Below are 55,598 nucleotides of genomic sequence, written 5' to 3' on the forward strand. Positions count from 1 at the left end.
CGACACCATTCTTGTGGAGCAGTGTCAGACCGCTGCCAATGGCGACATGGTGGTTGCGCTGATCAACGACTCCGCGACGGTCAAGACCTTCTATCGCGAGGCCGATCACATCCGTCTGCAGCCGGAAAATGATACCATGGATCCGATTATCGTGCCGGATTGTCAGGTCCTTGGTAAGGTGTTCGGTGTGTTCCGCTTCTTCCGGTAATTACTGAAAAGTGTAATAAAAAAAAGCTATCCTATAAAAGGCTCTGTATTACATATGATTTGTAATACAGAGCCTTTACAATGTTACATCTTTCTACATTATAATCCAAAATTCAATATAACACATAAGTTTTCAATGTGTTGCTCTCTATGACAGTCACCTTCCTGGCAGAGTCATATTCATCTGATGTCATGTATATTCCGCATGTAAAAATCCAAAAGGCTTCTCCGGATCCTCATACAGAAAATGCATCATCATGTAAGCGCACATCAGTGATACATTCTCTTCCTTCAGAATTCTTCGAATTTCCGTGCGATCTGCCAAAACGACTTCTATCTCTTCTCCGTCTTCCAGACCATTCCTGGAAATTACACCGTCTGCGGCACCGTATACAGCAGCGCAGGACTCATCGGTCATTCCAATGGTCGTAAAATAAGGGCGGCTGTACATCTCATCTACTTCAATAGGATGAAACGTAAGTCCGGTCTCTTCTTTCAGTTCCCGCACACCTGCCTGATGATAATTTTCCCCTTCATCCACCAGTCCCGCCGGAAATTCATAGATGTAACCGCCGATGCTGAACCGATACTGGCGAATCAGGACCACCTGCTCCCGCTTTTCGCCATAGAGGGCATAGATAATGACTCCATCCGGTTTGTTAACATGAGTATTCAACTTCAAATCAGACACGTCCTTTGCCCGGGATGCCACGTGGTAAAGTCCCTTATGACCGGTTTTTGTAACGACATCCAGATCGTACATATTCAGGAATCGGTTATCGGTGGTCTTGGTGACCTTTTCGATCTTACTCATGGTTTTTATGCCTCCAGATCCTCGGCAGCAATGACGGATCCGTCTCTCCAGATCCGCTCCAGATCGTAGAACAGACGATTTTCTTCATCAAATACATGGATGATGATATCGCCATAGTCCAGGAGAATCCAGTTGGCGCTGTTGTAGCCCTCTACCTGCTTCGGAACGAAGCCTGCCTTATGCAGCTCCTCCTGTACATTGTCCACCATGGCCTGTACCTGGTTCTTATTGGAACCGCTGGCAATCAGAAAATAATCGGCCAGAACGGAAATTTCAGAAATATCAATGATACGGATATCGCGCGCTTTCTTGTCTTCCATGGCCTGATAAGCCAGACGCGCCATTTCTTTAGACTGCTTCTGTGTCATGGTTTGCCTCCTCACGCTTTGCCTTATAATATTCATAAGCTTTGACTGTCATCTCGTCCACCTCGCCCGGGCCGTCGTCCAGATAAGCCAGTGTATCAGACAGAATCTTATACAGAGCCTCATCCAGATCCATAAACGCAAGCTTCCGTACCTCCGTCAGATTCGGTGCCTTGTTACGGCGGGGCTCGATATAGTCCGCCACGTAGACGATTTTGTCGAGCAATGACATATTCGGTTTACCGGTGGTATGGTTTAAAATGGCGCTGACAATCTCCTTGTCGTTGATGCCGTACTCATGCATGGCCAGAAAGGCCCCAAGCTTCGCATGCAGCAGAAAGGGATTGCGGCGCTCCACCTCTGTGATCTGAATGTTGTGTTTCTCACACAGCTTTAATTTCTTTCCATTGGGAATACATTTCGCACAGTCGTGCAGAAGTCCCGCCATCTGTGCCTTCTGGATATCATATTCGTAGCGCATGGCCAGGGCCGCGGAAGTATACATGACGCCCAGTGTATGCTGATATCTGCCCTCATCCATTTCCCGCTTCAGCTTTTTCTGATAGGATTTCATATCATAATTCTTCATCATAATCAGTAACTCCTTAAGCCGGACAGTATAATCCCTTTTTATAAATATATTCCTCCACTGCCTCAGGCACATAATACCGGATAGAACGACCGGTGCGGACACGCTCCCGAATCATATTGGAGGAAATGTCGATGTTGGGCGTCTCCATGGGATAAATATGAGCGCCGAACACCTGGGAAAGCTCCTGAATGCGGGCGGTCAACTCTTCGCTTTCCATATGATCCCGGGTAGCCGCCAAGATACTGCAGGCTTCGCAGATCCGTCTGGGTTCCATCCAGGTGTGGAAATGAACCAGGGAATCTGCTCCCAGAATAAAATAGTAATCGGTATCCGGGTGCTCTTTTTTCAGAAACTCCAGGGTTTCGTAGGTATAATGATAATCCTGCGGTGTTTTCTCGAAATCCGATACCTTAAGATGCGGATTATCCGCCACAGCAAGCTCCACCATCCGGGTGCGCTGTTCCATGGTAGCGTTCACCTGACCGGCCTTGTGGGGCGGGTTGCCATTTGGCATAATCAGCACATAATCCAGGGAAAAGGACTCATAGGCAGCTTCCGCCAGAATCAGATGTCCGGTATGAATCGGATCAAAGGTTCCGCCCAAGATGCCGACCTTTTTTCGTGTAAGCTCCATGAAAATAACCGCCTTTCCCTGAGAATCTGTGTTTTATAAAATCTTATAACGGAAGTACAATCTTCTTTTTCTTGTACTTTTCGTCTGTATTCTCACGATACAGCACGATCTTCTTGCCGATCACCTGCACGACCTGAGAGCGGGTGCGGTCGGCAATTACCTCTGCGATGGCGCGGGGATCATCCGCGCAGTTCTGCAGAACGCTGAGCTTAATCAGCTCTCTGGCAGTCAGCGCTTCGTCCACAGCCTTGGTAAATTCCGGTGTAACGGAAGATTTGCCCACCTGGAAAATCGGCTCCATGGTCATTGCGAGGCCTTTTAAATAAGCACGCTGTTTACTTGTCATGATTTCTCCTTTAAATTATATTTACTTCGCAGTGCAGCTCGATTTGCCCCAGGACACTCTCTCGCCCTCCGGGCTCACCTTGCCGCTACGCTCCATCTCGCTCGCGGGCTTCGCCCTATGAAAGAAAGCAAAAACAGCCCCTTATGTGCCCTTCGGGTACAACGTGTCTGTCTTTCCTTTCTTCCGCACTGCTCATTGCCTAACGGAAGTAGTCGAATGCAAGTCCGTACATCCGGACCGTATCGCCCTCCTGAATACCGGCTTCCTCAAGCTCCTTTAAGATACCCGTATTCTTCAGGAAGTTCTGGAAGAAGGCAAAGCCCTTCTCGGAATCCAGGTTGGTGTAGCCCAGCATTTTCTCGATACGCGGTCCTTCCACGATGAAGACGCCCTCTTCCTCCTCGGATTTGGTAACGGTGTATGGCAGGTTCTCGTATACCAGCTCCTCGCCCGGGAAGTACTCCTGCTCGAAGACAATGGCCTCCTGGGGCGCCTGATCAAGGAGCTCCCTTACATAGTAGAGGAGTTCCTTCAGTCCCTTTCCGGCCACAGCGGAAATCGGGAATACCTTGATGCCCTGTGGCTCAAACTCGTCCTTCAGACGTTGGATGGGCTCCTCATTGTCGCCCAGGACGTCTATCTTATTGGCTGCAATGACCTGCGGACGCGCCGCGATCTCTTCATTGTAAGCCTCAAGCTCCTTGTTGATGGCGTAGATATCCGCTACCGGATCACGGCCTTCCGTGGAAGCAGCGTCTACAATATGGATCAGTACGCGGGTACGCTCGATATGGCGCAGGAACTCATGTCCCAGACCCACGCCCTCGGAAGCACCCTCAATCAGTCCCGGAATATCCGCGATGACGAAGCCAGGAGCACCCTGCAAATCCACCACGCCCAGATTCGGGTTCAGAGTGGTGAAATGATAGTTGGCGATCTTCGGCTGTGCATTGGTCACACGGGATAAGAACGTGGATTTTCCCACATTCGGGAAACCGACCAGTCCCACGTCCGCGATGACCTTCAGCTCCAGAAGAACCTCCAGCTCCTGGGCCGGTACGCCCGGCTGGGCGTATTTCGGGACCTGCATGGTGGATGTGGCAAAATGCATATTTCCCGCGCCGCCACGGCCGCCCTGCAGGATTACCTGTCTGCGGTTCTCGCCGGACATGTCCGCGATCACCTTTCCGCTCTCCGCTTCTCTGATGATAGTTCCTTCCGGAACCTTTAATATAATATCGCTGCCGTCTTTACCGTGGCAGCGTCGTTTTCCGCCTTCTTCGCCGTCCTGAGCCTTGAACTTTCTCTTATGACGGTACTCATAGAGGGTATTCAGTCCCTCGTCTACTTCAAAAATCACATCGCCGCCGCGTCCGCCGTCTCCGCCGTCCGGACCGCCGTTGGGTACGTACAGCTCCCGGCGGAAGCTGACATGTCCGTCTCCGCCCTTACCGGAGCGGATTAAAATTTTTGCTCTGTCTGCAAACATATAATAATTCTCCGAAAATTAAAATGGTAAAAAAGGCTTCAAATCTTCCGACTTGAAGCCTTTTACAACCAACTTATTCTGCTGCTACCGGAACGATAGAAACCTGCTTCTTATCTCTGCCCTTTCTCTCGAATCTTACGACTCCGTCGGTCAGAGCAAACAGTGTATCATCGCCACCGCGTCCTACGTTCACACCCGGGTGAATCTTGGTTCCGCGCTGTCTGTAAAGAATGTTTCCGGCCTTTACGAACTGTCCGTCGGCTCTCTTAGCTCCCAGTCTCTTGGACTCGGAATCTCTGCCGTTCTTTGTAGAACCTACTCCCTTTTTATGAGCGAATAACTGAAGGTTCATCTGTAACATGGTATTACACCTCCTTGAATACAATCCTGATATATGGTTTCCCATAGCTTTTTTGAATGTCTGTCAGCCCAAGTACCATGGAATCCATCAACAATGCGGCTTTCTCTGACAAAGGCTCCGGGAAGGTGCAGGTCAGCGACCCATCACCCTGTTCACCGGAAAATTCATCTTCTGTAAAGGCCTCGATAGAATTCAGCGTATTCAGTGAAAGCACACTGACTGCTGCGCAGATAATATCGGAACCCTCCTCCGCGTATCCGGCATGTCCATTGATATCGAACCCCAGATACTGATTGGATTTCTTATATATGGTAACGGTTATCATGACAATTAGTTCGCGGAGATCTTCTCGATCTTCACTTCTGTGTACTGCTGTCTGTGACCATTCTTCTTGTGATATCCAGATTTTCTCTTGTACTTGTAAACGATGACTTTCTTGCCCTTACCATCACCGATTACAGATGCAGTTACAGTAGCTCCTGCTACAGTCGGTGTACCTACGGTCAGAGAATCTCCGCCAACTGCGAGAACCTGATCGAACTCATAAGTCTCACCAGCTGCAACGCCAAGCTTCTCAACCTTGATCACGTCGCCTTCAGATACTTTGTACTGTTTACCACCTGTTGCAATAATTGCGTACATTCTGTGGCACCTCCTAATATAATTACTCGCCAATTTCGGTGACGCGCCCTCCAGTCGGACTGAAAAAGCACATACTTATACCTCGTTGTGCGGCATCTTTTATATAATAGCAGGACAATTTCCTGCTGTCAAGTAATTTCTATTATATTTCAGCTAAATATTTTTCGTCTGTTTTTCATGCATTCAGTCCCCTTAAAACGTTCCTGAATGTGTTTTCCGGATGTCTGTGAAATCAGCTGTTTACCTGCTCTGCCAGTGTCTTCTGCACTTTTTTACGAGTAATTTCTACCAGGCCAAGAGGCGTCATATCTACGAGGGACGTCCGTACCGGATCCTTTTTTAATTCCGATGCCAGCACTGCCATCAGTGTCTGCTTATCTTCCTCTCGCTCCATATCAATGAAATCTGCCACAATGATACCGGACAGATTCCGGAGCCTGAGCTGTCTCGCCAACTCTCTGGCCGCCTCCAGATTGATTTTCAGGAAGGTGTCGTCCTTCTTCTTTTTGCCCGTATATTTACCCGTATTTATGTCCACAACGGTCAGGGCTTCCGTGGGTTGAATTACCAGATAGCCGCCGGATTTGAGCCATACACGCTCTTTTCCGGCTTCTTCAAAGGCCTTGGACAGGCCATAGACGCTGTCCAGGGACGGTGCTGTCTCTTCATAGAAATAAAGCTTTGGCAGATCTGCCGGCTGACGGTCTGTCAGATAGGCTTTTAGTTCCCTGTAAATGTCCGCACGATCCGTCATGATTTTATTAAAGCTGTCGGCACGTAGTCCCCGCAGTCTTGCCGCGTAAGCGGACGGCTCTTTGTATACAAGAGAAAAACAGGCGCGGTTTCGCCCGGTCTCCACGGTGTGACGATAGGCTTCTGTCAGTTCGCCAAGCTCCGCGCGCAGCTCATCCTCCGAGGCTTCCGCTGCGTTGGTACGGACGATGATGCCGAAATCTTTCCCAAGAAAAGGCTCTGCGATAGTGCGAAGCCGCTGTTTATCCTCAGGAGAAAGCTTGGAAGACAGACCCAGATGATGCTTGCCGCTGGTCAGAACCAGATATTTTCCGGCAAAATTCAGGTTCGCAGTGACTGTGGGGGCTTTGGTCTTGACGGCCTCCCGGCTCACCTGCACCAGAAGCTCATCTCCGGCCACCAGTGTGTTCATTTTCTTCGGTGTCGTGAAAATGGGCGCATCATTGTCATTTAAGGCGTAATAACAGAGCTGCCCGTTTGCAATCTCGATAAAGGCCGCGCTGATATTGGCAGCGATATTTTTCACCTTGCCCACATAGATATTTCCGAGGATGGATTCTCCGCCTGCGGGCAGACAGGACAGCTCGGCGGCATGGTCATTTTCATAAAAAGCGTAGACTGTGCGCTCCCGGTCCCTGATGGTCAGGGTAGTTACCAGAAAGGCGCCGCCTCCCTGCTGCCCGGCGTGCGAAGAAGAAGTATGCTCTGCCATGATTTCTGTCTGTTCCATCAGAATTCCTCTCCCAGATCTTCCAGGCTTATCAGCTTCCGTGGCTCGCCCTCACCGGCCAGGTTTGCGTACAGCTCCTTCCGGTGAATCAGCAGGGCAAATTCCGGAAGTTCAAAGCCTGCGTAAGTGGCAAAGGCTTCCAGTACCAGCTCCGGCTTCACATTCTCGGCACTTCCGGCGGAGAGCTGTAAGGAAATGGAATCATCCTGGCATTTTGTATCGTAAATCAATGGTTTTAAATCCAGCTCCCGCTCGCCTTTTTTCGTCTTTTTTGTCACCAGGATTTGTTTCTGTGCGCAGAACGCCGCCCATTTTTCATCCAGGCCATTTCCAAAGACGCAGTCCGCAGGCAGGCTGTTTTCCCGGAAACGGACCTCGTAATCGGCAGCCGCCACCAGAGACATTGCGTTGGCGGATTTTTCCTCGGGGATCCTCCGGAAGGAAAGAACCTCCACGCCCTCGGCCATAACTCTGTTCAGACGCTTTACTGCCGCTTCGGAGGACAGCTCATTTCCTATCTCAATGTCCAGGTACTCGCCGTCGCTGGTAAGCCCCACGCCCAGGGGAGACGCAAAGGACATGATCATATGGGGGCTGAAGCCTGCGGAATAGCAGATGTCGATGTCCGCCCGGCGCATGGCCTTCTGGAAATAGCGCATGATATCCAGATGGCCGATGAATTTCATAATACCATATTTGCGGAATTTGATACGGATTTTCATGCGTTTTCACCTCCTGTAAGCGCTGTGGGACAGCAGCCGGCACGGTAACTGCCCGCGCCGCAGCCCTGGCACTGCTGACGGCAGTTGGGGGTTACGGTCTCCTCGTGAGCCCGCTTCCACTCCCGCAGCAGGAATTTTTTCGTAACGCCGATGTCGATGAAGTCCCAGGGGAACAACTCATTTTCATCACGATGTCTGGTAGTATAGAACGGCACATCCAGTCCGGTCTCTTCAAAGGCCTGAAGCCACCTGTCATTATCGAAGCACTCGCTCCAGGAATCAAAGAGACAGCCGTTCCGGTAAGCAGCCAGAAGGGACGCGCCCACCCGGCGGTCGCCGCGGGCCAGAATGCCCTCCAGCACGGTCACGTCGGCCTCATGCCAGTTGTATTTGATGCTCTTTTTATTTAACTGGGCCTTGATCTCACTGTTGACGATATAGGCCTTGTCGAGAAATTCTTCCTTGGTACACATGCGCGCCCACTGGAACGGGGTGAAGGGCTTCGGCACGAAGAAGGAAGTGCTGACGGTAATCTGACATTTACCGTTGCGCTTGTCTTTGGGAATCTCGTAGTAACGCTTTGCGATCTTCTCCGCCAGCCAGGCGATGGCCTTCTCGTCCTCTATCGTTTCTGTGGGCTGTCCCAGCATGAAATACAGCTTCACCTTCTGCCAGCCGCCCTCAAAGGCCTGTCCGGCGCCTTCCAGAATGATTTCTTCAGTCAGTCCCTTGTTGATCACGTCCCGGAGACGCTGGGAACCGGCCTCCGGCGCAAAGGTCAGGCTGCTCTTGCGGATATCCTGGACCTTGCTCATGACGTCCAGGGAAAAGGCGTCGATACGCAGAGACGGCAGGGAAATATTGACGCCCTTATTACCAAAGGTATCGATGAGGAAATTCACCAGCTCCGGCAGGCGGCTGAAATCGCTGGAGCTTAAGGAACTTAGGGAAATCTCCTCATGTCCGGTGTTTTTAAGCATCTCTGTGGCGGCCTCTTCCAGCATTTCCAGGGAACGCTCCCGGATGGGGCGGTACAGCATACCGGCCTGGCAGAAACGGCAGCCGCGGATGCAGCCACGCTGAATCTCCAGAACTACACGATCCTGGGTCACCTTGATAAACGGAACCAACGGCTTTTTCGGATAGAAGCTGTGAGTCAGATCGGTGACCACCTGTTTCTGTACCCTTGCGGGCGCATGGGGATTGTTGGGCTCCATGGACGCAAGGGTTCCGTCCTCATGGTAAATGACATCATAAAAAGAAGGCACATAGATTCCCGGGATTTCCGCCGCACGCTCCAGGAACCGTACACGGCTCTCTCCTGTTGCCCTGGAAGCCTTATAAGCGTCCAACAGCGCAAAATAGGAGGTCTCGCCCTCTCCGATATAAAACAGATCAAAGAAATCCGCCAGCGGCTCCGGATTGGTAGCGCAGGGACCGCCGCCAATGACAATGGGGTCATCCCAGGTACGCTCTTTGGCATAGAGCGGGCTCTGGCTTAAATCCAGGATTTGAAGGACGTTGGTGTAGGCCATCTCGTACTGCAGCGTGATACCCAGAAAGTCAAACTCACGAATGGGGTCCTGCGACTCCAGGGCAAAGAGCGGAATGTGCTGCTCCCGCATGATTTTGTCCAGATCGGTCCAGGGAGAATAGACGCGTTCACACCAGACGTCCTCCCGCTGATTGAACATATCGTACAGGATCTGGATGCCCAGATGGGACATGCCTATTTCGTAGACGTCCGGGAAACACATGGCAAAACGGATATCTACCTTATTTTTATCTTTCATCACTGCATTGATCTCATTTCCGAGATATCGGGCCGGTTTATCTATCTTCAGCAAAATTTCATCGGACAAAGCTAATTTTTTCATACATACCTCGCTGTTCTTTGTGCTATATACACATAAAATAATTGCACAATAGCATAGATCAGGGAACTCATTAAATACAACATGATTTTCCGGTAATGATATCGGAGTGGTAACCTGTTCCGCTATTATGTGATTCCCCCTAATTTATTTAATAAATCGTTTGATTATTTCAAATATAAAAAATATAATACACACTGGTACAAAATAAATAATCAGAAACCACAGCAACGGCGCACTATAAGAAGCACTCCATGCCGGGTTGGTAACCAGCCTTACAAATTGGATTAAACTATCAATTGCACCCCATATTAATAGAACACAACATATGATATATTGAATTTTTTTTATTTTATTACGTTTCATGAAATACCTATATTCCTTTATTACATCGTAAGAACAAAATATGTCCAGTTAAATAATGCATAAAGCACTGGGAATTATTATACATTACTTTACGGTATGGCACAACACGATTTTTTAGCAGCTTTCCACGGCTCCATTTCCCGTACCGCCAGCATTCCCAGCAGAATAAATCCGAAATCCAGGAAAATACTGGTGCGCTCCGAGGAGGCCCAGACTGTAGGCGACAAGCCCATACTGATCTTGGAGGCGGAGGCAATGACGAGGAGTGCTAATGCGTCGATGGAGCGCTCTTTCTTATTCCAGATAAGGAACAGGGAAATCACCACGCAGGCGCAGCAGAACGTGTATACAAGCAGCAGGAGCCGGTTGGAATTCGGCAGACTGCCCTGATAGTATACTACGGGCTGGTCGAAATCAAACACATGGAGAATCAGGTGTACCCAGGGGTATTCCCGGTATTTTCCGAACAGCAGGACGCCCAGAAGTCCCAAATTTGAGAGCAGTGGAATGGCTGCGATAAGGCGTGCCGGAAGTCTCTTCTGCTTTTTTCGGACTGCCATAAACAGCACGGCGCTCATCAGAAAATAGGGCAGATTGACGTCCTGATACAGAGTCTTTAGTAGACTGTACCAACCAAGCAATACCTTCTGCACCAGATTGAATCCGGCGTAGGCCGGGAACCAGAAATCAATGTTGGAAGCCTTGCGAGCCGCATTGCCTGGGCAAATCGCGACGCAGATGGCGAAGCATACAGACAGGGCAAGGAGTACATACAGATAGGGATTCGTCTTTCTTCCCCGCAGATTATCTGTAATCAGCAGATACAGACAGGCCAGCAATGCCATGGCGCAGATCTGCTCCTGATTGATGGCGAAAATGGCCGCCAGCGTACCGAGGACATAGTAACTTTTCTTGCAGGTACCTTCCTGATACCAGAGATACAGAGGCAGCGCCGCTACCATTAACGCTGCCAGGGGCCACCAGTAGTTGATGGTCGTGGTCATATAGCCTGCCGAATCCATTTCCCGGAAATCATAGGAAAGAAGGAGGCAGAGGAACAGAATCAGGGATGTAAGCGGGACAACCGTCCGAGTCCCAGACAAAGTGTTTTTGTCGGTCTGGATACTGCTGCCACTTCCATGTTTCCCATAGCCGCTGCAGAAAAATCCGCACAACAGCCACGCAATTAGCACCGACACCAGAATATCCAGCACCTTCCATACCAGGATCGGCTGCTGCAATACCAGTACCAGCACGCCCTCGATTACCAGGCGGGAGGACCAGCCATACCAGCGCTTCACCATGAATGAGCCGAAGCTGGTATCATCAAGGCAGGTCATAAAGTAATAATCATCCCCGCCGCCAAGCTTCAGCCAGCACATATGAAAAAGAATCGCCAGGACTCCATAGAAGCCAAGCAAAATCCATATTCGTTTGTCTTTCAACCAGGTCATAACCTATATTTCTCCTTCGTCCGCCTGTTTAAAGGCATATCAGTAAGCGCATCGTTTTGCATTCCATTTCAAATCCGATTAAGCTTGTATTCCATGTACCGACACCAAATTCGGAATGCCAACGGTATAAAAGCTGTACAGAGACAAGAGGCAGGTCAGACACAGCAGAATTCGCAGCACCTTGCTCTGGCTCTCACTGTCCGCTCGATGAATCAGATAAGCCGTATAGAACAGAATCGGCAAAAGGTAGCGTCCCTGGGGCTGGAAGTCCACCACCCAGGCATTGTATACAATCAGCGCGTACTGAATGAACATAGCCAGAGCCGCTGCGCCAATCTCCCACCAGGTTTGGGAATCTCTCTTCCGGAAGGCCTGTACCAGCAGATAAGCAAGGATGGCCAGATACAGAACCGCTATGGCCATATAATACCAGTCCCGGGCGCCGAACGCGTAAGATCCAAAGAAGCCTGCGAAGGTGCGGAACAGGTTCTTATTGAAATCAAAGCCGGTCAGAAGCTCGCCCAGGGTAACGCCCTTCTCCATAAAGCTCATGGAATAAGCCCGTTCCAAAGCCGGCGTGGAAAGCTTGTATCCGGGCAGGGCCGTCTGCTCCATCATATCCATGTAGACCCGATATTTTCCGAAAAGGCCGTAATAGGGGAAATCGGTAATCATATATCGGATGGCGAAGATACCAAGGGTAAAGCCCAGGATACCGAGATATTTGTACAGCAGGACCTTTCGTTCCGTCTTCGGCGTATAGAACAGCCGAATCAGCAGTATCAGGAAAATGAAAATCAGCACTACATAGAATGTGGGTTTGCCCCACAAGGGTTGCACAAACAGCAGGCCCAGAAGCGCCATGCAAAGCAGCTGCTTTTTGCAAAACGGTTCGTCCAGCACCCGGTTCAGCATGCTGTCCTTTTTCATAACTTCATACATGCACAGAAAACTCATGAAAAAATCCAGGGAATCCGAAGTACAGTAGGAAAACAGATACCACACCTGGGGCGTCAGAAGCAGCATGGCAGAGAGCGCCCAGTTCTTCTTTACGTTCTTCAGCGCAATGCCAGCCATGATACAGAAGGTCACCGTCGTAAAGAAACGCACCCGGATAATGGGGTCTGAAAAAAACTGTCCGATTTTCGCAGTCAGAAAATAAAAGAGCGTCCATTCACTGTGCCTGGTGGTTCCGTAGATGGCATAGGAATCGATGATGGCCGGATCCCGCATATCCGGCGGCATAAAGTGCGAGAAATAATAATTGACTGCCGACAGGGTATGATATTCGTCCGGATTCAGATAGAACGGATTCCAGAAGCCGGTAAAAATGGTCATCAAGGTGGCCGCGAAAAGTCCGCCGAACAACACACAGAAAATCAATTTAGAAAAGAGACCTTGTCCCGCGATTGTCCGTGTGAACCAGCGTACCAAAAGAATAGCCAGTACCAGAAGAATGCCGCTGCCAAGCGCTCCCAGAAGCCGCACGGCAAAGGGTGTCTGCGCGTACAGTGTCTGAAAGGCTTCTGTCGGAAGCATCTGGGAATCCTCTCCGGTCACCAGAAAGGTGAAACTGTCCTCTCCCAAGAGCTCCAGATCTGAATTAACCGTAAAATAAGTCCCCAGCTTGTCACCGGTCAGATCCACCGTCTGAATACCGTTCTTCAACACAGTAAGTCTTGTGATGGTCAGCGGCTCGCCTGTGGAATAATGCTGGTCCAGCGGGTCGATACGTTTCAGGGAGCAGTGGCTGCCGTACTGGAGATCGCCAAAGAAGATCCGGGCAACCCCATTCACCACCACCCGATGGTGCTCATCCCGGCCGCTGACATTTTCACCCGGTCCGGAAAAAACGGTTGTTACCACCTCGCCATGAGGGTCATTTTCAAAGGTCAGTGTCACCGTCGTAAATACCGGCGTGACAAACATGCAAACAAGCAGCCACAAGACTGCCGCTGCTGCAAAAAGTTTCTTTTTGTTCTGTTTTAATTTGTTTAAATTCATGTCTTTCCTACTTCAAAAATATTATTTCAGAAAACTACCTGCACCAGAAGCATGTAGCAGAAGGTTCCCGCCGCGATGCTAAGGAGCACGTTCCGTTTCCAGGCATGTAAAAGCGCTGTCAGAATCGTGGCCGAAAGTTCCGGAATGCCATGGGTGGGGGAAAAGAGATCCGCGCCCTTCAGACAATAGACCACCAGAGTTGCCATAATCGCCGGGGGCAGAATCGCGCCAAGATAATTGACTGCTTTCGGCATCTCCTTTTTCCTGTCGAACAGCATAAAGGGAACGAGCCTGGTAATCAGCGTGCAGACAGCTGTCACCAGAATTATAACAAATGCGCGCGTCGCTGTCATGTATTTTCCACCCTTCCTTCCAGTCTTTTTTGCAATGCCATCAGAATTGTCACTGTAATGATGAGAGACGGCAGGATAAAATTACTGCCGCCGAAGATCTGAAGACAGATCACCGAGCTGATAAGACCGATGACTGCGGGCAGATGGCTCTTCGCTTCTCTCCACTGATCCACAAAGATGGTCACAAAGAGTGCCGTCATGGCAAAATCAATGCCTGTCATATCGAAGGGCAGCACCTGTCCCAGCGCCGCGCCTGCCACAGAGCCGACGATCCAGTAAAGCTGATCCAGCAGAGAAATCAGGAACATGACTTTCTTTTCATCTATTTCTTCCGACACCTTTAAGGAACATAAAAGGGAATAGGTTTCATCGGTCAGGGAGAAAATCATGTAAGACCGTGATTTCATGGCCTTGAATTTTTCGATGAAGGTCAGGCCGTAAAAGGCATGACGGCTGTTGATGAGTAATGTCATCACAGCCACCACCGGAAGGCTTGTCCCGGCGGTCAGGAAACCTACCAGTACGAACTGGATGGAACCGGCGTAGACGACAGTGCTGATCAGAAGAGCCCACCAGAAGCTGTAACCGGCTTCCTGCAGAAGCAGGCCGAAGGCCAGTCCCAGGAAAAGGTATCCCAGCATAACCGGGATGGTTTTCACGAATGCGAATTTAAAAGTCTTACTCATTAGTTAAAGATCCTGTATTCATTCTATGGCCGACGCAGCCTGGCTCAGAACCTGATTCAAATCAAAGCCAAGCTGTTCGGAGTAATCCCGCTCCACCTCCTGACAGATCCGTTCACTGTTCCAGGAAGCGATATTTGCATGGCTGTAATCCAGAAGCATATACGCCGCAAAAAGACAGAGACAGACATAAAAGCGAATCCTCATCCAGATTCGTCCGACCGGTTCCTCCTGAGCCGGGGCCTGCCCCCGCTGCGCCAAAAGAAGCTGCCGGTACTGTCCGCCCTGTCTTTCTGTTTTTTTCATAAAGATGCCGCCTTATATTTCGTGGGAATTACTATACATTATGAAATGCATTCTGAAATCAGAACTGCCATGGTTTTTATTTTACCGGTTGGCCAGCTCCGACGTAATATCTTCCCAGGTCACACCCCGCTCCACCATCAGAACCATAGCGTGATATAGCAGATCCGACATCTCATACTTGATCTCCTCCGGATCCGGATTCTTTGCCGCGATAACCAGTTCCGTAGCTTCCTCTCCCACCTTCTTCAGGATCTTGTCGATACCCTTGTCGAAGAGATAATTGGTATAAGAACCTTCCTTGGGGTGTATCCTGCGGTCTGCAATCACCTTGTATACATCCTCGAAAACCTTCAGCGGATTGGTATTCTTGTAATCGGTTTTAGCGATCTCGTGGAAGAAGCAGGACTTATTGCCCGTATGGCAGGCTGCTCCGGTCTGGGATACCTTTGCCAGAATGGTGTCGCAGTCGCAGTCTACTTTAAGCTCCTTTACATACTGGTAATGTCCGCTGGTCAGACCCTTGACCCAAAGCTCCTGGCGGCTTCTGCTCCAGTAGGTCATCTTGCCGGTCTCGATGGTTTTATGGAAGGCTTCTTCGTTCATATAGGCTACCATCAGTACCTCGTCGGTACGGTAATCCTGTACCACCACCGGAACCAGGCCGTCCGGGCCAAGCTTGAACTCGGACCATTCCATATTGCAGCTTAAGGGGCGGATTTTCTCCACGAAGGGTACGAGCTCATTCAGATAAATCAGCTCGCTCACATACTCCTCGATCAGAGCCGCAGGGGCGCTGACCACATCAGAGCTGTCCACGCAAGCTGCAATCTTTTCTTTGCCGAAGCGCTTGGATGCATCCTCAGTCAGGTCGATATTTTTCTGACGGCCATAGTTTAAAATGGCTTTCTCACAGCCCGCATAGAGAATCTTTTTCACATCCTCCAGCCGCTTGATTCTGCCGCCGGCCTTCACCGGAACCTCCACGGCGCGGCAGATTTCTTTCAACGCGCCGATGGACAGATCGTGATCCACATCCCCGTCGGACAGGTCAAAGACCAGAATTTCGTCGGCTCCATTGTCACTGTAATATCTTGCAAGGACAGCCGCTTCTTTGTCCGCGCCCTCTCCCTGCACCTTTCCGGCCAGAAGCCGGATCACTGCGATATTTTTTTCACTCATATCAAAGACTTCCTTTCGTAGATAACACGTCTGTAATTCTCGGATCGTGTGTGGTCGCCATGTCGAGGGCCTTGGCAAAGGCCTTGAACATGCCCTCGACCATATGGTGGCTGTTGCCGCCGGACAGCATCTTGAAATGCAGGTTCATACCGGCGCTATAGGAAATGGCGTAGAAAAACTCCTTCACCATTTGGGTATCCATTTCCCCTACTCTTTCCGTAGGGAATTCCACGTCGGAGACGTAATAGGGTCTGCCGGACAGATCCAGGGAACAGAGCACCAGGGACTCATCCATGGGCAGAATGCAGGTGCCGTAGCGGACGATGCCCTTTTTATCTCCCACGGCCTCACGAATCACCTGCCCCAGCACAATGCCGGTGTCCTCGATGGTATGGTGGCAGTCCACCTCCAGATCGCCCTTCACCTGGCAGGTCAGGTCAAAGAGTCCGTGTCTGGAAAAGCCGTTCAGCATATGGTCAAAGAAACCGATGCCTGTGGAGATATCCGCTTTTCCGCTGCCGTCCAGATTCAGGGTAATGGAAATATCCGTCTCTTTCGTGGTTCTGGAAAGACTTGCGATTCGTTCCATAGTCTAGTCCTCCTTTTTCTCAAAGCGTACCGCAATGGAGTTCGCGTGTGCCGTCAGCCGCTCCGCTTTCGCGAAGGTTTCAATATCCTCATGTACCGCCTCCAGCGCTTCTCTTGAATAGTATACGATACTGGATTTTTTCATAAAATCGTCCACGCTCAGCGGGGAGAAGAACTTCGCCGTACCGTTGGTCGGCAGGATGTGGTTCGGTCCCGCGAAATAGTCCCCCAGGGGCTCGCTGGAATTCTCGCCGATAAAAATCGCGCCTGCGTTTCGAATTTTAGTCATCACCTGGAAAGGATCCTTTGTGACGATCTCCAGATGCTCGCTGGCGATCTCATTGGCCGCCGCGATGGCCTCATCCAGATTCTCCGCAATCAGAATATATCCATAATTTTCCAGCGACTTTTCCAAAATCGCTTTCCTGGACAGCTTCTGCACAAACCCTTCGATCTCTACCTGAACCTTGTCCGCCAGCTCCTTGCTGGTGGTTACCAGGATTGCGGACGCCATCTCGTCATGCTCCGCCTGGGAAAGCAGATCGGCCGCCACATAGCGGGGATTGGCGGTCTCATCAGCCAGTACCAGAATCTCACTGGGGCCTGCGATGGAATCAATACTTACGTAGCCATATACGGCCTTCTTTGCCAGAGCCACATAGATATTGCCGGGCCCCACGATCTTGTCTACCTTCGGTACACTCTCCGTACCGAAAGCCAGCGCCGCGATGGCCTGGGCTCCACCCACCTTGTAGATCTCATCCACGCCCGCCTCACAGGCTGCCACCAGGGTATTCGGAGATACCTTGCCGTCCTTTCCGGGCGGTGTGGTCATGACAATACGCTCCACACCGGCCACCTTGGCCGGGGCCACGTTCATCAGAACGGAGGACGGATAGACTGCCTTGCCGCCGGGTACATAGACGCCACAGGAGGTGATGGGCCCGATTTTCTGGCCAAGCAAGGTGCCGTCCGGCTTGCTGTCGAACCAGCTGTAACGGCGCTGCTTCTCGTGGTAGCTGCGGATATTGACCAGGGCTTTTTTGATGACCTCCAGAAGCTTCGGATCTACCTCATGGTAAGCCTCCTCGATCTCCTCTTTGGTGACGCGGATGGTGGATGCGTCAAGCTTCGCCCCGTCGAATCGCTCCGTATAGGAAAACAGGGCCGCGTCTTTATTCTTTTTTACATCTTCGATGATGGCGTTGACCCGTTCGGAAAACTCCCCGTAATGATTGGGGCTTCTCTTCAACAATTCATCCAGCAGATTCTGTTTGCTGTTTTCATCCAATGTAACGACTTTCATTTTGATGACCTCCCAATAAGACGTCCGAACCAGCGGTTAAAAATCCAGGCAATGGGAACCTCCGCGGCACAGACCAATATGGCAACGCCCAGATTAAACGCAGGCTGGGACATTGGTATCCATTTTTTTACAAAAAACATTCCCAGTGACACATAGTATACCACCAAAAAGGTGGCGTGTGTACACATAATGACTAAAGAATTCCGGCCAAGCCAGGATAACACGCGGCTCACCGGCAGTGCCTTCACCAGGGCGATGAGCCCGGCGCAGCACAGAAACGCGTTCAGGTAATGCACCGGATGTACATACAGGTAATGCAGATCAAACACCGGAGCCCGCAGCGCCAGCAGACTTCCGGGAATCAGCAGCAACGCAGGCCAGCCCTTGGGAAGCCTCGTCATGTACCAGCCCATCACCAGAAACGGCATAGCCAGAACTCCACGCAACACCGTAATTAGGATATCATAACCCAGATATCCGCTTAAGGTACATTCCCAGGTTACATACCGATCAAGCCCAAGCCCGGCAGAAATGCCGTAAGCGCCGGCGGCCAACAGCACAATCAGAAAATTTCTCTGCCATTCCTTACAGGTTCCCGTCAGCACCGCGAACAGCGTGCCTGCGATAAAATAGGCCGGTAAAAACCATAAAATATGCACACCGTAACCTGTAAAGGTATCCACATACTGTCTCGCAAGCGCCGCTCCGGACAGGGCCTCGCTGTTCAGCAGATGCGTAATCGTATTCATGGTCAGCAGCATCAGAGAAAAGGACAGATACGGCGTCAGTACGCCCCGCACCCGGCTTTCAATGGACTGAAAGATCGAACGCTTTTCTCCCTGCTTCAGACGTGCCAGAATTCCTCCCACCACGAAAAACAGCGGCATATGAAAGGAAGAAATCCATTTCAGGGTATCCTCCTGTATATATTCGATATGACCCAGGATCACCAGAAAGATTCCAATGCCCTTTGCCATATCCAGATAGTCCAAACGCTTTTGCTGCATGCTTCCTCCGATTTACAGTGCAGCCCTCAGATCTTGAATCAGCTTGGTAATCCGCTCTGATTCCATCTTCATGCTCACCTGATTGACCACCATGCGGGCAGATAGAGGCATTACCTCTTCCAGCACGCCAAGGCCGTTCTCGCGGAGCGTGGAGCCGGTCTCCACGATATCCACGATCACATCAGACAACCCCACAATGGGCGCCAGCTCGATGGAGCCATTCAGCTTGATGATCTCCACGGTCTGATGCTTCTGATTATAGAAATAATCCTTTGCGATATCCGGGTACTTGGTGGCCACACGGATCTGCTCCTGATGAGCCAGCTTCTCCCGGGCCGATTCCGGTCCGCAGACGCACATACGGCATTTTCCAAAGCCCAGATCCAGCACCTCGTACATCTTCCGGCCCTCTTCCACCAGGGTGTCCTTGCCGACCACGCCGATGTCCGCCGCACCGTACTCCACATAAGTGGGGACGTCCGGACCCTTGGCCAGGAAGAATTTGAGACCCAGCTCTTCATTTACGAAGATCAGCTTCCTGCTGTCCGGATCCTTCATTTCCTCGCAGGTGATACCCACCTTTTCCAGAAGCTCCAGGGTCTTCTTGGCCAGACGTCCCTTGGTCAGCGCGAAGGTCAGATAACGCTTGCCGTCATCGGTGGCGTTCACCTTCTTCTCCGCGTCATTTCGAAGAGCCCGCTGCAGCTGATCCACCACGATGGCAAAGCCAACCGCGGGCAGCTCCCGGCCAAAATGGGACAGCAGGTTATCGTACCGTCCGCCCTTGGCAATGGGTTCGCCGTAGCCGTAAGAATAGGCATGGAAAATAATGCCCGTATAGTAATTATACTTGCTTAGCATGCTCAGGTCAAAGGTTACGTACTTTTCATAATCCTTTTCCTTCAGACCTTCGTAGATCTCCTGAAGCCGCTCCAGTGCCTCCAGTGCCTCCGCGTTGTCTGTCAGGCTTCTGGCTTTCTGCAAAGCCTCCTCGCCTCCGGTCAGCGTCGCCATCTCAAGGAAGGTCGCGCGCAGCTTTTCAGAAATATCATAGCTTGCCAGCAGCTCCTCCGCGCCGAACCGGTTCTTATCGGAAATGAGTCTCCGCAGACTCTCCTCCGCCGCATTACCGATACCGGCCTCCCGAAGCAGCGCCTTAAAGAACTCCACCTGGCCTACGCTCACCTGAAATTCCCGAAGGCCCGCCTCCTGCAGGGCTTCAATCAGCACCGAAAGCAGTTCCACATCAGACGCCACACTGCCATCTCCCATGAGCTCTGCGCCCATCTGGGTAGTCTCTTTTAAGCGGCCCTGATATTTGTCATAGTTGATAAAGGTGTTGCCCATATAGCAGAGCCGGATGGGGGTCTCATCGTGAAAATATTTGGACACGGCTCGGGCGATGGACGGCGTCATATCCGGCCTGAGTACCAGGGTGTTGCCCTCTTTGTCAAAGAATTTATAGAGCTCCCGGGAGGAAACTGTACCGACTTCTCTGGAAAATACGTCGAAAAACTCGAAGGTAGGCGTCTCAATACCCTGATAGCCGCGGCCCGCAAGGATCCGGTATAAAAGCTGCTGCAATTCAAATTTCTGTACGAACTCATTACCATAGATGTCCCGGACGCCTTCCGGGGTATGCAAAAGCGGATTTTGATTCTTCATCTTACTTTCTGCCTCCTAAACGCTTTACTGATTTACCATTATAAAGTGTTTAACCCGATTCGTCAATCACTTTCTGAATTCCGTCCAGATAGGGAACCAGGTAGCCGCCGTGGGGCGCAAGCACATACGACAGGTCAAGCTCGTCATGGCGGAAGCTCTTCCGTCCGCCTGCCTCGGCCCGCTCCCAGAATTCCTTCATTTTTTTATACGGAAGAAAATAGAGTTCATTTCGCTTTGCAAAAAGAATGATCAGGAAGGACACGCCGTCCTGACGCTCGAAATCGCCCATAAATTCCACCTGATGGGCATGAATATTCTGGAGTGGAAACGTGTCCGTATCGCATTCCTTGGCATCGAAGCACACGGGAATGCCCTGTACAGCTCCGATATAGTCCACGGTACTTTTCTGGTCAAAATAAGCCAGAGTAATGTGCCGGTGCTCTTTATCAATCTTAATGGGGGTAATGGGGGTCGGCACCTTCTGAATCAGCGCCAGTCCCTGTTCCCGGTATTTTTCATTGGTCCGGTTAATCAAATCCTCCAGGGTAGAACCCCTGAGCCCTCTGGAATTCCAGGTCGCCATAGTCAGGTCCTCTTTATCTGAAAATTTTTACGCGAATAAAATCAAATATCATTATAAATCGGAAGTCATGATAAAACAACCTCTGATTTCGGAAAAGCAAAGCCCGGGGATGCAAAAAGCCAGCTCCCAAAGAGCTGACTTTCCGTATTAATATTTAATCCTCTTCCAGCACCCGATGGATATGAAGTGCCAGATACATTTTTTCCTGGCTGGACAGCTTCTGGCGAAACTGCTCATATACATAGATCTGTATCTTCTCCACACAGGCAAATTCCTTTTGACAGATGGAATGAATCTGCTCATAGAGAATACTGTTCTTCTCATCCGGCAGCTGATTGCGGCTCACCAGACGCTGGGCGAACAGGCGCACATGGGTTACATACCTGGAATACGAAGTGCTGTCCTCGTTGTAAGTAATCCCAAAGGCATATTTTACAATATCCAGCACTGCGTCCAGAGTGCGGCTAATCAGAAGATTCTGACTGTTATAGGGATGGTTGAACTGGGCGTTGATGAAATGAAAGGCGATATTGCCCGCCTCATCCACCGGAATCTCCAGATCCAGACGCTCCCGCATGAGTTTCACCGCATATTCCCCCACCTGAAACTCCTGAGGATTGAATTTTTTCATTTCCAGCGTGTAAAAGTTCTGCAGAACAATGCCTTCCCGTACCCGTCTGGCCGCAAAGGATAGATGATCCGTCAGGGACAGATAGATATGATCCATCAGCTTCATATCGAACTGTTCAATGGCATAATCAATCACCGCCTTGGCCAGCTCAAAGAAGACGCTGTCTGTCTCTGCCGCCAGACGGATGATGTTCCGGGAGACCTCCTTGTCCTTGAGAACAAAGACCTTTTCAATCTCACTTTCCTGAAACTCATATCCTATGGACTTGTGAAAGCCGATTCCCTTTCCCATGAGAATAGACTCCTGGCCCGCGTTGTCCAGCGCAAGCACCAGTGAATTGTTCAGCACCTTAATTACACGCATGGTATTACAAACTCTCCCCGTTTGTCTTAATTACATTCTGATACCAGTAAAAGCTGTCTTTCTTAATTCTTCCCAGATCCTTCAGATTGAAGTCGTCGCGGTTGATATAGATAAAGCCGTAGCGCTTCCGGAAGCCCTGATGGGAACTTAAAAGATCCATCACAGACCAGGGGCAGTAACCCATCATTTCCACACCATCGTCGATGGCGTCGGAAATAGCCTGGATATGGCCGCGCAGATAGTCGATCCGGTAATCGTCATGCACGCGTCCGTCCTCGGTCAGCTCGTCCGCCATACCGAGACCGTTCTCGGTGATAATCAGCGGCAGATGGTATCTGCGATAGTACTCATTCAGTACAATCCGAAGACCCATGGGATCAATCTGGGCACCGTATTCGCTGGCTTTCAGATTCTCGTTTTTCTCGTCCCGGCAGTAGCCGTACTGGTCAAAGTCTACCTCATTGCCGCGGAAGACTCTGGATCCAACCGGATGTTCCTCGTCTGCGGGCAGATAGCTTGCACAGAGGGTACGGTAGTAGTTCAGAGCAATGTAGTCTATTTTCGCAGACTTCAGAATGGCTGCGTCGCCCTCTTCCATCTTCGGAACGATATTGCGCTCCTTCAGATAACACATATAGTAACCCGGATACTCGCCGTTGATGTGCATTTCCAGGCAGTAGTTTGTCTTGAACCAGTCGTTCATCTTCGCGGCCCATACATCCTCCGGCTTATTGGTCAGCGGATAGGTGCAGGTGGAGGATACGGCCGGAGCGGCCTTTCCGCCCTCAACCAGCTCATGGCAGGCATTGACCGCCAGCGCATGACCCAGGAACATATGGTAATCCATCTGGGCACGCATGCGGTCTGCTTCCCATTCGTCCTCAGTGTAGATATTCATACGGTTGTTGACACGGATCATCAGGTTCTGCTCGTTGATCATCTGCCAGTATTTTACCCGGTCTCCGAAAGCCTTATAGCAGACCCGCGCATAACGCTCAAAAGCGAAGGCACAGTCTCTGCACTCCCAGCCATTGTACTTCTCTACCAGAGCGTAGGGCAGATCGAAATGGTATAAGGTTACGAGGGGCTGGATGCCCTGCTTGAGCAGATAGTTGATCACATTATTATAGAAGTCGATGCCCTTCTGGTTGACCTCGCCGTCTCCGTCCGGAATGATGCGGGCCCAGGAAAGGGAGAAACGGTATGCCTTCATACCCATCTCTTTCATCAGGTCAATATCTTCTTTCCAGTGATGATAGAAGTCACTGGCCACCTTGCTGTCCGCCTGCTTGTCGGAACGCTTGAAGGAATTGTAATCGGCCACGGTCATGCCCTTGCCGTCCTCATCCCAGCCGCCTTCGATCTGAAATGCGGAAGAAGATGCGCCCCAGAGGAAATTTTCAGGAAAATTTGTCATGATAAGGTTCTCCTTTAAAAGTTGTAAAAGCCAGGCGGAAGTGTACTGACTTCCGCCCGGCGGATGTTTTTGTTACAGATTCAAACAATTACTTTACAGCTTTGATAACAACCCTGGTAAGGTCAGCCTTCTCTGCCGGAACACCGGTGACCTCTGCGAAATCAGCCGTATTGGAAATGATAACGCTTACGGTAGTATCATAGCCTGCCGCTTTGATCTTGTCAATGTCAAAGGATACAATCGGGGTTCCTTTTTTAATTTTGTCTCCTTCGTTCACATGCTTTGTGAAGCCGTCGCCGTTCATGGCTACCGTGTCCATACCAATGTGAATCAGAAGCTCTGTGCCGTCTTCGAGCTTCAGGCCCATAGCGTGAAGGGTCGGATACAGAACAGATACGGTACAGTCAGCCGGTGCTACCACCTCTCCCTTGGTCGGAAGAACTGCGATTCCTTTGCCCAGTGCCTCGGAAGCAAATACCTCGTCCTGCACCTCATTTAACGGGTAAGCCTTTCCCTCTACCGGAGAAGCGATTTCTACGGTCTCGCCTGTGTGAACCGGTGCGGTCGGCATAGCCAGGTCAGACTCCAGTGCTGCTGCGCCTGCCGGAACTGCGTCCACATCTTCAAAGCCTACGATGTAAGTCAGGATAGCCGCGCCAAAGAATGCCACTGCGATACCCAGTAAGTAAGCTACGAACTGTCCCAGGCTTGTTCCCTCGCCATAGTAGGACATAATGGTCAGAATACCATTATTTGCGAAACCTGTGTTGACTGCGTGGCCGATACCCATGATACCACCGCCGAGAGCTCCGGCGATTACCGCGCATACCATCGGCTTCTTCAGACGAAGGTTACAGCCGTAGATAGCCGGCTCAGTAATACCTACCAGCCATGCGGACAGGGATGCGGAAGCTGCTACCTGCTTTAAATCCTGGCTCTTGGTCTTCAGCATAACGCCAAGTGCTGCGCCTGCCTGAGAGAAGTTTGCGGAACCAGCGAAGCACATCAGGGTGTTGGTTCCTGTCAGGGCTACGTCATTAAGACCAATCGGAAGCAGTGCTCTGTGCGCGCCGAAGATAACGCATACGCCCCACAGACCGCCGACGATGATACCGCCCAGTACCGGACTGAAGCCGTACAGCGCATTGTAAAGGAACTGAATAATATAACCAACATAGATACCAACCGGTCCTACAACAGTCAGCATAACCGGAACCATGATAATCAGGGACAGACCCGGTACCAGGATGAGCTGCAGAATCTCCGGAATGACCTTCTTTAAGAATTTCTCCAGGAAATACAGTACAATCACGCCCAGAAGAATCGGGATAACGGACTCAGTGTAAGCAAATACCTTAGAGGACTCTCCTACGGTAAACGCCATCTTGATAACCGGAAGTCCGAAGATGGTGGACTTGGTAGCTACGTCCTGAACCAGTGCGTCAATGGTGGGATGGCAGATAAAGCCGCCCAGCATCATAGCTACAACAGTGCTGCACTTCAATGCCTTGGATGCGGTGTAAGCAAGGAAAATCGGCATGAAGTAGAAAATAACATTGGAGGCGGTGTTCATGATGATGTAGGTGCTGTTGGCTGTATCGAAGCCCGGCACCTTGGCAAATGCTGCCAGAAGACCCTTGATCAGACCTGCTGCCGCAATAGCCGGTACCAGCGGTGTGAAGATCTCGGTGATCTTCTGCAGAATCAGGTTGCCCAGAGGCTGCTTCTGATCCGGAACCTGCTCGTCTACGGAACCGCCTGCAACGGCGTCTCCGAGGATCGCTACGGTTGCGTCATAAATCTTTGTGACCTTTGCGCCGCATACCACCTGGAACTGTCCGCCGGAAACGACGACAGAGATAACGCCCTCCAGATGCTCTACCACGTCTTTCTTTGCAAGGCTCTCATCCTTCAGGATAAAGCGCAGACGGGTGAAACAGTGTGTCACCTGTTTTACATTGGCTTTGCCGCCCACATTGTCAAGAATGTCCTGGGCAATTTTGTTGTAATCCATGGTTTTCTCTCCTTTGTATTGTAAATGTGTAAAATATAAGGTTCTTATATCCGGCCAGAATATATGGTATCGAAAGACCTGGTACGCATCAGAAAATTTCACACAAAAAAAGACCCAGTGAAATGAATTTCCAACAGAAAACGCAGATACTGATACAGCTTATCCGCACTTTTCTATCCTCTTCATTTTCACCCGATCTTGCCTGCCTAACCAGTAACACGTCGTATGTGAAACCACGATGTAATTGTCTCTCAATCTGATAATACTTTAGCACAGGATTTTTTACTTTGCAAGTGTTTCTTAAATTTTTGTGAATACTATATGAATTTTTCGAAAAGGTTTTGTGTAGAATAACGAAAAACCGTGGCTTTTACATCAGCCACGGTTCAAAACGTTCATAAATTCTTTGGGAAGCGGCGCAATATACTGCTGCCCCGAAAGATTCGAAAGAGCTCCGGTGAGATCCGGAAGCTCCAGCCGATAGGCATGGAGAAGCTGGTATTTCAGACCGAAGTTTTTCCGGAATTCCGCGTTTATCTTCGGACTGCCGTATTTGGTATCCCCGATAAGCGGATGGCCGATGCTGGCCAGGTGCGCGCGGATCTGATGGGATCGGCCTGTAATCAGGTTGATTTCCAGATAGGTATAAGGATTTCCGTTGTAAGTCAGCTGTTTTAACGGCATATACTCGGTACAGATAGGCAAAGCGTCCTTTCTCTCCTGCTTAAAAATCTGTACCTGATTGGTCTTTTCATTTTTCTGAAGCCAGCCCTCGATGTGCTGTTTATCCATGACAGAGCCTGCAGCTATGGTGCGGTAGTATTTGTGCAGGCTGCGGATACGGAACAGCTCGTTCAGCTCCTGAAGGCCACGGAGACTCTTGCCTGCGGCTACCAGACCGCTGGTGTTGCGATCGAGACGGTTGCAGATGCCGGGACGGAAGCTGCGTAAGCTTTCTGCTGTGGCTTCGCCGGTTTCCAGAAGATGCTCCGTCAGGTATTCCACCAGGGAGATATCCGAGGGCTTCGCTTTCTGTGACAGGAGACCTGCCGGTTTATTAAAGAAAATGACATTTTTGTCCTCGTAGATGATTTCCGGTCGGAGCCTTAATGGGAGCTTTTTCTTTGACTTGGCTCCTGCTGCCATGGTCTCCTTTTTCCCACTTTGTCTGGTTTCGGTTCCCATTTCCCCCATCATACTGGAAAAGCCGTCTATGGTCTCGTCCGCCAGGAACAGCTTGATCTCGTCTCCTGCTTTCAGGCGCTCTTTTCCTTCCGCCTTTTTCCCATTCAGGGTGATATTCTTTTTGCGCAGCATTTTGTAAATAAAGCTGGCCGGGGCCTTGTCCATATATTTTCCCAGCAATTTGTCCAGCCGCTGTCCGGCTTCGTTTTCGCCTACGGTCAGAAGACGCATGGTTTCTCTCCTTTACATCCTATAAGTGAAAATACAGCAGGCCATTGATATTTAGAAAGCCTGCTGCATTATCGTTTTGCTCATTTTTACAGGGACAGTGCCAGAATTAACCCCCGGATCAGCTGCTCCCGGTTCAGGGACGGATAGCGCTCATCCGGCGTAAACGGGATCTCCTCCGGTTCCTTTTTCGCCAGGGCGTCCACCCGATCCAGATAGGCCTTCAGATCCGCAAACACATGCACATGGACACCGGAGATCCCATTCTCCTTCAGGATCTTGGTGACATGCGCCTCCACCGGTTTTAAGTCCGTATTTTTCAGTGTGGTGTAGCCTGCAATCTCATTTCCGCGGATCACCAGGCTATGGACAGGATAATTCTTTTCATAGGTGGTCAGAACCAGCTCATAAGCGTGCTCCATACCGCCGGTGTGTCGCTCCAGCTCCTCGTAGAGATCCTGAGGGATGGAACGGCGTCTGCAGAACACGATCACGTTGACCAGCTCCTTGCAGGCCGGAAGACAGCCTACAACCGCCACCACTGTGAACAGATTCAGGCGTGTCCCGGACGTCACATAGCCGACGGTAAAGATGACGGCGGGCAGCAGGAAAAAGATAATGGTCTTAATAATCTGCGCTTTTTTATGGGCGTCCGTATAGCCGTGGTCGCCTTTCTGGGGTACATTTCGCATAAATAGGTTCTCCTTGTAATTCCTTTATAGGATGACTTTGTTTATTTTAATGCTTTGATGTTCTCTTCTGTCAGATCTACCATGGGAACCTCGATCTGGCCTGCGTCTCCGATGCAGAAATCCAGCCAGTCTTTCAGAACGGTTTCGTCAATCTCCGTCTCCTCCCCGCCTGCCAGAGTCTGATAATAGACGTCAGGCTTATCCTGCTGACAGACAGAGCCCAGAAACTCATACGTATTCACTTCCTCGTCATAAATGAAGAGCGTAAAGGGCTGGAAATCACTGCCCTCTACGGTACTTGGATCGTGGCTCCAGTCCGCACGCACTACACCATTGTCATAGAACGTCGCAGCCGGGAAGCCGGTAAATTCCTCATGCACCGCGTCCAGCGCTTCCACAAAATCATAGATCAGGAACATCTGTCCGTCCGCGGACGCTGTCGTATAAGCGATCAGTAGCTCGGCGCGGCCATCGCCGTCGATATCGTAGACACCGTATTTATTTTCCGAAAGATCCAAGCCGTTATAATCTAGTTCTAAACCATTGGGGAACTGCTGATTATAATAAATATCATCCAGCACAGAACGGTAAGCGCTCTTTGCGGCGTCAGACAGGGTACCTGCGCCTGCCAGGATAGCGTCTTTCGTTCCATCGGTCTTTAAAGCTTCTTTTTCCTGATCTTCGGTTTCTTTGTTCTCCGCCTCGGCTTCCCTGGCGGTATCCGTTTTATCTGTGGTACCTTTACAGCCTGCCGCCAGCACCGAAACGCCCAGCAGCACAGCCAGCCAGTATTTCTTCATGATAAACTCTCCTTTTTCTGTCAAACCATTTCTGTCAAGGGGCTTCTCACCCGCATTTCATTATACGCAGATCTCCTGCATACTTCAAGCATTCTTTTTTGTGAGAAAGACAAAATTTCGCGGCTCAATGCCGGGCTTACCTGTATCCAGCAATCCATTATGAATCTGGGTATTCTGGCGGTCCAGGGGCTGGTCAACAGCTTCGGACCCGTCGTGATGGCTTCCTTCGCTCTGTCGGCGATTCCGGCCTTTGGAGTGGTCGGCATCTGGTGGTCAGTACCGATTGGATGGTTTCTGGCGGACGCGGTCGGCGTGGTGTATTATGGGATAAAGAAAAAAACTTTTTTATTTTCTTGCAATGATATACCAGGTTTTGCTGAAATTTCCTTCATTTTCCAGGAAATGATTGGCACATTTTTCCACCCGGAAACCGTTCTTTCGAAGCAGCTCACAGACGGCTTTCTCGTCGTGGACAATTTCTTTGATATTCTCCTCGAATTCCTTTACGCCATTTTCATAAACGGTGGTTTTCAGGTTGATGCGGCCATCCGGATCGTGGGTCACCATAAACTGGGTCTTGACCGTCTCGCTGAAATCCAGATCGATGGGTTCCGCCATCGGCACTTCTTTTTCATTCAGGATATCGAAAATGAAATAGCCGCCCTCTGCCAAATATGCAGATACATTCGCGAATATCCGATCCATATCTTCCAGGCGCATGATATGATTCAGCGCATCGCCGGTGCAGGTCACCAGATCAAACTTTTCATCCGGCCGATAGGTAATCATATCTGCCACCTCATAGGAAATCTCCGGATTTCGCTGCTTCGCGATCTCGATCATACCCTCCGAAAAATCCATTCCACTGGCCTCGATACCATCTCCCGCCAGAATCTCGCAGAGCACGCCCGTGCCGCAGGCCAGATCCAGGCTTTTGCGGACAGTTATCTGATACTGGTGAAGCCAGGTAAGCAGCTGTTCGCCGAAGGCCTCGGGAAAATAGTTCCAACCGAACTGATTGTATACTTTACAGAATGCGTCGCTGTACATAAACGTTCCTCCGTATCACTTATTTACATGGCGTTCCGCACCCATTGTCAAGAAATTTCAGCCAATCCAGTGCTTTTCCGTCCAGCATGCACTCCTCCAGCGTATCGCCGTCATAGGTAAGCTTTAATGAGAAAAATGGCGCCTCCTGAGCCAGCAGCTTAAAGAAAACTTTATCCCCCACCCAGAGCTCCAGGTCATCGATTTTATCCTTCGGGATCCATTCCAGTACGCCTTCCCGACAGTTGTAGTCCAACTCGCCGTCCCAGCCGGTGGCAGTGTAAAGACACATATACTGGGTCTCGACACCCTTCAGGGCGAAGGTGACAATGCCACGGAAGCGGTAATCGGTCAGGGTCAGACCGGTTTCCTCGAAGGTCTCCCGGAGCAGGCAGTCTTCGGGACTCTCGTAGGCTTCCGCATGGCCGCCCACGCCGATCCATTTGTCCTGGTTTACGTCGTTTTTCTTCTTAATTCGGTGCATCATCAGGAATTTGTCGTCCTGCTCCAGATAACACAGTGTCGTCAAGGTTCCGACTGTACTTTTTTCCATAATAAAACTCCCCTATCCATTTTTAATATGTTATTTTCCCGTTTCAGAAAGAAAACAGCATCGCTGACAACCGCGTCATCAGGCCCTGGGGCAGTACGCCGGACGCCGCGCGGACCAGCTTCATACTGCCGCCGGAGATGGATACGGCCTTGCCCTTTTCGGCGTCAAATAGGGCCTTCCGTACTACACGCTCGGGCTTTATCAGGAACAGGCGCTTGACCGGGTTCAGCTTAATGCCGCCGGTGGCGAAGAAATCCGTTTTCACCGGGCCCGGACACACGGCGGTCACGGAGATCTGGCGGCTGCGCAGCTCTTCCTTCATCGCTCTCGACAAAGACAGCACGTAGGCCTTGCTGGCCGCGTAGGCCGCGAAGCCCGGCTGAGGCAGAAAGGCCGAGCCGGAATCCATCTGAAGGATTCGGCTGCCCTTCCGGAAATAGGGCAGGCAGGTCATGGTAACGGCTGTCAGCGCGCGGCAGTTGACATCGATCATATTTAAGATCTGATCCACATCCTGGGTTTCCAGCTTCCCGGCATGTCCCAGGCCTGCGGAATTCACCAGAATCCGGATCACAGGCTTTTCTTTTTTAAGCAAAGCCGCAAGCTCCGCACAGGCGTCCTTTTCCGCCAGATCCATGGGCAGGGTCCGAATCGTCGTTTTATCCTTCAGCTCCTCCTGCAGTGTAAGCAATGCCTGCTCCCGTCTCGCGATCACCCAGATTTCCGATATGGAGCGGTAGCTTTCCGCTATCTGACGGACGAATTCCCGGCCCATGCCGGAGGACGCTCCTGTTACGATTGCGATGGATGCTCTCTTTTTTTCCATCCTTTCCACCTCCCGGTTTTATCCAAGCAGATATTTGTAAATGGCTTCCGCGCAGCCGTCGTGATCACAGTCCGCCACGGTGACATACGAAATTGCTTTCACCGAATCCAACGCATTTCCCATGGCTACGGCAAGTCCTGCGGCCCGTAGGACACTTAAATCATTGTCTGCGTCTCCCACGGCGATGCTGGCGCTCACCGGAATGCCGAGGGCCTCGCAGAGCTTCGTAAGGCCCACGCCCTTATCGACGCCTGTGGCAGTCAGCTCCAGGGACGAGCTCTCCGCATCTACCATTTCCACCGGAAGCGCCAGAGCCTGAATCCGCTCTTTGGTCCGCGTCCTGGATTCCATACTCTGATGATACAAATTGATTTTCTCCACCGGAAATGGATTGGCCATGTAGAAGCCATACAGATCGTCATGGGGCTCCACAACCCGGGCATGCAGCTCCTTGTAGATGCCCATGCCGTAGCGATCGATGTGGGCCAGTTGGTTGGTCTGTTCGATGGATTTCTCATCCAGGATGTGCAGCATGGCTTCTTCCTTCCAAGCGAGGCGGAAGATTTCCTTGACCACAGGGATATCTATGGTGTTGGAATAAATCACCCGCTGCTCCCGAAAATCGTAAACCATAGCTCCGCTGGTGCAGTTCACATAGCGGAGACCCGGGATCAGTTTCCGGAATTCTGTCAGCTCCGGGCGGCAGCGGCCGGTGGAAAGCACAACTTCTTTGCCTTCTGCCAGTGCTTTTTCGATGGCTTCTCTGCATCCGGGGCTGATTTCTTTTTTGCTGTTTAATAAGGTGCCGTCCATATCCAGGGCGATCAGCTGATATTGACTCATAAATAGCTTCTCCTATTTCTTCTTGTGTACATTCCGGATCGTCTTCTTTTTCGCTCCAGCGTTCTTTCGAACGTTTGTTTCTGTTCGTTCCGTGCGTCCGCCTGCTCTGTTCCCGGAACTGTTTTTCCGGAAATCGGTTTTCTGTCCACTCCGCTCTCCGGGTCTTCCTCCCTCCGGGCGAAGCAGGCATTTGGGTCCATAACCAATGAGATCCCGGCGGCCACATTTCTCCAGGGCTTCCTGCACCAGCTCCCGGTTCTTGGGATCCCGGTACTGGATCAGCGCCCGCTGCATGGCCTTTTCATGGGGATTCTTCGGCACATAGACCTTCTCCATGGTGCGGGGATCGAGACCGGTGTAATACATACAGGTGGACATGGTGGAGGGCGTCGGATAGAAATCCTGCACCTGCTCCGGCATGTAGCCCAGATCCCGGCAGTACTCGGCCAGCTCCACTGCCTCTTTCAGCGTCGATCCCGGATGGGAGGACATGAGGTACGGCACCAGATACTGCTTTTTCTGCAGGGTTTCGTTCATCTTTTTATAGCGGCGGCAGAACTCCTCGTAGACGCTGCGGTTCGGCTTGCCCATCTTCGCTAAGACTGCGTCGGACACATGCTCCGGTGCCACTTTCAGCTGGCCGCTTACGTGATATTCACAGAGTTCTTTCAAAAAACTCTGATTTGGATCCGCCAGCACATAATCAAAGCGGATACCGGAACGGATGAACACCTTTTTCACGCCGGGGATGGCCCGGAGCTTCCGGAGAAGGCTGATGTAATCGCTGTGATCGGCCTTCAGATTCGGACAGGGTTTCGGAAACAGACACTGCCGTTCCGGGCAGGCTCCGGCTTTCAGCTGCTTATCGCAGGCAGGCTGCCGGAAATCTGCGGTGGGACCGCCCACGTCGTGGATATAGCCCTTGAAGTCCTTATCCTTTGTCATAGCCCGGGCCTCCCGGAGCAGGGATTCATGGCTTCTGGCCTGGATGATCCGTCCCTGGTGGAAGGTCAGGGCGCAAAAGCTGCAGGCTCCAAAACAGCCCCGACAGCTTGCCAGACTGAATTTGATCTCCGAGAAGGCCGGAACCTCACCCTGCGTCAGACAGGAAGGATGCACCGCCCGCTGGAACGGCAAATCGTAGATCTCATCCATTTCCTCCTGGGACAAGGGTTTTGCCGGTGGATTCTGCACGATAAACAGATGTTCGGAATACTGCTCCGCCATCCGTTTTCCCCGGATCGGATCGGCATTTTTCTGCTGAATCCCGAAGCTTTTGGCATATAGAGTCTTATCGGCCTTCATACTCTCATAATCCGGCAGAAAAATCGCGTCGTAGATATCCTCTTTATGGCTGGTCTTGTAGACAGTTCCATTTACAAAGGTCAGATCCCGAATGGAAATTCCGGAAGCCAGCGCGTCGGCAATCTCCACGATGGACCGTTCGCCCATGCCATAGGAAATCAGATCCGCTCCGCTGTCCAGAAGCAGTGACCGCTTAAAGCCATCCGCCCAGTAATCATAATGGGCCATGCGTCGGAGACTGGCCTCAATGCCGCCTAAGATAATAGGCACATGCTTATATACATGGCGAATCAGGTTACTGTATACCATATCGGCCCGGTCGGGGCGTTTTCCCATAACACCGCCCGGCGTGAATGCGTCAGTCTTCCGGCGTTTTTTCGACACGGAATAGTGATTTACCATAGAATCCATATTTCCGGAGGAGACCAGGAAGGCCAGGCGCGGCTCGCCATAGACTTGGATGCTCTTTGGATCCTTCCAGTCCGGCTGGGCCAGGATCGCCACGCTGTAGCCGTGGCTTTCCAACACCCGCCCGATAATCGCCGGGCCGAAGGATGGATGATCCACGTAGGCGTCGCCGATGACATAGACAAAGTCTGGTTGCGTAATGCCCCGTTCCCTTAATTCTTCTTTTGTTGCGGGCAAAAATCCCTGCTGTTTCATGTATTACTCCTGTCCTGGTACCAACGTCTCATAGGTCCCGTCCAGCACCTGATAAAAATCGTGAATATAGTAATCTGCAAGCCGGCGGTTTTCAGACTGCCGATTTTTGGCATACGCGTCGTAGATCGAACATACTTTTGCTCCGGCTGCTTTCCCGGCCTGGGCTCCTGCGGGTGTGTCCTCAAAGACCAGACAGTCTTCCGGTTTCGCGCCAAGCTCCGCCGCCACCTTGAGATAGATATCCGGCGCTGGTTTTCCGGCCCCTGCCTCACAGGAGGTCATCAGGCACTGGAAATAAGGCGCAAGCCCCTGTCCGGCCACCACGGCGTCCAGAAGCTCCCGGCCATTGCTGGTGGCGATTCCGGCTTTGATTCCGTGTGATTTTAGGTATTCCAGAAATTCCCGCGCGCCTGGTTTTAAAGGCACTTCATGGGCGTATTTTTCTTTTGACATGGCGATCCACTCGGCCTTAATCACATCCAGACTATCCGGCAGGGCGAACTGCTCTTTAAAATACGCTGCGGTCTCCGAAAAGCTCATGCCCTCGATGGCCTGCTGAAGCCCGGGATAGACTGTCAGGCCATGACGGCCCAGATATTCCACGTCAATGGCTCCCCACATCCACATGGAATCTACCAGGGTTCCGTCCAGATCAAAAAGAACTGCTTTTATTCCGTCCAGCATCCTGTCTCCTCCTTCAATTTTCGAAGTTCTTCTTCCGTAAGGGGCCTGCACGCGCCGATCTCCAGAGTCTCATCCAGCTTCAGACTTCCCATGGAAAGCCGTTTCAGATATGTAACCTCACAGCCGATGACTTCGAACATCCGTTTTACCTGATGAAAGCGGCCTTCCCGAATAGTCACTTCGATCTCCGATTCCGGGCCGGACTTCAGAATCCGCAGTTCCGCCGGAAGGGTCTTTTTCTCATCGCCGATATCCAGTCCCTCCAGAAAGGCCTGCACATGTTCCGATTTCACCCGACCCTGAATTCTGGCGTAATAGGTCTTGTCCACATGGCGTTTGGGGGATAACAGGTAATGGGCCAGCTTACCGTCGTTGGTCAAAAGCAGCAGGCCTTCCGTATCCCGGTCGAGCCGTCCCACCGGGAACAAATCCGAACGAGCGTTCTCCGGCAAAAGTTCCAGCACTGTGTCGAGCTTTTTATCCTCGGTGGCGGAAATATATCCGGCAGGCTTATGCAGCATCCAGTACTCCACCCTGGAAAAGGACGCCTCTTTTCCGGCTACGCACACCACATCGCCGTCCTTTATCTTTGTCTCCGACTTCGTAACCCTTTCCCCGTTTACGGTAACTATGCAGCTTCGCAGCAATTTTTTTACTTCGCTCCGGGTTCCGTATCCCGCTTCGCAGAGATATTTGTCCAGACGCATGCTACCACCTCCATCCGGGATAATATTTATTCTTGAGCGTACCGTTTGCAAGCTTTCCCCAGCCTAAGGGGTACCCGTCCACACAGACCTGACACCAGCCTTTCGCCCCTCGCGCTGCCAAGTCCTCCAGATCCAACGTCTCACCCTTTAAATAGCGGAATACACGTTCATCGTCCGCTTTCAGGTCCACCGACAGGGCAAACTCTTCTTTTCGCAGATACATGGCCAGAGCCTGGCTGGGCTCAAAGCGCTTCTGTTTTACTTCGCCCAGATAGAGGCCTGTCCGCAGAAAGCGTAAGGAACGGATATTTTTACCCGTCAATGCCTCGGGCAGCACATATAATCGGCCATCGTAAAGGCGAAAACAACGGGCGTCCCATTTCACATGCAGATCCTTTGCGAAATCCAGCCATTCCTCCGGGAGCTTTTTCAGCGCACCCTTAGAGTCTGCCTTTTCCTTGTGCTTTGGTAACGTCGCGGCAGAATTATCAGAACATACATTCTTCTGCAGTAAAGCCACGAAATGTCCTTCACCATCTAACCGATGGGGAAACAGCCGGGCTGCGCCTGCGCAGGCCCCGAGCCCCGGCGCGAAGCCAAGCGCTTCCCGTTCCTCCGGTAATGGCAACGGCAGCAGGGTGAAGCCTTCCTCTTTTATCAGCCGCTCAATGGTTTCCTCATTTTCATGTTTCGAAAAGGTGCAGGTGGAATAGACTAACTGTCCGCCCGGACGCAGCAGCTTCGCCGCTGCAGTTACCACAGTTCTCTGAATATCCGCGTAATAATCCGGTCCCTTTTCCAGCCAGTCCTTCACCATGGACGGTTCCTTCCGGAACATGCCCTCGCCGGAGCAGGGGGCGTCCACGAGAATCTTGTCAAACCAGCCTTCGAAATAGGTAAGAAGCCGCTCGGGCGTCTCGCTGGTTACGAGAATATTGCCGGCGCCAAAGAGCTCCAGATTTTTAAGCAGGGCTTTTGCCCGGGAATTGCTGATGTCATTGGCAACCAGAACGCCCGTTCCACGCAGCTTTGCCGCCAGCTCCGTGGCCTTTCCGCCGGGGGCTGCGCAGAGATCCAGTACCCGGTCTTCTTCTTCGATGGGCAGACAGGCTGCCGGCGTCATGGCGCTGGGCTCCTGAAGATAATAAAGCCCGGCCGCATAGTACGGATGCTTCGATGCCTGCGCCTGTCCCTCCAGATAGAAGCCGTTCCGGGTCCAGGGAACCGCACGCAAAGAAAAGGCCGAAAGAGCCTGAAACTCCTCCGGACGCAGCTTCCCTGTATTGACACGAAGGCCGCGAAAGCCCTCGTTATGTTCATAGCTTTTCTCCCAGGCGTCATATTCATCGCCCAGGAGTTCTCTCATTTCCTGTAAAAAGGATTCCGGTAATTGTAACATTTATTCCTCCGTAGGAAGCGACTGGGCCCGATAGCCCTCCGCAATCATATCCAGCTGTCGGTCGAAGCGCTCCAGCTGATCGATGTCATTCATGGCGTAGATTCGGTAAAATTCGTCCTGAATCTTTAGGATCTCCCGCTTATTGGCCACCCGGTACAGGTTCTGGATATTGTTCAGGATATCCGCCACGATGTTCGCCTGAATCCGGAAGGAGATCTGCGCGTCCATGATCTCGCTGCGCACCGTGGACATCTCATTATCCAGGGTGATGATGGCGTCCGCCGCGCTTAAAAGCCGCTCTTTGATATGCTCCGGGATATTCCGCTTGTACTTATACTGGAGGGAATGCTCCACCGTGGCCCAGAAATTCATGGCCATGGTGCGGATCTGCACCTCCATCTGCAGGCGCTTGGGGCCGTTCAGCGTATCCACCGTATAATAAAGGATAATGTGGTAGCTGCGATAGCCGCTGCTTTTCATTTCTCGTATGTAATCCCGCTCCTGCTTGATTTCCATGTCCTTGCGGTTCCGGATGATCTCCACTACCTTGTCGATGTCCTCCACAAACTGACAGATGATGCGGATACCGGCCAGATCATAGATCTTCTCTTCGATATCCTCCAGATCAATTTTCTTCTTCTGACATTTATCCAGAATGCTGGAAATGGTCTTGACCCGGCCATCCACCTGCTCGATGGGACAGTAAAGTCCCCGATCCCGGTGCTCCTTGATCAGGTGGTTAAACTTAGTCATGACCTCCTTGACCGCCAGCTCATAGGGATTTAAAATCTCCCGCCACAATTGTATTTCCATATACCTCTCCTTTTCAGCCGGACGCGCCCCGGGATACCGTCAGCCGGCAGTTTTCCAGATAGCGCAGAAACCAGTAGGGATTCACTGCCAGTTCCGCAAACTCTTCATTTCGAAGATAGATCCCCAGATGCAGATGCACTGGGAACTGACCGGAAGTACCCTCCTGCTTTCCGTAGCCCGTATCGCCCATATAGCCCAGAAGCTGCCCCGCATTTATGACGTCGCCTTTCTGGAACTCCTCCGCGTAGGAGGAAAGATGGGCATAATAAAAATATACGTCGTGGATGCTCCGGACACCGATTCGCCAGCCGCCCTTTTCCAGCCAGCCGACGCTCTCCACCGTACCGTCTGAGATACTGATCACCGGATACACCCCGCTTTCGTTCTCCGGCGGCATCAGATCCGTTCCCTCATGGCCGCGTGTTCCGCCATAGGTACGCTCGAAAAGCCAGCTGTTCTCATAAGTAACGGATAGGTTTTCCTCTTTCCACTGGGGAATCGGAAAATATTCCAGATCTTTCCAGATATTTTCATACAGCTCATAATAACGCCGCGCAGTTTCCTCCGGGCGTTCCTGCGCCTGAGCCGTCTTAAAAAGTCCGGCCTGTCTCCGGATATGTTCTTCCGTACCCAGAATCAACAGACCAAGACCCAGCAGCAGTAACCATGCCCCCGCAGCTGAAAGCTTACGCATCCCGCATCTTCACTCCGCATCAAAAATGCTTACTAAATATTCTATGCTTAGCGCAGCTCTTTTAGAACCTCTACCACAAATTCATAGATCCGCTTTGTGGAAGAAATACTTAAGCGCTCCTTCGGCGTATGGATATCATACAGATTCGGTCCGATGGAGACACAGTCCAGGCCTTCCATCTTGCCGCTGAACAGACCGCACTCCAGGCCTGCGTGGATGGCCATAACTTTCGGATTCCGGTCATACATTTTCTTAAATACAGACACACAGGTATCCCGAAGTTCGGACTCATGACGGTACTCCCATCCCGGATAGGAGCCCTTCTCCTCGTAGGTTCCGCCCAGGAACTCCACACAGTGGCGGAGACGGTCGCCCAGTTCCTGCTTCTCGGATTCAATGGAGCTTCGGATGCTGAATGTGGCGGTCGCCTCTTCGTTGGTAAGACGTAAGATGCCCAGGTTCAGGGACGTCTGTACCAGTCCCGGGATATCCATGCTGTCCTTGATGACGCCGTTGGGTACCATATGAAGCACATACATCAGGATGGCCGCGCACTTGGGCGTCAGGGCCTGACCGCTTGCCTTTCCTTCGGATACGAAGCTTACGGTTACACCTGCGTCGCTTGCCGCAAACTCAGTCTTGTAAATGGCGTCGAGGGTATTCAGACGCTCTTCAAAGGCCTGACATTCCTCCTCCGGCACGTACAGTACCGCTTTCGTGCTGCGCGGAATCGCATTGTCCATGAGACCGCCGGACAGCCCGGCAATCCGGAAATTCACCACCTCGTCCAACCAGCAGAGCGCTCTGCCCATGAGAATATTGGAATTGCCGTGCTCTTTATGAATCTCTGCTCCGGAGTGACCGCCCTGAAGACCGTCTACGGTTACGGTGTAGCGTACGCCCTCAGTCTCCTGATAGACCGCCGGGATATGCAGAATGCCGTCCATGCCACCGGCGCAGCTCACGGTAAAGATACCCTCCTCCTCGGAGTCGATGTTGATAAGTCTGCGCCCCTTCATATGAGAAGCATCAAAATCCTTGGCGCCCAGAAGACCCACCTCTTCTCCGGTGGTAAACAGACACTCCAGACGGGGATGGGACAGGCTGTCGTCATCCAGAATCGCCAGTGCGATAGCGACCGCGATACCGTCGTCGCCGCCCAGGGTCGTGCCCTTCGCGTAGATAAAATCGCCGTCTACGGCCACGTCCAGGGGATCCTTCGCGAAATCAATAGTACAGTCCGCCTCTTTCTCGCATACCATATCCAGATGCCCCTGGATGATGACGGTGGGTGCGTCCTCGTAACCTGCGGAAGCCTCTTTAACGATGACCACATTGTTGAACTCGTCCCGGGACGCGGATAGTCCGCGCTTCTTCGCGAATTCCATACAATATTCTGCCGCGCCGGCCTCATTTCCCGATCCTCTCGGAATCTGTGTCAGATCCTCAAAATATTCAAATACCTTCTTCGGCTCTAATCCTTCCAAAACTCGCATATTGTTCCTCCTTGCTCTCATATAGATTTCTATGAGAAAAAAATTTATTTATATGACTGTCAGTCTTATCTTACTTGCTTTTTTGCTGCTGGCTCCGGTACAGGCCGCTGCGGCTTCCTCGGAAGGACTGCTGCTGTGGTTCCACACCCTGTTGCCAATGCTGCTTCCCTTCTTTATTCTCTCCCGGCTTCTGATCGCTCTGGACGGGGTCTCTGGCATCACCCGGTTCCTTGCACCCCTGGCACGGAGCTTTTTCGGACTCTCTCCGAACGGTTCTTTCTGCCTGCTGACGGGCTTCCTGTGCGGATACCCTGTGGGAGCGAAGATCTCCGCCGATCTGGTCCGGGAGAACCGTATCACACCCGAAGAAGGCGCGTACCTGCTTACCTTTACCAATAACCCAAGTCCCGCCTTTCTCACCGGCTACTGCCTGACGGAAGCGCTGGAGCTGCCGGAGCGTGTCCCTGTTTCCCTTCTGCTGGTCTATGGCGCGCCGCTCCTCTACGCGGCGCTGACCCGTCACAGGCAGACCTTTCCGGATCTATCCATAGAAAAAAAGACATCCGGATCTCAAATCAGCTTCAAAATCGTGGATGCCTGCATCATGGACGGCCTGGAAAATATCCTGAAGCTCGGCGGCTATCTCATCCTGTTCTCCATGCTGGCAAAGCTGCTGCTTCTCCTTATCGGCTCCCTGCCGCTGTGTTCCTGCCTGACCGTCGGTCTGCTGGAAATCACAAATGGCATTGCCCTGACCGCCGCGTCACCGATTCTTACCAAGCGCGCCGCCTGGGCGCTGTCGCTCTTTATCGTTTCCTTCGGCGGTCTGTCCGGTGCAGCACAGACGGAAAGCATGCTGCAGGGAACCCAGCTTTCGGTTTTAAATTATCTGAAAGCTAAAGCCGGTACGGCCCTACTCACCGCCTGCTTCGCCATTCTGTATCTTGGACTTACTGCTCTTCCTTTGGCGCTTCCTCTTCCGGCTGTTCTGTTGCGATAGCCGGTCCTAACTCTGCCCGGTTGCTTGCCAGAATCTCGTTGAAATTATTCAGAGAGTTCATCATAGATTCATAGCGTGCTGCGTGTCCTTCCATAGTCTGGCGAACCAGATTCTGCAGATTGCCCAGCATATCGTCGGTGTAGCGCATGGCCTGCATACGGAAGTTATTGGCTTCGATGGTGGCTGCATCCAGACGCTTCTGTGCCTCTGCCTCCGCGGCTGCCATAATTTCATTGGCCTGTACATACGCCTGCTGCATGATCTCATGCTCGTTGATCAATTCGGTCGTATGTATATTGGCCTCCTTGATAATCGCGTCTGCCTTCGCCTGGGCGTCTGCCAGAATGGCGTCCCGGTTAGCCAGCACTTTCTGATAACGTTTGATCTCCTCCGGAGTCTTCATGCGAAGCTCCCGCAGCAGCTCTTCAATCTCCTCTTTATTGACAATGATATTCGTCTTTGATAATGTCTGCGGCTTGCAGCCGTCAATGTACTCCTCGATCTCCTCGATGATCTGTTCGATCTTGCTGCTCATAAAACCGTTCTCCTCTCTATTTCCATTTTAGTTACGCGTAACGCTCCTTCATCCGCTCCCGGATTTTTTCTTCCACATAGGGCGGTACAAAAGCGGAAATATCGCCGCCGAAGGCTGCCACCTCCTTGACCGTCGTGGAACTAAGGTAAGCGTATTCCAGGCTGGTCGTAAGAAACAGCGTATCCAGATCCGGACTCATGATCCGATTGGTCTGGGCCATCTGCAGCTCATAATCGAAGTCCGTGATCGCCCGCAGGCCGCGCACGATAATATGGGCTTCGCATTCCTTCGCAAAATCTACCAGAAGTCCCGTAAAGGAGCGAATCTTGATATTCGGATATTCCTTTGTGACTTCTTCTAACATCTTAACACGTTCTTCCACAGAAAACAACGGAGTTTTGGCACGGTTGTTTAAGACACCCACCACCAGCTCGTCCACGATCCGGGAAGCGCGGACAATCACATCCAGATGTCCTTTCGTCACCGGGTCAAAGCTTCCTGCATAAATTGCTCTAATCATTCGTCATCCTCATCCATCTCGATAAAGAGATGCTTATTCGTCTTGTATTTTTTTACCTTGCGGATCCGGTAGCCCAGATCTTCAACCCAGTCTGTCTCTTCGTTCAGTGACGCCTCCAGAATAATGGTTGTATCGGCAGTCATCAGGCTGGAATTTTGAAGGTAACCAAGTACATCCCGCTCCAGTCCCTTTCCATAGGGCGGATCCAGAAAAATGATATCGAAGGGCTCTTCGCCCTCCAGCACCCGAAGTGCTCCCAAAGCGTCCATAAAAAATACCCGCGCCCGGTCATTGAGCTTCGTGAAGACCAGATTGTCGCCGATGCAGTCGTAAGCCTTCCGGTTATTTTCCGCAAAGGCCGCGAAATCCGCGCCCCGGCTTAAGGCCTCGATACCGATAGCCCCGCTTCCGCCAAAAAGATCCAGAAACCGGCAGCCCGGGATCTCCGGCTGCAGCATATTAAATAAAGTTTCCTTAATTCGATCGGTGGTCGGCCTGGTATCCAGCCCCTCAATGCATTTCAGCGGCATACTCCGGGCTGTTCCTGCTATTACTCTCATGTATTACCCCCTTACCTGGCCATGGCCGGTAATCTCGTATTTGTAAGAAGTAAGCGCCACAAGACCCATGGGACCTCTGGCATGCAGCTTCTGGGTACTGATGCCGATCTCCGCGCCAAAGCCGAACTCAAAGCCGTCGGTAAAGCGGGTCGAAGCATTTACATAGACTGCCGCTGCATCCACTTCCTTTAAAAACTTCTCTGCATGTTCCTGATTTTCTGTGATAATTGCTTCGGAATGTCCGGTATTATAACGATTGATATGGGCAATGGCTTCCTCTACATTATCTACGGTCTTCACAGAAAGAATGTAATCCAGATACTCCGTACCCCAGTCTTCCTCTGTGGCTGCCGTCATAGGAACCGCTTCTCTGGCTGCTTCGTCTCCGCGAAACTCCACTTGCTTCTCCTGAAGCTTCTTTGCCAGCAGAGGCAGAAATGCGTCTTTTACCTTACGGTTTACCACCAGAGACTCACAGGCATTGCAGACGCCGATGCGCTGTGTCTTGGCATTGTATACAATATTCACGGCCATCTCGAGATCCGCCGTCTCATCCACATAGATGTGACAGTTACCGGATCCTGTCTCAATGACCGGAATCGTACTGTTGTTGACAACGGTGGCGATTAACCCGGCACTTCCTCTGGGAATCAGCACATCTATGTACCGGTTCAGCTTCATAAAGGCCGCAGCCATCTCCCGGCTGGTATCCGTCAGAAGCTGGATAGCACTTTCCGGGCAGCCACAGGCTGTTAATGCCTGCTGCAGCACCTCGGTGATGGCCTGATTAGAATGAATCGCGTCGCTTCCGCCCCGCAGCACCACCGGATTGCCGGTCTTGAAGCAAAGTCCGAAGGCGTCCGCAGTCACATTGGGCCGGGCTTCGTAAATGATACCGATGACGCCGAGAGGCACCCGCACCTGACGGATATGCAGGCCATTTTCCGGCACCCAGTCCTTCATGACTTCGCCCACCGGATCCGGTAAGTCCGCAATCTGGCGAAGACCTTCCGCCATGCCCGCGATGCGATCTTCGGTCAACTTCAGCCTGTCCAGAAGTCCCGGCTTCATGCCGCGCTCCTGTCCCGCTTCCATATCTTTTTCATTGGATGCAAGGATCTTTTCCTGCTCGCTTACAAGAAGCTCTGCCGCTTTCAAAAGTACCCGGTCTTTCTCCTCCCGAGTCATGACCCGGAGAATCGGTTCCGCTTCCTTTGCTTTCTGTCCAATACACTCTAATGTCATCTATTTCCTCCCGATTACCCGTTTCTCTGTCACGATTTTCTCCGGACAGATATCAAACGCTTCATAAGGAACGCTTTCTTTTACCTGAAATTCAAAGGCCAGCGCCACTCGGGAAAGCTTCGGATGCGCCTCCAGGAAACGGTCGTAAAAGCCCCCGCCGTAACCGATCCGGTGCCGTTCCTCATCGAAAGCCACGCCAGGCATCAGCATCAGGGCTTTTTCCTCGTCTCTGCTTTCATCTGCCGCATGCTTTTCGTAAGGCTCCCGGATTCCGTAATACCCCTCCTCCAGATCATTTTCCAGAGAAGTGATATAGAAGAACTTCATATCCTGTCCCAGTACCTTCGGGACAGCCACCCGTTTGCCGTCAGCCCAGGCCGCCCGGATGATATCCGAGGTCTCCACCTCATGCTTACAGTCCACGTAAGCGTAGATCACCTCCGCCTGCCGGTATTCCTGCAGGGTCAGCACCTGATCCCGCACGCCCAGACTCAGCTCATGAATCTGTTCGTCCGTATGAGCCGCCCGCAGTGCCTTGATCTCTTTTCGCAAGGCCTTCTTTAAAGCTTTTTTAGTTTCCTTTTCTGTTTGCATCATATTTTTCACCCAGATTTACGACGCTGCCGTCCTGCTCCTTAATATCAATATTGTTCAGCTGTCCGCGCAGGTTCATGCGGACGGCCTCGATATATTCCAGGCGCAGAAGCTTCTGCTCCTTCTTCTCCGCATCAGTCAGGCCCTCCGCCTTGGAACGGCGGTACAGCTCGTTGATGCGCGCAATCTTCTGTGGATCCATTTATTTATCTCCTTCCCATCCCGCAAAGGACGCTGCCTGTTCAAAAATATCCTTTGCGTATTCATAGCCATGGTTGTAAAAATCTGTTAATACTTCTGCGTGATTCTCGGTATTCTTGACCACCGGAACCTGAGGCCGGATCACAAAAACATGTCCCCGGTTTTCCAGGTCCTCGATAAGTTCCATGGTGCGATTGTAATAGTAAGCCCGATATTTGATGGCACGAATCAGATTCGGATACTTCTGATACATGATCTGAGCCATTTTCAGCGTCTTCTTCGCAGGCGCTTTCCGGTAGCCCGCCTGTCTTGTGAGAATGATAACAGGCTTCTTCACACCGTCGTGCAGAGCCTTGCGAATGGGCACGGAATCCGCCACGCCGCCGTCCACCATGGGAATGCCGTCCACATCCACAATGGGCGATACCACCGGAAGACTGGACGAAGCCCGGCAGATAGTCATCAGCCGCTGCCGGTCGCTTTTCTCCGACAGATACTCAGCCTTGCCGGTCAGGGCGTTGGTAGCTGTCAGAATGCACTCCATACCGGAAGAAAAGTATGTGTCATAATCAAAGGGAATGATCTTATTGGGAAATATATCAAAGATCAAATCCATGTTAAACAGGCTGTGCGTTTTTACCAAGGACTTGAGGCCCACATAGCTTCCGGCCTCCAGAAAATCAATCGTGCACAGCTTCATCCGGCCCGGCTGGTGTGACGCATAGTCTACTGCGTTGCAGGCGCCTGCCGATACGCCGATGACATAGGGCAGATACATGCCCTGTTCCATAAAATAGTCCAGCACGCCGGCTGTAAATACGCCTCTTGTGCCGCCGCCCTCCAGTACCATTCCTGCTTTTTTCATGAAAAATGCGCCTCCAGAAATGTCTTTAAATCAAAGGATTCATCCTTATGTGCCTGAAAGAAAGTGCCGTACTTCTCCCCGTTCACGATTTTGTGAATGACACTCATATCACCGCCATTGGCAATCAGCATATCGGCTCCCGCCGCTGTGGCAAGCTCCGCCGCGATAAGCTTGGTCGCCATGCCGCCGGTTCCCACCGAGCTCACCGCGTCATGCCCCATGCCCATCAGCTCCTCATCCAGATACTCCACAAAGGGCACAAACTCCGCATCCGGGTTTGTGTTTGGGTTATCCGTATAGAGACCGTTGATGTCGGACAGCAGGATCAGAAGATCCGCGTCCACCAGGGAAGCCACAATGGCCGACAGAGTGTCGTTATCACCGTGGAGAATCTCAAAAGTAGAGATACTGTCATTGGCGTTGACGACAGGAATCGCTCCAAGCTCCAGAAGCTCCGCGAAGGTATCCTGGGCATGCCTGCGGTTTTTCAGGTTGATCATGGTGTTGCGGGTCATCAGAATCTGGGCTGCCACCTGATTATATTCAGCGAAAAATTTCTGATAGATCATCATCAGTCTCGCCTGTCCGATGGCTGCGCAGGCCTGCTTCATGGGGATGCTCTCCGGCTTCTCCTGAAGCCCGGCTGCCTTCCTGCCCACGCCGATAGCTCCGGATGTGACCAGAATCACATCCTTGCCCCGGTTATGCAGATCTGACAGCTCCCGCACCAGATGCTCCACCTTGATAAGATCCAGGCCCCCCGTCTCCTTATGAATCAGGGAAGAGGTTCCCACCTTTACCACAATGCGTTTTTTGTTTTTTATCTTTTCTCTGTAGTCTGTATTCATGTCATTTTGTCCTCTGCTTGCAGAGTTACTGTAAACAGTAACTCTTTAACTCACTTAACTTTACACCATAATGGCCGGAATAGCAAGTTTAACTGGAGTAATTCTCCAAGAAATCATAAAGTTCCTGCTCCGTGGCCACGCCCTTCCCGGCGCTGATTTCCTGTCGCAGGGCCTCCGGCAGCAGGGAAACCGGGATATCTGTTGTCTCATACAGTGTGGTTCCGTCTTCCCGGTAAATGTTGACCAGACCGTCGGCTTCCTTTATGAAAAAGCGGAACTTTGCAGGTTCTTCACTTCCGGTTTCTTCCGGTTTCACCTGTGTCTTTCTGCCCCCGGACGCAGCGGTGTCCGCCTGCACGCGGTCTCCCGGCGCAGCGGCCTGCTCCTTCGTCAGAAGCTCCAGACTCTCGATCTGCGCCAGCAGCCGCTCCTTTTCCTGCTCCATAGCCCGCTCCGACCTGAGACTACCGGAATAATAGGCCAGTGTCATCAGGAACGCGATCCCGGCCATTGCCGCCAGAAGTCGTTTTGCCATAAAAAACCCTCCTTTTTTGAACAGTATGTCCAAAAAGAAGGGTTTTCAATGCACAACTTCTTTTAAATCAGATGGATCCTCTTCAATATGCGAACGATTGTTCTCCCTTTTGGGAAGCTTTTCAGTTCTTCCTCTGTGATGCCATGCAGCAGCAGAACGAAAAACGCATAAATGATTACAGCCAGGATCAGGCACAACAGCGTAGAAATCCGTACCCCGATTACTTTATGAAGGGGCTGGTACAGAAGCCATACCGCCAGCGCCATAATCAGGGATGACACGCCCGGAATCAAAAAGGTTCGTTTGATCTCCTGATGGTAATCCAGATGCTTCCGGATAGCCGCTCCGTTCAGGATACACATAAGGATGGCGAAGAACATATAGGCCAACACCACTCCATAGATATGAAGCTTGCCAAGCTGCACCAGACTAATCATCAGGAGCAGATGGGTCACCAGCGCAATCACGGCGTTGCGCACCGGAATCTGCATCCGATCAATACCCTGCAGGATCCCGTTCGTCAGGGTAGACAGGCCATAGAAAATGACAGAGGCAGAACCAATCAAAAAGAGCTTCGGCGCAATCTCATTGGTATTCCAGGACAGCAGATCAAGAATCGGCTCGCCAAGCGCAGTGAGGCCGAAGGCGCTGGGGATACAGATCATCATGACCATGCGGATGGCTCCCTCGGTCTTTTTCCGCATCTCATCCCAGTCGCCGGAAATCCGGGCTCTGGTCAGAGCCGGAATCGTGGAGGCGGACAGGGCCGACGCCACTGCGATGGGCACATTGGTCAGAAGCTTATATTTGCCCACATAGATGCCCCAGTAGATCTCGACCGTACTCTTATCCGCCTTCTGTACATCCAGCATCAGGTATTTGAATACGCCCTGGTCCACGATACCGCTGATATTGTAGACAGCTGTACTTAAAATGACCGGTACGATGGTCATAATCAGCACCCGCAGGGTACTTGCGTAGCTTTCCTGCCGGCTTACGTGATCCCGGCGCATATTTTTCTGCAGTACCCGGTTGTACATGAGCATGACAATAATCAGGAACAGAAGGCCTGCTGCTGCGCCCAGGCTGGTACCCAGTGTACTTCCCGCCGCGCCGTAGATGGCTCCGCTCTTCCCATTGGTAATACCTGCCGCCGCATCCAGCTTTACGCCGTAGGAAAACAGATAGCTGGCCGCCGCAATGCTCACGATGGCGTTGACGATCTGCTCAATGATCTGGGAAATAGCTGTAGGCATCATGGTTCCCATGCCCTGGAAGAAGCCACGGAGTACGCCCATCACCGCCATGACAAAGACGGCCAGTGCAAGTACCTTCAGACACAGCTCACTCTCCGGCGTATTTAATAAGGTTCCGGTGAAAAAGCCTGCGCCAAAGAAGGTCAGAGCCGAACCGGCTGCGCCGACCACCAAAGCCATATACAAGGCTCCTTTGAAAGCTCTCCAGGAATTCCGGTATTCGCCGAGAGCTACCTTGGCCGACACCACCTTGGATACTGCCAGTGGCAGACTGTAAGAGGAAATCAGCAGAATGACATTGTAGATCTCGTAGGCTGCGGAATAATAATCATTTCCATGGTCTGTAATGATATTGGTCACCGGCAACCGGTAGAGAAGTCCAATGATCCGGCTCACGATGGACGCAATGGCCAGAATGCTGCCCTGCATAATATAATTGGATTTTGAACTGTTTTTCTTTCCCATGATTCCGTTTTTCCTTACTGAACGACCACATCATCCTTATAATCATTCCAGATGATACAGATAAAGGTCTTTCCGTTATTTAATACAATTTCCTGATCGTTTTCATCATAATAGCGGGCCGGAGTTCCCAGCTCTCCCGGATTCTTCCAGTAGCCGTCGATCTCCTTACCGTTGGTAAATACCTTACATTCGTTTCCGTTGGACTGGGTGGCAAAATGCAGATAATCCTTGGCGTCCAGCACGTTGCCGTCGCAGTACTGGAAAATGACGTTGGTCACCGCCACCTGCTTACCGTTCAGCTCATCTGTGTGAGGATTACCGTAAGTCCAGCGGTAATATTTGCGATCGGAAGCGTCATACTTAAACGTCGCCTTGACGCCGCCAAAGCCGTTTTTACCGCCATCTCCGCCGGGTTTTAAGACCGTCGCGTCCGGATAGCCCTGATACTCCGCGATTTCACCCGTATCTGCGAACTTAAATTTACCCGGATACTCCTCCGGCATGGTCATATCATACCCTTTTTTTTCAATATCCCTCTGGATACCTTTCGGAAACGCGTAAAGCGTATGCTCGGTTGCCTTGCCCGGACGGCTGATGCGATCATACATGGCCGTGGCCGGATGCTTGATGCCTTTGGTTCCGCCGGAAAGCACATCATACTTGCCGCTGTTCAAATCCGCCAGCGCGTATTGAGCCTGTCCGAAATGGGCGTACACCGGATGAAACTCCTGGGCGAAATGAAGGTAGTAAAGCCGGCAGCTTCGCACAGAGCCAATTCTCTCCAGATTTTTCCAGTTCTCAAAAACACCCATCCAGCGGGTGATACGGCCCTCCACAGGGCATTCGTAGATAACAGACGCATTTGATACGCCGGACATGGGCAACGCCGCAGAGGTGTTATTCAGCATAATCGCGAGGGGCCTGGTCTTTCCGAGCTCCTCGTCGATCCATTCTCCGGTAAAGTAGCTTCGGATCTTGCCGTCCACCACCTCCCGGGGCGCCGGCTTATCTGGTTCCTCAGACGCCGCGTCATCCTCGTTATCTGCCTGTTCCTCTTCCTCCCAGGCGATTACTTCCGCCTCGGTATTAAATGCATTTTCTTCCGCCTCCTGTGTCTTTGCCTTGCCACAGCCAGCCGCCAGCATCAGCCCCGCAGCCAGGCACAGAATGCCCATCCTCTTCAGGTATCCCTGCTTCATCCCGGAAATCCTCCCTAACGTAAAATATTCAGGCTTTCCAGAATGGCAGCCTGCTTCGCCTCCATCACTCTTGCCTCTTCCGGCACCATATGATCATAGCCGAAAAGATGCAGCATACTGTGGGCAATCAGGAACGCGTACTCCCGTGTCCGGCTATGCCCGTATTTTTCCGCCTGCTCCATGACCTTATCCACGGAAATCACAATATCGCCCAGTACCAGCTCGCCGGTCTCCGGGTTAAAACAGTCCTCTTCATCCTCCTCCACGAAGGAAAAGTCCGCAGGGCTTTCATACTCCAGCATGGGAAAGGAAAGCACGTCCGTGGGACGGTCAATCCCTCTGTGCTCCCGGTTCATTTCATGGATGCCCTCATCATCTGTCAGAAGCAGATTCACTTCAGCCTCATAGGGACATTTTTCATAATCCAGCGCTGCCTCAATAACCTTTCCGGCAATCCCTTCCGTATCCACATCCGGCAGCGTCTTATTGCTCTCATCTTCTACGTTGATAGTCATGACTGTCCTTTCTGGAGCTTCTGCGCTCCTGGGCCTTCTCATAGCTTTCGTAAGCCTGTACAATCTTTTGAACCAGCGGGTGACGCACCACATCCTTGCTGGTCAGCTCACAGAAGCCGATGTCGTCCACTTTGGAGAGTACCTTCAGAGCCACCTCCAGGCCGGACTTTGTGCCGCCTGGCAAATCCTTCTGGCTGGCGTCGCCGGTCACAATAACCTTGGATCCGAAACCGATACGGGTCAGGAACATCTTCATCTGGGCCGGAGTTGTATTCTGGGCTTCATCCAGGATAATAAAGGCATTATCCAGAGTACGACCTCGCATGTAAGCCAGAGGCGCCACCTCGATTAACCCCTTTTCCATATTTTTCAGAAAGCTCTCCGCGCCCATGATCTGATACAGGGCGTCGTAGAGGGGCCGCAGGTAAGGATCCACCTTACTCTGCAAATCGCCCGGCAGGAAGCCCAGCTTCTCGCCTGCTTCAATGGCGGGACGGGTCAGGATAATCCGGCTTACCTCATTATTCTTAAAGGCGGTAATCGCCATGGCCATAGCAAGATAGGTCTTACCGGTTCCGGCCGGTCCGGTACCGAACACGATCATATGGTTCCGGATCATGTCCACGTATTTCTTCTGACCCAGGGTCTTGGGCTTGATGGGCTTGCCTGCGATGGTGTGGCAGATAAGCTCCTTATCAATCTCCACCACAGCCTCTTCCTGTCCCTCCATGGACAGGGCCAGGGCGTAATCCACGTTCTGCTCCTGAATCACGTTGCCTCTTCTTGAAAGCTCCAGAAGCTGCTCGATGACCCGGGCTGCCTGCCGGGTGTAATCGGCCGGACCTAAGATCTTCACCTCGCCATCCCTGGCAATGACGGACACCTTCAGGGTCTGTTCTATTTTTTTGATATGGCTGTCGAACTGTCCAAACACATTGCTCTGGTGTTCAGCCGGTACGTCCAGCATCTTTTCCACAATATTACTCAAATGCTGCCTGCTCCTTTTGTCTGATCTTCGGAATTCCGATCTCCTCCAGGGCCTCAATCTTCCCCTTCGAGACGCAGAAATTCCTGCCGTTATCTATTTTAACATCATTTCCGACAATTTGAACCCCTTTTTGCAGTAAATTATTTAAAAATTCATTAAGATGGGCTTCTGCAAGGCCTTTTGCCTCCTCCGCCGTATACTTTTCCGTATAAACCTCATACTCGGCCCGCTCTATGAGGCCGAAAGACAGTGGAAGGTAAAAATTCCCGGTCAGATGCAACGGATGCTCCGTTTCCACGGTTGTATACAAAGGAAAGGTTCTCGGATCCGTGAAAGATAACAACTTCCGTCCGGCTCTGATCGACACGCCATAACGTTTTTTCCCGGTAAAATACCGTACTTCGCGGGACCGCGCAAAGCTGTCCTCATAGATGTAAAAAGTCCGGGCCCGGACGTCGCCGTCGGCACGAACCTCCTGTACGCCGACCGCCTCGCCGCTGTCGTCCCGGATGTCCACCGTTCCGCTGATGAGGACCGTACCGACCTCCACCTCGTCGCCGGGCTGCACCTGGGCGGTGCCGCTTCGCACCAGAATGCCGGTAATGATTCCTGCCCGGTCCGCCACCAGATCGGAACTTTCTGATGTATTCGCCGCTTCCGGCTGTTCCGTCTTCGGATCCTGATTTTCCCGCACTCGAATCAGAAGCTGTGTGCCGGTGACGCGAGCTGACACCCAGGTCAAATCGGGAAAATGAATCCGAAGCATGGTCTGGATTTCCTTGCAGTCCACATCGCGTTTTCGCATACCGTGGACGATCTGCTCCTCCGCCAGATAGGTAAGCAATACGTCGGTACTGCGGGCCCGGTTCCCCTCGATCCGGATGTCCCAGATAAACAGGGACAATACATAGAGCAGCATGCAGCAGGCCAGCATCCCCACCGGGAACATCTTTCGTTTCCGGTTCCGGTGCAGAAAAAAAGGAAGCCCGTGGCGCTCGGTAACAGTCACATGCGCCCGGGCCTTTTTCACCAATGGCCTGATTTTCCGGAAGTCCCGGATGCTAAGATTCATTTCGTATTCATTTCCCACATTCTGCAGATCCCACAGGACGATGCGCCTGGCCTTACAGAGGTTCAGAAAGCGCTCCGGCGAGTACCCAAGAACCCGGATCCGCACAAAGCCCTTCAGATAACGAAACAACCAAATCAGCAATATTTCACCTCCAGAAGCTCGCCGGTGATTTTCATTTCCTCATTGGTGTAATAGACAATCTCCAGCTGTTTGCCGTGAATCTCCAGCTTACAGGTGCGGGTCTGAATCCGGATCTGGTTTTCCGTATATTCAATGAGGCTCATGTAGTTTTCCACATAAGCCTCATGCTTTCCGGTAATGGTCAAGATCACTGCACCCAGCGTCAGATCCTTTGGCAGATTCAGAGCCTCCGTCATCTGCTCTTTCACGCTCATGAATTCCGGACCTTTGTTTTCCTTACCTCAACTATATGCAGTTTTTTAGACGCTTATGCCCGTTTATACAAAATGAGACTGAACCAAGTCACCAGGCCGCTTCCGCTCATAAAGGTGATCCCATTTTTCTCCGCCGGCTCTGTCACCAGAATACCGTAGCTCTCGATACACGGAAACATCCGATCCGGATGGCGGCAGGGCGCGTCCGGATAAGCGCATTTTTCGCAAATGGCGCAGGATTCCGTGGAAAGCACCTGCATTTCCCCGCAGAAGGCTTTCATTTCATCCCGAAGCTGTCTTGTAATCTCCTCATGCTCCCGTCTGGTGGCCAGCATGGCGGACATATCCTCCGTATCCACGCCCTCGGCAATAGTGGTGAACATCAGTACGCCTTCATATCCGAGGCACCGTTTCCGGCATTCCTCCACTGTGCCCACCGCAGGCGGACAGGACCAGGAAGTACCATAGCGCGGGCATTCGGTTCGGCAGATATAACGCACCTCATCCCGGAAAGGAAGCTCCTTTGGCTTTACAAAGGCGTATTCGCAGACCGGGTAGGCGCTTAATGTGGCTTCGATTTTCTCCCGCAGCGCGTCCATTACAGCAGGCTTGCCCGCAGCTCTTCGCCGCTCTTGGCGCTTAAGTAAGCCGGAGCTACGTCAAAGACAGTCTTGCAGCCGCTCATACCTTCCCGGCTCATGCGGTATGCCGCTCTCGCGTAAGCCACAAGCACGCTTGAAGTAAATTCCGGGTTGGAGTCCAGCTTCAATCGATACTCGATCAGATGATGATTCTCCTTCTCCCGTCCGGTTACGCCGCTTCTGAGCACAAATCCGCCATGGGGCAGACGACTGTGATACTGCTGCATTTCCTCTTCGGTGATGAAATGAACGGTAGTATCATAATCAGCGAAGTAATTGGGCATCGTCGTGATCGCTTCTTCTACCTTTGCGGGATCCGCGCCTTCCTCCAGGACGACGAAGCACTCACGGGTATGCTTCTCGCGGGTGGTCAGCTCCGGATTCCTTCCTGCACGTACTGCTTCCAGCGCACTCTCCACAGGGATCGTATACTGTCTTGCGTCCTTTACACCGGGGATGCGACGAATTGCGTCAGAGTGCCCCTGGCTTACACCCTTGCCCCAGAAAGTATAATCCTTGCCCTCCGGCAGAATGGCGTTGGCGTACATACGGTTCAGGGAGAACAGACCCGGATCCCAGCCTACGGAGATAATTGCTACTCTGCCACTCTTCTTCGCCTCTGCGTCCACATCCGCAAAATGCTCCGGAATCCGCGCATGGGTGTCAAAGCTGTCGATGACATTGAAGTACTTGGCGCACTCCGGCGTCTGCTTCGGCAGGTCTGTGGCGCTTCCGCCGCAGAGAATCAGGACATCCAGTTCGTTCTTCCAGTCTGCCAGTTCAGATGCGCTGACCACTTTGGCTGTCTTAGACCAGATATGCAGCTCCTCCGGATTTCTTCTGGTAAATACTGCCTTCAACTCCATATCCGCATTCTGGGCAACCGCACACTCTACGCCGCGTCCCAGATTGCCGTATCCCATAATTCCTATTCTGATACTCATTTTTTCATATTCCTCTCTTCCTTTTACTTATATAGAATCAGACCGCCCTTTTTGTCATGGCCTGTGTTCCACAGATCATCCATATCCAGCCATTTGCTTTCACCGAAGGTCACCGCTTTGACCATACAACTGTCCCCCGCCGTATCGTAACCGGTCAGAAGAAACCAGTGCCAGACATAGTTCTCAAACAACGGGTTTTCATGCTTCAGAACCAGACAGGGCACCGGAACTCCCCGATCAATGGCGTCTATCACTGCCGCCTTTGCCTTTTCCGCATCCTCCGTGCCATGCAGCGGTTCCATGTGAACCGCGTCGCAGCCCTTATCTGCCAGGTATTTTCCGAAGCCGTCCATATAGATATCCAGAGAATCGATGCCGGTCCGTCTGGGCTTCAGATATGGCTTCATCTTCATGCCGAACTTTACGTAATCCTTTTTCGTCAATGCTGTCTTTTCATAGGGATAAAGGCCTTCCGTTCCCTTATAACAATCGAAGTAAATGCTGCTGTCGCAGGCCGTCACTGCCGCGCAGCCTCCGATTTTCATCATCGGATCCAAAAACCACTCCTGATTTCCTCCGTAAGAATGTTCAATCATAAAATAGTCCAGTTCCTTCTGCATACTATGTAAGCCGCGTCCTTTCCTGTAACTCAAGAAATAAGAGCACATCGTTTTCTGTGCCCTCATTTCTTTTCCTATTATAATTTTATGCTTTCAAATAGTCAATGCTTTATTGCGCTAATTCGTGAATTCCCTGTTTACTCCGTATAATTCTGGTAAACCGCCACATGGTCGTAAATGCAGCGCCAGGCGCTGTGGGCGTCCGCAGTCACGCAGATATACCGGCGTCCACTGTTCGAACGGCTTACGCTCACCGCGCAGTTGCCGGACTGTACTACATAGCCAGTCTTCGCGCCGATGATTTCTCCGTGGGTGTCCTTATCCTCAATCCGCCGCAGGAACCAGTTGGAAATGATAATACCGTCCGGATGCTGCTCCGTGGCGGATGTGGTGTAGGTACGGGCGTTCAGAATTTCGCTGCAAAGCGGGTTGTCCATGGCCGCCGTCATAATGACCGCCAGATCATATAAAGTACAGTAATGATTGTCGTCGTAAAGCCCTACGCAGTTGGTGAAATGGGCACTGCCGGAGATTCCCAGCTCCTGCAGCTTCTGGTTCATCAACTCCACAAAGCCGTCCAGGGATCCGGATACATAATAGGCCAGTCCGGCCGCCGCGTCGCCGCCGGACGGCAGAATAGTTCCGTATAGCAGATCTCTCACCGTCACGGTCTCATTTTCATCAAAGCCCACGGCACTGCAGTCGTGGGAATAGCTGTAATCTGTGATTTCCCGGGTAATCGTAAAGGTGTCGTCCAGATTCGACACATGCTCTACTGCTACCAGAAGCGTCAGCACTTTCGTCATAGACGCCGGACTGATCCGATCGCCTGCGCCCCGCTGATACAGGACCGTGCGGCTATCCGCGTCCACCAGAAGAGCCCGGGTGCTGGTCACCTCGTCGCTGCCCAGATAGGAAGCACCGTCCAATCCGCTGATGGTATAGTCGCCGGACACAGCATAAGAGGAAACCGTCTCTGCCGAATCTGTTCCGTCCGAAGTCCCCGCGGGAATCGACGCCTCAATTTTCGTCCGCATAGCCAGATACGCCGTTTCCGTCGCGCCGGCAGCCGCTTTCTTTGTCATATGCTTTACAGTTATTGAGCCAAGAACCAGCACAAGGAACAGGAAAAGTCCCATGGCCGTAAGAACTATAGCTCTTTTTATTCTGGCCTCCCGCTGTCTTCTCCTGCGTCGTTCTGCCCGTCTTCTGGCGCG

At 51.7% G+C, this 55,598-nt stretch carries 61 protein-coding genes and 2 pseudogenes (2 of these 63 only partly in view); 3 read left to right on the top strand and 60 right to left on the bottom strand.

Features of this window, described 5'->3' with window-relative positions:
- Positions 1–208 carry the 3' end of a transcriptional repressor LexA gene (gene lexA, locus ACESZP_RS00305; RefSeq protein WP_499707659.1) on the top strand. Its footprint begins 413 nt before the window's first position, so the window shows 208 of its 621 coding nt (coding positions 414–621); its start codon lies beyond the left edge, outside the window; the stop codon is at positions 206–208.
- Between the two features lie 189 nt (positions 209–397).
- Here the strand turns inward: lexA and ACESZP_RS00310 are convergent, their stop codons facing one another.
- The 30 genes and pseudogenes from ACESZP_RS00310 to ACESZP_RS00455 form a co-directional block, all read right to left on the bottom strand.
- Positions 398–1,021 (bottom strand): NUDIX hydrolase, encoded by a 624-nt coding sequence (locus ACESZP_RS00310; protein WP_499707660.1) that lies wholly within the window; start codon positions 1,019–1,021, stop codon positions 398–400.
- A 5-nt stretch (positions 1,022–1,026) separates the two neighbouring features.
- Positions 1,027–1,389 (bottom strand): ribosome silencing factor, encoded by a 363-nt coding sequence (gene rsfS / locus ACESZP_RS00315; RefSeq protein WP_349165048.1) that lies wholly within the window; start codon positions 1,387–1,389, stop codon positions 1,027–1,029.
- Positions 1,370–1,975 carry a bis(5'-nucleosyl)-tetraphosphatase (symmetrical) YqeK gene (gene yqeK / locus ACESZP_RS00320; RefSeq protein ID WP_349165111.1) on the bottom strand — a complete coding sequence of 202 codons (606 nt, stop codon included), beginning with the start codon at positions 1,973–1,975 and terminating at the stop codon, positions 1,370–1,372. The genes rsfS and yqeK overlap by 20 nt, the downstream gene beginning before the upstream one ends.
- A 16-nt stretch (positions 1,976–1,991) precedes the next feature.
- Positions 1,992–2,612: a nicotinate-nucleotide adenylyltransferase gene (gene nadD, locus ACESZP_RS00325; protein ID WP_499707661.1), complete on the bottom strand. Its 621-nt coding sequence runs from the start codon at positions 2,610–2,612 to the stop codon at positions 1,992–1,994.
- 43 nt (positions 2,613–2,655) lie between these two features.
- Positions 2,656–2,958 (bottom strand): ribosome assembly RNA-binding protein YhbY, encoded by a 303-nt coding sequence (gene yhbY, locus ACESZP_RS00330; RefSeq protein ID WP_178038131.1) that lies wholly within the window; start codon positions 2,956–2,958, stop codon positions 2,656–2,658.
- A gap of 199 nt (positions 2,959–3,157) precedes the next feature.
- On the bottom strand, positions 3,158–4,447 hold the full coding sequence (gene obgE, locus ACESZP_RS00335) for a GTPase ObgE (RefSeq protein WP_178038130.1): 1,290 nt from the start codon (positions 4,445–4,447) through the stop codon (positions 3,158–3,160).
- Positions 4,448–4,520: 73 nt separating this feature from the next.
- On the bottom strand, positions 4,521–4,808 hold the full coding sequence (rpmA, locus tag ACESZP_RS00340; RefSeq protein ID WP_087165749.1) for a 50S ribosomal protein L27: 288 nt from the start codon (positions 4,806–4,808) through the stop codon (positions 4,521–4,523).
- A 4-nt stretch (positions 4,809–4,812) separates the two neighbouring features.
- Positions 4,813–5,133, bottom strand: coding sequence for a ribosomal-processing cysteine protease Prp (locus ACESZP_RS00345; RefSeq protein WP_178038129.1), 321 nt, complete (start codon positions 5,131–5,133; stop codon positions 4,813–4,815).
- A 5-nt stretch (positions 5,134–5,138) separates the two neighbouring features.
- Positions 5,139–5,450: a 50S ribosomal protein L21 gene (rplU, locus tag ACESZP_RS00350; protein ID WP_178038128.1), complete on the bottom strand. Its 312-nt coding sequence runs from the start codon at positions 5,448–5,450 to the stop codon at positions 5,139–5,141.
- 232 nt (positions 5,451–5,682) lie between these two features.
- A complete protein-coding gene (locus ACESZP_RS00355; RefSeq protein ID WP_499707662.1) occupies positions 5,683–6,933 on the bottom strand; it encodes a ribonuclease E/G in 1,251 nt (416 codons plus the stop codon).
- A complete protein-coding gene (locus ACESZP_RS00360) occupies positions 6,933–7,655 on the bottom strand; it encodes a TIGR03936 family radical SAM-associated protein (RefSeq protein WP_499707663.1) in 723 nt (240 codons plus the stop codon). The genes ACESZP_RS00355 and ACESZP_RS00360 overlap by 1 nt, the downstream gene beginning before the upstream one ends.
- Positions 7,652–9,532 (bottom strand): TIGR03960 family B12-binding radical SAM protein, encoded by a 1,881-nt coding sequence (locus tag ACESZP_RS00365; RefSeq protein ID WP_499707664.1) that lies wholly within the window; start codon positions 9,530–9,532, stop codon positions 7,652–7,654. The genes ACESZP_RS00360 and ACESZP_RS00365 overlap by 4 nt, the downstream gene beginning before the upstream one ends.
- Before the next feature lie 452 nt (positions 9,533–9,984).
- Positions 9,985–11,349 (bottom strand): hypothetical protein, encoded by a 1,365-nt coding sequence (locus ACESZP_RS00370; RefSeq protein WP_499707665.1) that lies wholly within the window; start codon positions 11,347–11,349, stop codon positions 9,985–9,987.
- A 78-nt stretch (positions 11,350–11,427) separates the two neighbouring features.
- Positions 11,428–13,353: a hypothetical protein gene (locus tag ACESZP_RS00375; protein ID WP_499707666.1), complete on the bottom strand. Its 1,926-nt coding sequence runs from the start codon at positions 13,351–13,353 to the stop codon at positions 11,428–11,430.
- A gap of 26 nt (positions 13,354–13,379) precedes the next feature.
- Complete coding sequence (locus ACESZP_RS00380; RefSeq protein WP_178038123.1) at positions 13,380–13,706, bottom strand: AzlD domain-containing protein; 327 nt, start codon at positions 13,704–13,706, stop codon at positions 13,380–13,382.
- Complete coding sequence (locus tag ACESZP_RS00385) at positions 13,703–14,392, bottom strand: AzlC family ABC transporter permease (RefSeq protein WP_499707667.1); 690 nt, start codon at positions 14,390–14,392, stop codon at positions 13,703–13,705. The genes ACESZP_RS00380 and ACESZP_RS00385 overlap by 4 nt, the downstream gene beginning before the upstream one ends.
- Positions 14,393–14,410: 18 nt before the next feature.
- The gene (locus ACESZP_RS00390) at positions 14,411–14,695 is read right to left on the bottom strand and encodes a hypothetical protein (RefSeq protein ID WP_499707668.1); all 285 of its coding nucleotides are present in this window, start codon (positions 14,693–14,695) and stop codon (positions 14,411–14,413) included.
- Positions 14,696–14,776: 81 nt separating this feature from the next.
- On the bottom strand, positions 14,777–15,874 hold the full coding sequence (gene hisIE, locus ACESZP_RS00395; RefSeq protein WP_499707669.1) for a bifunctional phosphoribosyl-AMP cyclohydrolase/phosphoribosyl-ATP diphosphatase HisIE: 1,098 nt from the start codon (positions 15,872–15,874) through the stop codon (positions 14,777–14,779).
- Between the two features lies 1 nt (position 15,875).
- Positions 15,876–16,463 (bottom strand): imidazoleglycerol-phosphate dehydratase HisB, encoded by a 588-nt coding sequence (gene hisB, locus ACESZP_RS00400; protein ID WP_349165058.1) that lies wholly within the window; start codon positions 16,461–16,463, stop codon positions 15,876–15,878.
- A gap of 3 nt (positions 16,464–16,466) precedes the next feature.
- A complete protein-coding gene (gene hisD / locus ACESZP_RS00405; protein ID WP_499707670.1) occupies positions 16,467–17,768 on the bottom strand; it encodes a histidinol dehydrogenase in 1,302 nt (433 codons plus the stop codon).
- Positions 17,765–18,775, bottom strand: a complete 1,011-nt coding sequence (locus tag ACESZP_RS00410; protein ID WP_499707671.1) for an acyltransferase family protein — start codon at positions 18,773–18,775, stop codon at positions 17,765–17,767. Before ACESZP_RS00410 ends, hisD begins: the two co-directional genes overlap by 4 nt.
- Positions 18,776–18,787: 12 nt before the next feature.
- Positions 18,788–19,444: an ATP phosphoribosyltransferase gene (hisG, locus tag ACESZP_RS00415; RefSeq protein ID WP_178038138.1), complete on the bottom strand. Its 657-nt coding sequence runs from the start codon at positions 19,442–19,444 to the stop codon at positions 18,788–18,790.
- Between the two features lie 30 nt (positions 19,445–19,474).
- Positions 19,475–20,440 (bottom strand): annotated as a pseudogene (gene hisZ, locus ACESZP_RS00420) (ATP phosphoribosyltransferase regulatory subunit); the annotation flags it as partial.
- 49 nt (positions 20,441–20,489) lie between these two features.
- Complete coding sequence (locus ACESZP_RS00425) at positions 20,490–21,023, bottom strand: Holliday junction resolvase RecU (protein WP_178038116.1); 534 nt, start codon at positions 21,021–21,023, stop codon at positions 20,490–20,492.
- 154 nt (positions 21,024–21,177) lie between these two features.
- Positions 21,178–22,017, bottom strand: coding sequence for a PRD domain-containing protein (locus ACESZP_RS00430; RefSeq protein ID WP_178038115.1), 840 nt, complete (start codon positions 22,015–22,017; stop codon positions 21,178–21,180).
- A gap of 4 nt (positions 22,018–22,021) precedes the next feature.
- Positions 22,022–23,434 (bottom strand): glycoside hydrolase family 1 protein, encoded by a 1,413-nt coding sequence (locus ACESZP_RS00435; RefSeq protein WP_499707672.1) that lies wholly within the window; start codon positions 23,432–23,434, stop codon positions 22,022–22,024.
- 88 nt (positions 23,435–23,522) lie between these two features.
- Positions 23,523–25,448, bottom strand: a complete 1,926-nt coding sequence (locus ACESZP_RS00440; protein ID WP_499707673.1) for a beta-glucoside-specific PTS transporter subunit IIABC — start codon at positions 25,446–25,448, stop codon at positions 23,523–23,525.
- Positions 25,449–25,823: 375 nt separating this feature from the next.
- Positions 25,824–26,864 carry an RluA family pseudouridine synthase gene (locus ACESZP_RS00445; protein ID WP_499707674.1) on the bottom strand — a complete coding sequence of 347 codons (1,041 nt, stop codon included), beginning with the start codon at positions 26,862–26,864 and terminating at the stop codon, positions 25,824–25,826.
- 86 nt (positions 26,865–26,950) lie between these two features.
- Positions 26,951–27,553: a hypothetical protein gene (locus ACESZP_RS00450; protein ID WP_499707675.1), complete on the bottom strand. Its 603-nt coding sequence runs from the start codon at positions 27,551–27,553 to the stop codon at positions 26,951–26,953.
- 41 nt (positions 27,554–27,594) lie between these two features.
- On the bottom strand, positions 27,595–28,353 hold the full coding sequence (locus tag ACESZP_RS00455; RefSeq protein WP_499707676.1) for a hypothetical protein: 759 nt from the start codon (positions 28,351–28,353) through the stop codon (positions 27,595–27,597).
- 135 nt (positions 28,354–28,488) lie between these two features.
- On the opposite strand from ACESZP_RS00455, the pseudogene ACESZP_RS00460 reads away from it, so the two are divergent.
- A pseudogene (locus ACESZP_RS00460) lies at positions 28,489–28,584 on the top strand (MATE family efflux transporter); the annotation flags it as partial.
- 114 nt (positions 28,585–28,698) lie between these two features.
- Here ACESZP_RS00460 and ACESZP_RS00465 read toward each other — a convergent pair.
- From ACESZP_RS00465 to ACESZP_RS00515, 11 genes are read right to left on the bottom strand one after another with little or no spacing between them, the layout of a single operon-like run.
- Positions 28,699–29,403 (bottom strand): class I SAM-dependent DNA methyltransferase, encoded by a 705-nt coding sequence (locus ACESZP_RS00465; protein WP_499707677.1) that lies wholly within the window; start codon positions 29,401–29,403, stop codon positions 28,699–28,701.
- A gap of 19 nt (positions 29,404–29,422) precedes the next feature.
- Positions 29,423–29,953, bottom strand: a complete 531-nt coding sequence (locus ACESZP_RS00470; RefSeq protein WP_499707678.1) for an NUDIX hydrolase — start codon at positions 29,951–29,953, stop codon at positions 29,423–29,425.
- A 43-nt stretch (positions 29,954–29,996) separates the two neighbouring features.
- Entirely contained in the window at positions 29,997–30,779 is a 783-nt protein-coding gene (locus tag ACESZP_RS00475; RefSeq protein WP_499707679.1) for an SDR family NAD(P)-dependent oxidoreductase, read from the bottom strand.
- 18 nt (positions 30,780–30,797) lie between these two features.
- Positions 30,798–31,622 (bottom strand): Cof-type HAD-IIB family hydrolase, encoded by an 825-nt coding sequence (locus tag ACESZP_RS00480; protein ID WP_499707680.1) that lies wholly within the window; start codon positions 31,620–31,622, stop codon positions 30,798–30,800.
- 12 nt (positions 31,623–31,634) lie between these two features.
- The gene (locus ACESZP_RS00485; RefSeq protein ID WP_178039166.1) at positions 31,635–33,590 is read right to left on the bottom strand and encodes a YgiQ family radical SAM protein; all 1,956 of its coding nucleotides are present in this window, start codon (positions 33,588–33,590) and stop codon (positions 31,635–31,637) included.
- A gap of 3 nt (positions 33,591–33,593) precedes the next feature.
- Positions 33,594–34,274 carry an HAD family hydrolase gene (locus ACESZP_RS00490; protein ID WP_499707681.1) on the bottom strand — a complete coding sequence of 227 codons (681 nt, stop codon included), beginning with the start codon at positions 34,272–34,274 and terminating at the stop codon, positions 33,594–33,596.
- Complete coding sequence (locus ACESZP_RS00495; protein WP_178039164.1) at positions 34,259–34,981, bottom strand: pseudouridine synthase; 723 nt, start codon at positions 34,979–34,981, stop codon at positions 34,259–34,261. The genes ACESZP_RS00490 and ACESZP_RS00495 overlap by 16 nt, the downstream gene beginning before the upstream one ends.
- 1 nt (position 34,982) lies before the next feature.
- The gene (locus ACESZP_RS00500; RefSeq protein WP_499707682.1) at positions 34,983–36,380 is read right to left on the bottom strand and encodes an RsmF rRNA methyltransferase first C-terminal domain-containing protein; all 1,398 of its coding nucleotides are present in this window, start codon (positions 36,378–36,380) and stop codon (positions 34,983–34,985) included.
- The gene (locus ACESZP_RS00505) at positions 36,381–37,193 is read right to left on the bottom strand and encodes a RelA/SpoT-related domain-containing protein (RefSeq protein WP_178039162.1); all 813 of its coding nucleotides are present in this window, start codon (positions 37,191–37,193) and stop codon (positions 36,381–36,383) included.
- Positions 37,194–37,206: 13 nt separating this feature from the next.
- Positions 37,207–37,887 carry a M23 family metallopeptidase gene (locus ACESZP_RS00510; protein ID WP_499707683.1) on the bottom strand — a complete coding sequence of 227 codons (681 nt, stop codon included), beginning with the start codon at positions 37,885–37,887 and terminating at the stop codon, positions 37,207–37,209.
- A gap of 47 nt (positions 37,888–37,934) precedes the next feature.
- Positions 37,935–39,383 carry an aminoacyl-histidine dipeptidase gene (locus ACESZP_RS00515; protein WP_499707684.1) on the bottom strand — a complete coding sequence of 483 codons (1,449 nt, stop codon included), beginning with the start codon at positions 39,381–39,383 and terminating at the stop codon, positions 37,935–37,937.
- Positions 39,384–39,414: 31 nt separating this feature from the next.
- On the opposite strand from ACESZP_RS00515, the gene ACESZP_RS00520 reads away from it, so the two are divergent.
- Positions 39,415–40,383, top strand: a complete 969-nt coding sequence (locus ACESZP_RS00520) for a nucleoside recognition domain-containing protein (protein ID WP_499707685.1) — start codon at positions 39,415–39,417, stop codon at positions 40,381–40,383.
- On the opposite strand, the gene ACESZP_RS00525 is transcribed toward ACESZP_RS00520, so the two are convergent.
- The 19 genes from ACESZP_RS00525 to ACESZP_RS00615 form a co-directional block, all read right to left on the bottom strand.
- On the bottom strand, positions 40,334–40,918 hold the full coding sequence (locus ACESZP_RS00525; RefSeq protein ID WP_499707686.1) for an ATPase: 585 nt from the start codon (positions 40,916–40,918) through the stop codon (positions 40,334–40,336). The genes ACESZP_RS00520 and ACESZP_RS00525 overlap by 50 nt on opposite strands.
- A 31-nt stretch (positions 40,919–40,949) precedes the next feature.
- Positions 40,950–41,438: a pantetheine-phosphate adenylyltransferase gene (gene coaD / locus ACESZP_RS00530; RefSeq protein WP_178039157.1), complete on the bottom strand. Its 489-nt coding sequence runs from the start codon at positions 41,436–41,438 to the stop codon at positions 40,950–40,952.
- Positions 41,435–41,998, bottom strand: coding sequence for a 16S rRNA (guanine(966)-N(2))-methyltransferase RsmD (gene rsmD, locus ACESZP_RS00535; RefSeq protein WP_349165074.1), 564 nt, complete (start codon positions 41,996–41,998; stop codon positions 41,435–41,437). The genes coaD and rsmD overlap by 4 nt, the downstream gene beginning before the upstream one ends.
- 3 nt (positions 41,999–42,001) lie before the next feature.
- A complete protein-coding gene (locus ACESZP_RS00540; protein ID WP_499707687.1) occupies positions 42,002–43,243 on the bottom strand; it encodes a glutamate-5-semialdehyde dehydrogenase in 1,242 nt (413 codons plus the stop codon).
- Positions 43,244–43,840, bottom strand: a complete 597-nt coding sequence (locus ACESZP_RS00545; RefSeq protein ID WP_499707688.1) for a 5-formyltetrahydrofolate cyclo-ligase — start codon at positions 43,838–43,840, stop codon at positions 43,244–43,246.
- Positions 43,815–44,039 (bottom strand): DUF896 domain-containing protein, encoded by a 225-nt coding sequence (locus ACESZP_RS00550; protein ID WP_178039153.1) that lies wholly within the window; start codon positions 44,037–44,039, stop codon positions 43,815–43,817. The genes ACESZP_RS00545 and ACESZP_RS00550 overlap by 26 nt, the downstream gene beginning before the upstream one ends.
- Positions 44,040–44,903 carry a patatin-like phospholipase family protein gene (locus ACESZP_RS00555; protein WP_440322408.1) on the bottom strand — a complete coding sequence of 288 codons (864 nt, stop codon included), beginning with the start codon at positions 44,901–44,903 and terminating at the stop codon, positions 44,040–44,042.
- Positions 44,900–45,751: a glutamate 5-kinase gene (proB, locus tag ACESZP_RS00560; RefSeq protein WP_499707689.1), complete on the bottom strand. Its 852-nt coding sequence runs from the start codon at positions 45,749–45,751 to the stop codon at positions 44,900–44,902. Before proB ends, ACESZP_RS00555 begins: the two co-directional genes overlap by 4 nt.
- An 88-nt stretch (positions 45,752–45,839) precedes the next feature.
- Positions 45,840–46,286: a hypothetical protein gene (locus tag ACESZP_RS00565; protein WP_499707690.1), complete on the bottom strand. Its 447-nt coding sequence runs from the start codon at positions 46,284–46,286 to the stop codon at positions 45,840–45,842.
- A 62-nt stretch (positions 46,287–46,348) separates the two neighbouring features.
- Positions 46,349–48,007 (bottom strand): putative polysaccharide biosynthesis protein, encoded by a 1,659-nt coding sequence (locus ACESZP_RS00570; RefSeq protein WP_349165079.1) that lies wholly within the window; start codon positions 48,005–48,007, stop codon positions 46,349–46,351.
- A 14-nt stretch (positions 48,008–48,021) separates the two neighbouring features.
- Positions 48,022–49,206 carry a DUF3048 domain-containing protein gene (locus ACESZP_RS00575; protein WP_499707691.1) on the bottom strand — a complete coding sequence of 395 codons (1,185 nt, stop codon included), beginning with the start codon at positions 49,204–49,206 and terminating at the stop codon, positions 48,022–48,024.
- A gap of 14 nt (positions 49,207–49,220) precedes the next feature.
- Positions 49,221–49,721 (bottom strand): rRNA maturation RNase YbeY, encoded by a 501-nt coding sequence (gene ybeY, locus ACESZP_RS00580; RefSeq protein ID WP_178039147.1) that lies wholly within the window; start codon positions 49,719–49,721, stop codon positions 49,221–49,223.
- Positions 49,699–50,688 carry a PhoH family protein gene (locus ACESZP_RS00585; RefSeq protein ID WP_178039172.1) on the bottom strand — a complete coding sequence of 330 codons (990 nt, stop codon included), beginning with the start codon at positions 50,686–50,688 and terminating at the stop codon, positions 49,699–49,701. The genes ybeY and ACESZP_RS00585 overlap by 23 nt, the downstream gene beginning before the upstream one ends.
- 13 nt (positions 50,689–50,701) lie before the next feature.
- Complete coding sequence (locus ACESZP_RS00590) at positions 50,702–51,922, bottom strand: sporulation protein YqfD (RefSeq protein WP_499707692.1); 1,221 nt, start codon at positions 51,920–51,922, stop codon at positions 50,702–50,704.
- Positions 51,916–52,176: a YabP/YqfC family sporulation protein gene (locus ACESZP_RS00595; RefSeq protein WP_499707693.1), complete on the bottom strand. Its 261-nt coding sequence runs from the start codon at positions 52,174–52,176 to the stop codon at positions 51,916–51,918. The genes ACESZP_RS00590 and ACESZP_RS00595 overlap by 7 nt, the downstream gene beginning before the upstream one ends.
- A gap of 53 nt (positions 52,177–52,229) precedes the next feature.
- A complete protein-coding gene (locus ACESZP_RS00600) occupies positions 52,230–52,775 on the bottom strand; it encodes a DUF2284 domain-containing protein (RefSeq protein WP_499707694.1) in 546 nt (181 codons plus the stop codon).
- A complete protein-coding gene (locus tag ACESZP_RS00605; RefSeq protein ID WP_178039141.1) occupies positions 52,775–53,761 on the bottom strand; it encodes a diaminopimelate dehydrogenase in 987 nt (328 codons plus the stop codon). Before ACESZP_RS00605 ends, ACESZP_RS00600 begins: the two co-directional genes overlap by 1 nt.
- Positions 53,762–53,784: 23 nt before the next feature.
- Positions 53,785–54,381, bottom strand: a complete 597-nt coding sequence (locus ACESZP_RS00610; protein ID WP_499707695.1) for a hypothetical protein — start codon at positions 54,379–54,381, stop codon at positions 53,785–53,787.
- A 137-nt stretch (positions 54,382–54,518) separates the two neighbouring features.
- A protein-coding gene (locus ACESZP_RS00615; RefSeq protein WP_499707696.1) for a D-alanyl-D-alanine carboxypeptidase family protein crosses the window boundary here: on the bottom strand, positions 54,519–55,598 show its 3' portion. Its footprint extends 42 nt past the window's final position; 1,080 of the gene's 1,122 nt are visible here — the last part of the coding sequence; its start codon lies off the right edge, out of view — the gene reads right to left on this strand; its stop codon occupies positions 54,519–54,521.

The sequence above is a fragment of the Candidatus Dorea massiliensis AP6 genome, assembly GCF_964245105.1.
Lineage (GTDB): Bacteria > Bacillota > Clostridia > Lachnospirales > Lachnospiraceae > Laedolimicola > Laedolimicola intestinihominis.

What these genes read in the sequence shown, in the direction of transcription:
- ACESZP_RS00310 (WP_499707660.1), bottom strand. Translation starts at nt 1,021, where the DNA reads ATGAGTAAGATCGAAAAGGTCACCAAGACCACCGATAACCGATTCCTG.
- rsfS (WP_349165048.1), bottom strand. Translation starts at nt 1,389, where the DNA reads ATGACACAGAAGCAGTCTAAAGAAATGGCGCGTCTGGCTTATCAGGCC.
- yqeK (WP_349165111.1), bottom strand. Translation starts at nt 1,975, where the DNA reads ATGAAGAATTATGATATGAAATCCTATCAGAAAAAGCTGAAGCGGGAA.
- nadD (WP_499707661.1), bottom strand. Translation starts at nt 2,612, where the DNA reads ATGGAGCTTACACGAAAAAAGGTCGGCATCTTGGGCGGAACCTTTGAT.
- yhbY (WP_178038131.1), bottom strand. Translation starts at nt 2,958, where the DNA reads ATGACAAGTAAACAGCGTGCTTATTTAAAAGGCCTCGCAATGACCATG.
- obgE (WP_178038130.1), bottom strand. Translation starts at nt 4,447, where the DNA reads ATGTTTGCAGACAGAGCAAAAATTTTAATCCGCTCCGGTAAGGGCGGA.
- rpmA (WP_087165749.1), bottom strand. Translation starts at nt 4,808, where the DNA reads ATGTTACAGATGAACCTTCAGTTATTCGCTCATAAAAAGGGAGTAGGT.
- ACESZP_RS00345 (WP_178038129.1), bottom strand. Translation starts at nt 5,133, where the DNA reads ATGATAACCGTTACCATATATAAGAAATCCAATCAGTATCTGGGGTTC.
- rplU (WP_178038128.1), bottom strand. Translation starts at nt 5,450, where the DNA reads ATGTACGCAATTATTGCAACAGGTGGTAAACAGTACAAAGTATCTGAA.
- ACESZP_RS00355 (WP_499707662.1), bottom strand. Translation starts at nt 6,933, where the DNA reads ATGGAACAGACAGAAATCATGGCAGAGCATACTTCTTCTTCGCACGCC.
- ACESZP_RS00360 (WP_499707663.1), bottom strand. Translation starts at nt 7,655, where the DNA reads ATGAAAATCCGTATCAAATTCCGCAAATATGGTATTATGAAATTCATC.
- ACESZP_RS00365 (WP_499707664.1), bottom strand. Translation starts at nt 9,532, where the DNA reads ATGAAAAAATTAGCTTTGTCCGATGAAATTTTGCTGAAGATAGATAAA.
- ACESZP_RS00370 (WP_499707665.1), bottom strand. Translation starts at nt 11,349, where the DNA reads ATGACCTGGTTGAAAGACAAACGAATATGGATTTTGCTTGGCTTCTAT.
- ACESZP_RS00375 (WP_499707666.1), bottom strand. Translation starts at nt 13,353, where the DNA reads ATGAATTTAAACAAATTAAAACAGAACAAAAAGAAACTTTTTGCAGCA.
- ACESZP_RS00380 (WP_178038123.1), bottom strand. Translation starts at nt 13,706, where the DNA reads ATGACAGCGACGCGCGCATTTGTTATAATTCTGGTGACAGCTGTCTGC.
- ACESZP_RS00385 (WP_499707667.1), bottom strand. Translation starts at nt 14,392, where the DNA reads ATGAGTAAGACTTTTAAATTCGCATTCGTGAAAACCATCCCGGTTATG.
- ACESZP_RS00390 (WP_499707668.1), bottom strand. Translation starts at nt 14,695, where the DNA reads ATGAAAAAAACAGAAAGACAGGGCGGACAGTACCGGCAGCTTCTTTTG.
- hisIE (WP_499707669.1), bottom strand. Translation starts at nt 15,874, where the DNA reads ATGAGTGAAAAAAATATCGCAGTGATCCGGCTTCTGGCCGGAAAGGTG.
- hisB (WP_349165058.1), bottom strand. Translation starts at nt 16,463, where the DNA reads ATGGAACGAATCGCAAGTCTTTCCAGAACCACGAAAGAGACGGATATT.
- hisD (WP_499707670.1), bottom strand. Translation starts at nt 17,768, where the DNA reads ATGAAAGTCGTTACATTGGATGAAAACAGCAAACAGAATCTGCTGGAT.
- ACESZP_RS00410 (WP_499707671.1), bottom strand. Translation starts at nt 18,775, where the DNA reads ATGCAGCAAAAGCGTTTGGACTATCTGGATATGGCAAAGGGCATTGGA.
- ACESZP_RS00425 (WP_178038116.1), bottom strand. Translation starts at nt 21,023, where the DNA reads ATGGCGACCTGGAATTCCAGAGGGCTCAGGGGTTCTACCCTGGAGGAT.
- ACESZP_RS00430 (WP_178038115.1), bottom strand. Translation starts at nt 22,017, where the DNA reads ATGCGTGTAATTAAGGTGCTGAACAATTCACTGGTGCTTGCGCTGGAC.
- ACESZP_RS00435 (WP_499707672.1), bottom strand. Translation starts at nt 23,434, where the DNA reads ATGACAAATTTTCCTGAAAATTTCCTCTGGGGCGCATCTTCTTCCGCA.
- ACESZP_RS00440 (WP_499707673.1), bottom strand. Translation starts at nt 25,448, where the DNA reads ATGGATTACAACAAAATTGCCCAGGACATTCTTGACAATGTGGGCGGC.
- ACESZP_RS00445 (WP_499707674.1), bottom strand. Translation starts at nt 26,864, where the DNA reads ATGCGTCTTCTGACCGTAGGCGAAAACGAAGCCGGACAGCGGCTGGAC.
- ACESZP_RS00450 (WP_499707675.1), bottom strand. Translation starts at nt 27,553, where the DNA reads ATGCGAAATGTACCCCAGAAAGGCGACCACGGCTATACGGACGCCCAT.
- ACESZP_RS00455 (WP_499707676.1), bottom strand. Translation starts at nt 28,353, where the DNA reads ATGAAGAAATACTGGCTGGCTGTGCTGCTGGGCGTTTCGGTGCTGGCG.
- ACESZP_RS00465 (WP_499707677.1), bottom strand. Translation starts at nt 29,403, where the DNA reads ATGTACAGCGACGCATTCTGTAAAGTATACAATCAGTTCGGTTGGAAC.
- ACESZP_RS00470 (WP_499707678.1), bottom strand. Translation starts at nt 29,953, where the DNA reads ATGGAAAAAAGTACAGTCGGAACCTTGACGACACTGTGTTATCTGGAG.
- ACESZP_RS00475 (WP_499707679.1), bottom strand. Translation starts at nt 30,779, where the DNA reads ATGGAAAAAAAGAGAGCATCCATCGCAATCGTAACAGGAGCGTCCTCC.
- ACESZP_RS00480 (WP_499707680.1), bottom strand. Translation starts at nt 31,622, where the DNA reads ATGAGTCAATATCAGCTGATCGCCCTGGATATGGACGGCACCTTATTA.
- ACESZP_RS00485 (WP_178039166.1), bottom strand. Translation starts at nt 33,590, where the DNA reads ATGAAACAGCAGGGATTTTTGCCCGCAACAAAAGAAGAATTAAGGGAA.
- ACESZP_RS00490 (WP_499707681.1), bottom strand. Translation starts at nt 34,274, where the DNA reads ATGCTGGACGGAATAAAAGCAGTTCTTTTTGATCTGGACGGAACCCTG.
- ACESZP_RS00495 (WP_178039164.1), bottom strand. Translation starts at nt 34,981, where the DNA reads ATGCGTCTGGACAAATATCTCTGCGAAGCGGGATACGGAACCCGGAGC.
- ACESZP_RS00500 (WP_499707682.1), bottom strand. Translation starts at nt 36,380, where the DNA reads ATGTTACAATTACCGGAATCCTTTTTACAGGAAATGAGAGAACTCCTG.
- ACESZP_RS00505 (WP_178039162.1), bottom strand. Translation starts at nt 37,193, where the DNA reads ATGGAAATACAATTGTGGCGGGAGATTTTAAATCCCTATGAGCTGGCG.
- ACESZP_RS00510 (WP_499707683.1), bottom strand. Translation starts at nt 37,887, where the DNA reads ATGCGTAAGCTTTCAGCTGCGGGGGCATGGTTACTGCTGCTGGGTCTT.
- ACESZP_RS00515 (WP_499707684.1), bottom strand. Translation starts at nt 39,383, where the DNA reads ATGCGAGTTTTGGAAGGATTAGAGCCGAAGAAGGTATTTGAATATTTT.
- ACESZP_RS00520 (WP_499707685.1), top strand. Translation starts at nt 39,415, where the DNA reads ATGAGAAAAAAATTTATTTATATGACTGTCAGTCTTATCTTACTTGCT.
- ACESZP_RS00525 (WP_499707686.1), bottom strand. Translation starts at nt 40,918, where the DNA reads ATGAGCAGCAAGATCGAACAGATCATCGAGGAGATCGAGGAGTACATT.
- coaD (WP_178039157.1), bottom strand. Translation starts at nt 41,438, where the DNA reads ATGATTAGAGCAATTTATGCAGGAAGCTTTGACCCGGTGACGAAAGGA.
- rsmD (WP_349165074.1), bottom strand. Translation starts at nt 41,998, where the DNA reads ATGAGAGTAATAGCAGGAACAGCCCGGAGTATGCCGCTGAAATGCATT.
- ACESZP_RS00540 (WP_499707687.1), bottom strand. Translation starts at nt 43,243, where the DNA reads ATGACATTAGAGTGTATTGGACAGAAAGCAAAGGAAGCGGAACCGATT.
- ACESZP_RS00545 (WP_499707688.1), bottom strand. Translation starts at nt 43,840, where the DNA reads ATGATGCAAACAGAAAAGGAAACTAAAAAAGCTTTAAAGAAGGCCTTG.
- ACESZP_RS00550 (WP_178039153.1), bottom strand. Translation starts at nt 44,039, where the DNA reads ATGGATCCACAGAAGATTGCGCGCATCAACGAGCTGTACCGCCGTTCC.
- ACESZP_RS00555 (WP_440322408.1), bottom strand. Translation starts at nt 44,903, where the DNA reads ATGAAAAAAGCAGGAATGGTACTGGAGGGCGGCGGCACAAGAGGCGTA.
- proB (WP_499707689.1), bottom strand. Translation starts at nt 45,751, where the DNA reads ATGAATACAGACTACAGAGAAAAGATAAAAAACAAAAAACGCATTGTG.
- ACESZP_RS00565 (WP_499707690.1), bottom strand. Translation starts at nt 46,286, where the DNA reads ATGGCAAAACGACTTCTGGCGGCAATGGCCGGGATCGCGTTCCTGATG.
- ACESZP_RS00570 (WP_349165079.1), bottom strand. Translation starts at nt 48,007, where the DNA reads ATGGGAAAGAAAAACAGTTCAAAATCCAATTATATTATGCAGGGCAGC.
- ACESZP_RS00575 (WP_499707691.1), bottom strand. Translation starts at nt 49,206, where the DNA reads ATGAAGCAGGGATACCTGAAGAGGATGGGCATTCTGTGCCTGGCTGCG.
- ybeY (WP_178039147.1), bottom strand. Translation starts at nt 49,721, where the DNA reads ATGACTATCAACGTAGAAGATGAGAGCAATAAGACGCTGCCGGATGTG.
- ACESZP_RS00585 (WP_178039172.1), bottom strand. Translation starts at nt 50,688, where the DNA reads ATGCTGGACGTACCGGCTGAACACCAGAGCAATGTGTTTGGACAGTTC.
- ACESZP_RS00595 (WP_499707693.1), bottom strand. Translation starts at nt 52,176, where the DNA reads ATGAGCGTGAAAGAGCAGATGACGGAGGCTCTGAATCTGCCAAAGGAT.
- ACESZP_RS00600 (WP_499707694.1), bottom strand. Translation starts at nt 52,775, where the DNA reads ATGGACGCGCTGCGGGAGAAAATCGAAGCCACATTAAGCGCCTACCCG.
- ACESZP_RS00605 (WP_178039141.1), bottom strand. Translation starts at nt 53,761, where the DNA reads ATGAGTATCAGAATAGGAATTATGGGATACGGCAATCTGGGACGCGGC.
- ACESZP_RS00610 (WP_499707695.1), bottom strand. Translation starts at nt 54,381, where the DNA reads ATGCAGAAGGAACTGGACTATTTTATGATTGAACATTCTTACGGAGGA.